The organism is Vulcanococcus sp. DEBay_Sum29NL08_54 (assembly GCF_017859255.1).
Classification (GTDB): domain Bacteria; phylum Cyanobacteriota; class Cyanobacteriia; order PCC-6307; family Cyanobiaceae; genus Vulcanococcus.
Map to the genome: position 1 here is coordinate 1,599 of NZ_JAFMNJ010000013.1, position 51,542 is coordinate 53,140.

The window sequence follows — 51,542 nt, forward strand, 5'->3', positions numbered from 1 at the left end:
GGCTTCAGCTTTCGCCAGGACGGTCCCCTGGACATGCGCATGAACCCGCAGGCCGGTGAGACCGCGGCGGAGCTGATCGAGCGCCTGGAGGAGACGGAGCTGGCGGATTTGATCTACGCCTACGGAGAGGAGCGGCTCTCCCGCCGCATCGCCCGCAAGATCAAGCAGCACCTCGCTGAACAGGGGCCCTTCGCCGGCACCGATGCCCTGGCCTACCTGGTGGCGGGTTGCTACGCGCCCAAGGCGCGCCGCGGACGGATCCATCCCGCGACCCGCACCTTCCAGGCCCTGCGCATCGCCGTCAACGATGAACTGGGGGTCCTGGATCGCCTGCTCCAGCAAGCCCCCGACTGGTTAGAGCCCGGCGGCCTGATGGGGGTGATCAGTTTCCACTCCCTTGAGGATCGCCGCGTCAAAACCGCCTTCAGCAGTGATGAGCGGCTGCAACGGGTGACCCGAAAACCAGAAACGGCTGGAGAGGAGGAGCAGAGCTCCAACCCTCGCAGCCGTTCCGCGAAATGGCGCGTCGCTAGGCGGCGCGATCTGAGCTGATCAGTTGTTGCTCATGATCCCGGTGTGGTCCTGGCTGCCGAACAGCTGGCGGTAGGCCGCGGTGCTCACGCAGATCAGCACCGGAGCGAGGACCAGCAGGCCACCGGCGTTGAACAGGTAGGCGACGCCAGCGACGACGCTCTCGACGATCACGAACCAGAGCACGGTCCACCAGCTGGGGTTGACCCCGTCGATGCCGGCCTGCAGGGTCTCCACAGGACGCTTGGTGCCATAAAGGGACATCGGCACCAGGAATTGCTGGGTGACGACCAACCAGATCTTGAAGATCGCGAAGGCGATCACGGGGATCCAGAACAGCACGGTGTTGACCTTGCCGAGGCCGAAGCCGATGCCCCAGGCGACGGCGCCCACGACGGCCAGCACGATCACCAGCAGCAGGCTGGAGCCGAAGAGGCGGCCGCTGGCATCGCTATCCCAGCGGGTGAAGCTGCTGAAGCTGGGTTTCTGGCCTTCGAGGCTGGTCCAGGCACCGCGGGTCAGCCCCACGGCGGCCCAGAGGGCCACGATGATGTAGCCGATGATTCCGACCACCAGGCCGATCTTGGTGGCGACGGGATGAAGCAGGGCCGGAGCGCCCAGGGCCAGGTGCAGCAGGCCGCTGGTGATCAGGCCGATGAAGGGGGCCATGATCACCAGCACCAGCACCTGGAACAGCACGAAGGGCCAGGGGGCGCGGCAGAAGGCCTGCCAGCCATCCTCAATCGCTCGCAGGATCGAGAGCTTGTTGGTGCCTGGGGTGGGCAATCCCATCGAAAAAGCAGGTGTTTGGCCGGAAAGTAGCGACCGCGACAGCGCCTGCCTACCAATGTTGAGCTTTTGAAGCGCTAGGCCCGGCGAAGGGTCTTGAGCGTTTCCTCCAGGACGTCCCCCGCCCGCTCCACATCGGCGCCGCTGCTCGAGCGCCCCAGGCTGAAGCGCACCGAGGCGGCGGCCTCCAGGCGGCTGCGGCCCAGGGCTTGGAGCACGTGGGAGGGTTCGCCCGCGGCGCAGGCGGAGCCGCTGCTGACCGCCAGGCTGCGGCGCAGGGCTTGATGCAGGGCGGTGCCCTCGACGCCCTTGATGCTGATGTTGAGGTTGTGGGGCAGGCAGGGGGCTTCGGCGCCGTTGCGCTGGATGCCGCCCAGGGCCTGGCAGCGCTGCCAGAGGGCATCCCGCAGCCCGGCGAGCCGCAGCCCCCGCGCCTCGCGATCCGCCTCGGCCAGCTGCACGGCCTTGGCGAGTCCGACGATCAAGGGCACCGGCAGGGTCCCCGCCCGCAGGCCCCGCTCTTGGCTGCCCCCGTGCTGTTGCGGCGCGAGATCGACCCCAGGGGCGATGGCCAGGGCGCCGATGCCTTTGGGGCCATAGAGCTTGTGACCGCTGAAGCTGAGCAGGTCGATGCCGAGCGCGCGCGGCTGCAGGGGCAGATGGCCGACCGCCTGGGCGCCATCGCAGTGGAACAGCACCTGCTGCTGGCGGCAGAGCTGGCCGATGGCCTCGAGCGGCTGGAGAACGCCGATCTCGTTATTGGCGGCCATGACGCTGACGAGCAGTGTCTCCGGGCTCAGGGCGGCCTCGAGCTGCTGCAGGTCGATCAGTCCATTGGCCTGGGGCGCTAGGCAGACCAGCTCAAAGCCATGCCCCGCCAGGTAGCGCATCGGATCGAGCACGGCCCGGTGCTCGGTCGCCAGGCAGATCAGGCGCCGGCGGGTGCCGCCGCGACGTAACTCCGCCTCCGCCACCCCCTTGATCGCCAGGTTGTTGGCTTCGCTGGCACCGCTGCAGAAGATCAGCTCTTCAGCCGTCAGACCCAGGGCGCCGGCGATGGCGGTCCTGGACTGCTGGACCACCGCAGCGGCGGTCAGCCCGGGTCGATGCAGGCGACTGGCGGGGTTGGCGAACGCGTCGCTCCACCAGGGCGCCATCGCTTCCACCACCGCCGGATCGCAGGGGGTGGTGGATTGATAGTCGAGATAGGTGACGCCGGAGGCCATGGACGCCCATGCTGGCAACCATGCTGCCGAACTCGGGCGCCATGGGCCGTCGCATTGCACTGCTGTCGTTGCTGCTGGGCGCCGCCGCCGCTGCAGGGCTGGGCGCCCAGGCCCAGGAGGTGCGCGATGGCGTTTTCTTCAAGCCCTCGGAGCAGCGCCCGGCCGATCTGGTGGTGCTGCGGGAATGGGGAACGATCGAGGGGGTGCACCTGATTGGGGTGCACGGCGTGAAGCCCGATCCCAATGACCCCACGGCGCGAACCATCGTCGTCTGGGTGGAATCCCCGACTGGGGTGGAGCTGGCCGTGGACAACCTGCGCTGCAGTGCCAGTGCGCCGATGCGCCTGACCAAGCGCCGCAACGAACTCTTGATCAAGGAGCTCAACCCCGGCGGCCAGGTCACCGAGGCCAACCGCTTGGATCACAAGATCTGGTGGGCCGCCTGTTTCCCCGAGCAGGCCGGCAAGGATCCCGCCACCCTCACGGCCCTGGCCAAGCAGTTGGGCTACTCCGGCCAGCTGATCGAGCAGCAGCAGGTCCTGCCTGGAAACCCTCGATAGATTGCGGCGATGAGCCTCGAACCTGATACCCAACAAGACGTCACGCCAGCGGCACCAGCCCGTTTGCTGTTGGTGGATGACGAACCGGGGTTGCGCACGGCCGTGCAGGCCTACCTCGAAGACGAGGGCTTTGTCGTCACGACGGCCGTCGATGGAGAGGACGGCTGGGCCAAGGCCCAGGAGCTGCTGCCGGATGTGGTGATCAGCGACGTGATGATGCCCCGCCTGGATGGCTACGGCCTGCTGCGCAAGCTGCGGGAGGACGAGCGCCTGGGCGGCACCCCCGTCATTTTCTTGACGGCCAAGGGCATGACGGCCGATCGCATCGAGGGCTTCCAGGCCGGCTGCGACGACTACATCCCCAAGCCGTTTGACCCCGACGAGCTGGTGGCCCGGGTGCACAACGTGGTCAAGCGCCAGGAGCGCCTGTTGACCGAGGCCGCCCGCTTTGCCGATGCGGACATCGGCCAGATGGCCAAGCAGATCACCGAGATCCGCTCCCTGCTGGCCACCGGTGGCAGCAAGCAGCCCACCGCGGCGGTCAAGCACGAGTTCACCCCCCGGGAGGCCTCGGTGCTGCAGCTGGTGGCGGAGGGAATGATGAACAAGGAGATCGCCCGGCGTCTGGAGACCTCGATCCGCAACGTCGAGAAGTACGTCAGCCGGCTGTTCACCAAGACCGGCACCGCCAGCCGCACGGAGCTGGTGCGCTACGCCCTCGAAAACGGCCTGGTTGAGTAGGGCCTGGCTGCCGGCGGCCCTCAACCGCGGTCACCGCTACCGGGACCGGGTCCAGGCGGCCGCCCAGAGCACGGTTGGCTACTACGCCGAGCGCTATGGCCATTCCGATCCGTCGGTGTGGAGGGAGCGCCTGGCCGCCGGTGAGATCTGGTGCAACGGCCAGCAGCTCCGGGCCGATGCAGCGTTGGCAGCCGGGGATCAGCTGATCTGGCATCGGCCCCCCTGGGAGGAGGCCGCCGTGCCGGTGCTGAGTCAGCGCGCGGTCGTCTTCGATGACGGTGATCTGCTGGTGCTGAACAAACCCAGTGGCCTGCCGGTGTTGCCCGCCGGCGGGTTTCTCGAACACACCCTGCTGACGCAGCTCCAGGCCTGGGCGCCCGAGGCCCGGCCCGTGCATCGCCTGGGGCGATTCACTTCGGGCCTGCTGGTCTGCGCGCGGCAGCGGGAGACCCGGGCGCAGCTCAGTGCCCAGCTGCGGGAGAGCACCGCAGCATCAGCCGTCAGCCGGGGCTGCCGGAAGGTCTACCGCGCCCTGACCGAGCCCTTGGCGGCCGACTGGCGCTGCGGCGAGAGCCGAGCGATCACGGTTCCCATTGGCCGGCGGCCCCATGCGCTGCTGGGGCAGTTGTGGTGCGCGGCCCTCCCGGGCGATCCCTCAGCCCTGGAGTCCCGTAGTGCCTTGACCCTGCTCGAGCGCCGGCCGGAGGGCTGTTTGGTGGAGGTGGAGATTGCGACGGGCCGGCCCCACCAGATCCGGATTCACACCGCCGCCTTGGGCTCCCCACTGCTGGGGGATCCCTTGTATCTGCCGGGCGGCGCGGCGCGCCCTGAGGTGCTGCCCGGAGCCGGTGGCTACCAGCTCCATGCCCATCGCCTGCGTTTGGAGCCGAGGGGTTTGGCGCTGGAGGCGCCCCTGCCCTCAGGCCTTCTCGAAGGCCAGCAGCCGTGAGAAATAGAAGGGGGCTTTGTTCAGGCTGCGGCGCTTGAGCACGAAGCCCGCCGCTTCAGCGGCCTGGACAATTCCCTTCTCGCGCAGGGTGTAGGCGCGGGTGGTTTTGCTGGGGCCGGGGAAGAGCTGACCGATCTTCTTGAGCACCGCCAACACCGGTGTGTAGGGGGCAAAGCTGACGATCAGGTGCTTCTCAGCCATGGAGGCGAGGTGGCGCACCATGTCCTCGGCGGGTTCCTGGGGGTAGTGGATGAAGACATCCAGGCAGACCACGGTGTCGTAGCTGCCGCTCAGGCTCTCCAGGTCGGAGGCCAGGTAGCTGACGCGCCCTGGGGCGATGCCGGCTTCATTGGCCCGGCGCTCGGCTTCCTGGACCATGGCCCCCGAGAGGTCGGAGGCGGCAATCGAGCCGGCGCCCAGCTGCGCCAGCGGCAAGGTCAGGCTGCCGACGCCACAGCCGGCATCACAGAAGCTGCGGCCGCCCAGGTTCCCCTGCTCCTGGAGCCAGGCCAGCACGTTGTCGACGGTCTTCTGGTGGCCGATGCGGATGTTCCGCTGCACCTTGTTGACGTCACTGGACTCGCTGTAGATGCGGTTCCAGCGATCGAAACCGGTGGTTTCGAAGTAGCCCTTCACCTCTTGCTTCTCGGCCTGCTTCTCGGCGGCCTTGTCGTTGAGGAGCTGATCGGCGGGCATTCGGCGCAGGGGGGAGGTGGGGCGGATCCTATTCAGGCGGCCCGGCTCCAGCGCAGCTCAGCACTGGTCCCGCTCCAGCGCAGGGTTTCGCCGAGGGGCAGGCCCTGCAGTTGCTCCCGCACGCGGGTTGGCGCACCCAGCAGGCGCCGGGGCAGGACGGTGGCCGCGGCGATGGCGCGATCGGCATCGCCACTCCAACGGGCCAGGCGCCTGACCGCCTCGAGCAGGGGCAGGGTGACCCCGGCCAAGGTGCCGTCTTCGAGCCGGCAGCTCCCCTGTTCGACGATCAGGGTGCGCTCATCCCAGCGGTGCAGCCCGTCGGCCAGGCCATAGGGAGCGAGGGCATCGCTCACCAGCACGACCTGCTCGGGTGCCAGCCGCTGCAGCAGGACCGCCATGGTCGGATCCACATGGACGCCATCGGCGATTAAGCCCAGGGCCACGTCCCCGCGTCGGACGGCGGCGCCAATCGGTCCAGGACTGCGGTGTTGCAGTCCTGCCATCGCATTGAAACTGTGGGTGAGCATCCCCACCCCCTGCTCGAAGGCATGGGAGGCCTGCTCCGCCGTGGCCTCGCTGTGCCCGAGGCTGACCACAATCCCTCGGCTGCGCAGGGCGGCGATCACGGCATCGGCACCCGGTAATTCCGGCGCCAGGGTCACCAGGGCGATGTCCTCTTCGAAGCCGCCGATGCGGGCCTCGAGGGCCTCCAGGCTGGGGGTTGCGAGGTGCTCGGCCGGGTGGGCACCGCGTTTGCCATGGGCGAGAAAGGGGCCCTCCAGGTGTGCCCCCAGCAGCCGGCAGCGGCCGCGTTGGTGCTCTGCGCGCGCGTCCCTCAGCACCCCCAGGGCTTGGCGCAGGGGGGCGACCCCGCAGGTGACCAGCGTGGGACTGATGGCTTCCACCCCATCGCGCCAGAGCAGCTCCAGCAGCTCCAGCAATTTGGGCAGATCGCTGGGTTGCAATTCGGGGAAGGCCAGTCCGAGGCCACCGTTGATTTGCAGATCGATGCCGGCGGGACTGAGCCAGTCGCCAGACCAGTTCTCACCGGCGGCGGCGCTTCCCTGGGGCAGCGGCTGGATGGCGGCGATCTGCTCCTGGGCGAGGCCAATGCGCCAGAGCCCCGGCTCTCCAGGCAGGCGAACGTGGCTCAGCCAGCGCATTCGATGCGAGAACGGAACCATGTCATCCTCGCTGCGAACGCTGAAACGTGCCGATGTCTGACGCTGCGCTGGTGGCCGTGGTGATGGGGAGCGACTCTGATCTGCCCACCATGCAGCCCGCCGTGGAGATGCTCAACCGCCTCGGGGTGCCCGTGGAGGTCCGCGTGCTCTCGGCGCACCGCACGCCCATGGAGATGGTGGAGTTCGCCCAAGCCGCCGCCGGCCGCGGTTTCAAGGTGATCATCGCCGGGGCTGGCGGGGCGGCTCACCTGCCCGGGATGGTGGCGTCCCTGACGGTCTTGCCGGTGATTGGCGTTCCGGTCCAGACCCGGGCCCTCTCCGGGGTGGATTCCCTGCATTCGATCGTGCAGATGCCCGCTGGTATTCCCGTGGCCACCGTGGCGATCGGCAACGGGGCGAACGCTGGCCTGCTCGCCGCGCAAATTTTGGCGACGGCCGATGGGGCCCTCTCCGCTCGCCTGGCGGAGTACCGCCAGTCCCTCCACGATCAGGTGGTGGCCAAGGACGCCCGCTTGCTGGAGCTGGGCAGTGCCGCTTACTTGGCACAGATGTGATCGGTTGGGGCGGTGTTGTTGGGGTGACCCATGCTTGAACGTCTGGTTCTGCCGCCCTGGTTGCGCCTGAGCCTGGCGCTGCCGCTGTTGGCCTTGAACCTGTGGGTTCTGCGGCAACTGCTTCTGCCGCTGGCCCCCTTCCCCGCCCTGTTCGTCGGGGCTGCGCTGATTGCGTTCCTGCTGGATCTCCCCACCCGTTGGTTGGCTCGCCGTGGCCTCCCCCGCGGCTTGGCGGTGTTGCTGGTGGTCGGCCTGTCCCTGACCCTGTTGGTCTTGGCTGCCCTCTGGTTGGTGCCCCGCCTGATTGAGCAGCTGGGTGAGCTGATCAATTCCCTGCCCTCTTGGTTGGTGGAGGCGGAGGGCGTGCTGGATCGCCTGGAGGTCTGGGCTGCCGATCGGGGACTGCCCACGGAATTCACGGACCTCAGCAGCACCCTGTTTGCCCGGGCCAGTCAGCTGGCCAGCCAGCTCAGCCAACGGGCCCTCGGGATCCTGGGGGCCACCGTCGGCCTGACGGTCAACGTGGTGATCGTGGCGGTCCTGGCCCTGTTCCTGTTGCTGGGCGGCGACCCGATCGTGGCGGGCTTGGCCCGCTGGCTTCCCGAGGGAACGCGGGCGTTGGTCACCGGCACCTTGAACCGCACCTTCCGGGGCTACTTCGCCGGGCAGGTGCTGCTGGCCTTGATCCTCAGCGCCCTGCAGATCGTGGTGTTCACCCTGCTGGGGATTCCCTATGGGGTGCTGTTCGCGGTGGCGATCGGCTTCACCACCCTGGTGCCCTATGCCAGCGCCCTGACGATTGTCTTGGTGAGTGTGCTGCTGGCCTTGGATGACCCCCGCACCGGCATCGAGGTGCTGGTGGCGGCCATCAGCGTCGGTCAGGTGGTGGATCAGGTGATCCAGCCCCGCTTGATGGGCAGCATCGTTGGTCTGCAGCCCGCTTGGCTCCTGGTCTCCCTGCCCGTTGGCGCCCGCGTGGGCAGCTTGATGGGCTTCGGCGACCTGCTGGGCCTGTTGCTGGCGGTTCCGGTCGCCAGCTGCTTGAAAACCTTTTTGGATGCCTGGGGGCAGCAGCCTGCCCCCGACGTGATCACTGGGGAATGACGCCCGCTTCCCGCAGGTGGTTGATCACCAGCTCCACGCAGGCCTCGAGGCTCTGGCTACCGGTGTCCACCCGCAGTTCGGGCTTTTCAGGGGCCTCGTAGGGGCTGGAGATGCCGGTGAATTCCTTGATTTCACCCGCGCGGGCTTTGGCGTAGAGCCCCTTGGTGTCGCGCTCTTCGCAAACGCTCAGATCCGCGGCGCAGTGGATCTCGACAAAGTCGCCGTTCTCCACCAGGGAGCGGGCGCGGTCGCGGTCGGCCTTGAAGGGGGAGACAAAGGCCGTCAGCACCACCACGCCGGCGTCCAGGAACAGCTTGCTGACCTCGCCAATCCGGCGAATGTTCTCCTCGCGATCGGCATCGGAGAAGCCCAGGTCCTTGCAGAGCCCGTGGCGGATGTTGTCGCCGTCCAGCACGTAGCAGGCCAGGCCGCGCTCAAACAGCGCCTGGTTGACCGCGTTGGCGAGGGTGCTCTTGCCGGAACCACTCAGGCCGGTGAACCAGAGGATGGCGCTGCGATGGCCGCGCTGCTCAGCCCGGGCGGCGCGATCCACCGATGCGTGGTGCCAGGCGATGTTGGTGGAGGCGCCCTTGTTGGTGAGCTCTCCGTAGGTGGGAGATGCGGTCATGGCGGGCCTTGGAGCAATGTCGGGCCATTGTCGCCGCCGACCGCTCCGGCTCAGCCGCCCGCTTGCTTGGGCCGGTAGCCCGCTTTCTCTAGGGCCGCCAGGGCGGCGCTCACCTGGTCTCCCTGCAGTTCGATCACTCCATCCTTCACCGTCCCGCCCGTTCCGGCGGCGGCCTTGAGCTGTTTCAGCAGGGCCTTGAGATCGCTTTCGGCGGCTTCGATGCCAGTGATGGCCGTCACCATCTTTCCGCCCTTGCCGGCCTTGGTGCGCTGCACCCGCACGCGCTGTTGGGCCTTGGCCGTCGATTCCGCAGGGGCACTGCTGGCCCGTTGCAGGCTTTCAGGCCGTGTGAATTCTTGCCAGCCTCCCTTCGGCATCGCTTTGGATGTGTCTTGGTTCCAGTTCAGCGCAACGGAGGTCCGAGATGGATTTGCCGGCCGTTCAGGTGGAGGTCTGGCGCCTGGGTCTCCAGGGGCAACCCGCCCAGGAGGTCTGCCGTCCTGGCCCAAGTGGCTCTGCCTTGTCCACCTCCGTGAGCGGCAGTGATCCCTGCACTGCAGGGGGTCAGCGCATCCGCATCGATCAGCCCGCCGGCTGGCCAGTCCTGCCGCCCCCGCCAGTTCCTAACCTTGACTGACTCCGCGCGCACCTGGTGACCAGCACCGTTCCTTCGATGACGTCGGCATTGGCGCTGGAGTCACGGCCCAACAGCCTGGGTCGCTACGGCCAATTTGGCGGTCAGTACGTTCCCGAGACCCTGATCCCCGCCCTGGCGGAACTGGAGCGGGCCGCTGCAGAAGCCTGGAAGGATCCCGCGTTCACGGAGCGGCTCAATCACCTGCTGCGCAACTACGTCGGCCGGCCGAACCCCCTCTACGAAGCGGAACGGCTGAGCGAGCACTACCGCCGCGCCGAGGGCGGCCCGCGCATTTGGTTGAAGCGCGAAGACCTCAATCACACCGGCGCCCACAAGATCAACAACGCCCTGGGCCAGGCACTCCTGGCCCTGCGGATGGGCAAAAAGCGGATCATTGCCGAAACCGGTGCGGGCCAGCACGGTGTGGCCACCGCCACGGTCTGTGCGCGCTTTGGCCTCGAGTGCGTCGTCTACATGGGCGCCGAGGACATGCGCCGTCAGGCCCTGAACGTCTTCCGGATGCGTCTGCTGGGGGCAACGGTTCAGCCCGTCACCGCTGGCACCGCCACCTTGAAGGACGCCACCAGTGAGGCGATCCGCGATTGGGTCACCAACGTCGAGACGACCCACTACATCCTGGGTTCCGTCGCAGGCCCCCATCCCTTCCCGATGCTGGTGCGCGATTTCCATGCCGTGATCGGCGAGGAGACCAAGCGCCAGTGCCATGAGGCCTTTGGCCGTAACCCCGATGTCCTGGTGGCCTGCGTTGGTGGGGGCTCCAATGCCATGGGTCTGTTCCACCCCTTTGTCCAGGACACCGACGTCCGCTTGATCGGCGTGGAAGCGGCCGGCGATGGCGTTCCCACCGGTCGCCATGCCGCCACCATTACCGAGGGTCGCGTAGGCGTGTTGCACGGGGCGATGAGCCTGCTGCTCCAGGACGAGGAGGGGCAGGTGCAGGAGGCGCACTCCATCAGTGCCGGCTTGGATTACCCCGGTGTGGGCCCTGAGCACAGCTATCTCAAGACCATCGGCCGGGCCGAGTACGGCGCCGTCACGGATGCGGAGGCCCTCGATGCCCTGCAGCTGCTCTGCCAGCTGGAGGGCATCATCCCGGCCTTGGAGACCGCCCACGCCTTTGCCTGGCTCGACAAGCTCTGCCCCACCCTGGCCCCAGGGACCGAGGTGGTGCTCAACCTCTCCGGCCGCGGCGACAAGGACGTCAACACGGTTGCCGACCGCCTGGGCAGCGCCCTCAGCTGAGCAGCCGATCGAGGTAGCCCGCGACGCTCTCCACCGCTGAACGAGCGGTGGAGTAGGCCATGCGCATGGGGCCGATCAGGGCGACGTGGCCGTCGTTGCCGTAGCTGGCTTGCACCACTGCGCAGTCCTGCAGGGCGGGATGGGGGTGCTCTGAGCCAATCCAGACCCCGCCCCTGCCGCTGGCGGCCTCGCTGCGCAGAACCTGTTGGGGCTCCAGCTCCACAAGTTGCAGCAGCGGTTTCAGGCTGGAGCTGCGTTGGAATTCCGGTTGGCCAAGCAGTCCCGCCACCCCGAGGCTGACGGCGCCTTCGCTGCTGTTGCCCCGGGCCAGGTTGTGGCTGCTGAGGCCCTGCCGCAGCAATTCGCCGCTGCTTCCCAGTTGGCTGGGGAGTGCCTTCCAGTTCAGGCGACCAGTACCCCCCTGGAGTTGATCGCTGGCCCAGCGCTCCAGGGCTGGCACCTGGGCACCCAGTTCCTCGGGCATCCGCAGGTTGAGACAACTGGCGGCGGCCCCCTTTTCCACGAGCAGCACCAGTAACCGGTCGTCGCTTGGGACCAGCCGGACCGTCTCGAGGCGTCCCCCCATCTCCTGGGGCCGGGTGATCAGGCTCATCAGGCCCGTGAGGTCGGCCAGGCGGCGGGCGAGCTGCAGCAGCAGGTCATCCAAGGCGGCCCATTGCAGGCTCAACCCCGTGAGCTCACGGTTGAGTTGATTGGCGGCGGCACCGGGGGCGGGCAGGAGGCAGTCCACGTAGTGGCGATACCCCAGTTGGCTCGGAACGCGGCCGGCGGAGGTGTGCGGTTGGGTGAGCAGGCCCCGCTGCTCCAGGGCTCCCATGGCGGAGCGCACCGTGGCGGGGCTGGCCTGGAGGTCGAAGCGCCGCACCAGGGTTTGGCTGCCCACGGGCTCCGTGGTGTCGACGTAGTGCTGCACCGTCGCCTGAAGCACCTGCTGTTGCCGTCGGGGCAGGGGCTGCAAAACGGTGCACTGATGCCGCTTTGCGGATGCTACGGGGCCTAAACGCTGGCGCGGGCTGAATGCAGGAAAAAGCGGCGGTAGTCCGGGTCCTGATCGAGCAAATCCAGGAAGCGATCCCGGTCGAGCCGCAGCAGCAGTCCGTCTCCCCGCGCCCGCACGGTGACGGCCCGGGGGTGGTCCTCGATCAGGCCTGCGTCGCCGAAGAAGTCCCCCTCCTCCACCAGCCCCTGTTTGATCGGAGTCCCGCCCCAGAGATCGTTCTGCAGCACCTCCAAGGTGCCGGCCACCACCACATAGAAGGCGTCCGGGGCGTCCCCTTCGCGGAAGACCTCCTCGCCATGGCGGATCCGATCGCTGACGAATTCCGAGGCCAGCCAACGCAGCAGCTTGGGATCGACGCCGTGGAACAAGGGGATGGTGGCCAGGCGCTCGGGCGTGATCCGGACCCGTTGCCCCAGCTCCAGGTTGAAGCCGCTCATCTGCCGGTGCCAGAAGGAGGCATAGAGCCCGCCAGCCGCCAACAGATCGTTGTGGTGGCCGAGCTCCACCACTTGGCCTTGATCGATCACGGCGATCTGGTCCATGGCCGCAGCGGCCCGCAGCCTGTGCAGCACGGAGACCACCGTGCGGCCCTCGCTCAAGCGACGCAGGGTGGTGTTGATTGCTTCTTCGGTGCTGGGATCGAGGGCGCTGGTGGCTTCATCCAGCAGCAGCAGCTGGGGGTTGCGCACGATCGCCCGGGCAATGGCAATCCGTTGCTTCTGGCCACCGGAGAGGCGCCCGCCACCGGAACCGACCGGGGTCTGGAGGCCGTTGGGTAGGGACTGAATCAGTTCCCCGAGCTCGGCGGCTAGGGCTGCATCGAGGACCTCCTGATCGGACGCATCGAGCCGGCCCAGGCGGATGTTGTCCGCGATCGAGAGATCGAACAGGACGGTCTCCTGGGGGACCAACGCCACCTGCTCAAGCCAGGCGCCCCGGTCGGTGGTGCTCAGGGGCACGCCATCGACCTGCAGGCCACCGCGCTGGGGCTCGATTTGCCGCAGCAGCAGTCGAAGCACGGTGCTTTTCCCGCCGCCGCTGGGGCCCACCAGGGCAAGGGAGCTGTTGGCGGGGATCGTCAGGTTGAGTCCGTCCAGGCCGCCACCACCCGGGTAGCGGAACTGCACCTGCTCGATCCTCAGCTCCTGCCGCAAGGCCGGGGGGCTGGGTTCAATCCCTCGGGCCAGCGCCGGCCGTTGCTCGGAGCGCTTGGCGGCGGGCAGCTGCTGCTCCAGCAGGTTCAGGGCCGTCGTGGCGGCCTGGAGTGGCAGCAGGGAGGCGCCCAGCTGCCACATGCCGCTGACCATGGCCGTGGCGATCCCCAGGGCGGAGACCAGCTGGCCCACCGTGAGTTGCCTTTGCAGCACCAACCAGGTGCCCAGGGCAAAGACGCTCACCAGCGTGAGCATGGCGGAAGCGGTCAGGGCGGCCTGTTGCAGGCCCGACATCGCTCCGACCCGCTGGGCCCAGCGCATCAGGTCCCGGTTGCGACGGTTGAATTCCGAGCGGGTGGTGCTGCGCAAACCGAACAGGTCCACCAACTCCCGGCTGCGCAGCCGTTCGCCGGCGTAGCTCAGCAGCCGTCCGGCCTGCTCGACCCGCGCCTCTTCCCGCCTGGCCAGGGCCGGGGTGAAGGCCACCTGGCTCACGAGCAGCAGCGGCGTGAGCACCACGGCGACCAGGGCGAGCCGCCAATCGCTGGTGAACAGCAGCAGCACCCCAAGCAAGAGCTGCGCCACCGTCCAGGTGAAGAGGGGGAGCTGGCTGACGACCGCGTTTTCCAGGGTGGGAATCTGCAGCGCCAGCAAGCCCTGCTCCCCCCCTTCGGCGCGGCCATCGGTGGGGTTCGGTTGCTCCAGCAGATGGCCGAAGAGCCGCTGGCGAAAGCTCGTGCCCAGTTGGCTACCGAGGGCGGCAAACAACTTGATCGAGAAGCCGTTGCAGACCACCGCCAGCAGGAGCCAGGCGCAGGGCAGCAGCACCAGCACCGCCACCGGTGGCCCGCCGCTGGGGTTGCCAATCACCTGGTCGATCACCAGCTGCAGCAGCACCGGGATGCCCACCATCAGCAGCGGATCGGGCAACACCGTGAGGATCGCCAGGACCGCCTTCAGCCGTTGATTGCCGAAGTAGCGCCACAGTCGTAGGGGCAGCAGCAGCGGAAACATCGGCCGGCTCATCCAGCCAACCGATAGCAATCACAGCCGCGTTTGACCGCCTGGCCGCCTCAGTACCGCGGCACCATTGGGTCGGCTGAGACGCTCCAGGCATCGATTCCGCCCTGCAGGTTCAGCACCTGTTCGTAGCCCTGGGCTTCCATCAGCCAACAGGCGAATTGCCAGCTGCGGATCCCGGCGTGACAGAGCACGACCACGGGTTGATCCCGGTTGATCAAGGTCGAGATCTGCTCAATCCAGGTCTCCGATTGACTCAGGGGGAGATGGATCACCGGTTGCTGCAGCCGAGCCAGGTCCAATTCCATGGCCTCGCGCACATCCACCAGTTGCAACGCCTCACCGGCGTCGAGCCGACGCTTCAGTTCTGTGGCGCTGATGCTTGCGGGACTGGGCATCACGGAACCCTACCGGCGGTCACGGGGGTGCCAAAGATCGCCTTGATGCATAAAGATGAGGCCAATCCTGTAAGCGACGCATGAAGGCCCGCCCCTTCTTGGCGGCACTGCTGGCGGTGGCGTTGGCGATGCTGAGCTTTGGCTTGGCGGGTTGGTGGCTGCTCCTGCAGCGCAGTCCCCTTGCGTTGCAACACCAGGCCCTCTCCATGCCGCTGGCTGCGCGCTTTGTTCCGCGGACGGCGCCCCTGAGCCTGCACTGGTTGGTGGGCCCGGATGAGCCGGCTGCCTACGCCCGGGCCGTTGCTCCCCCCCGTCAGCGCCGTCAGGCCGCGGCGGCCGCTGATCGCCTGCGGGACGGGGCCTTTGCCGCTGCGGGCCTGGACTACGCCTCGGAGCTCTCCCCCTGGCTGGGGGATGAAAGCAGCTTTGCCCTCTTGACCCCCCCTGGAAGTGGGGAGGCACCCGGTTGGGTGCTGGCGCTGCGCAGCCGCGACAACGAAGGGGCCCGCCGCTTCCTGCAGCGCTTCTGGCAGACCCGAAGCCTGGCTGGGACCGATCTGCAGATCACCAGCTACCGCGGCATGGGGCTGATCAGCGGTCGCGGCGCCCTCTTGGGCCAGGACCCGCAACCCCTGGCGACGGCCCTGATCAACGACGATTTGGTGCTGATCGCCTCGGGTCGGGGCGTGCTCGAGCAGGCGCTCGATGTCTCCCAAATCGATGAACTGAACCAAGCGGCCAGTGCGCCCCTGCAAAAGGCCCTGCAGCGACTTGGAGAGGGGGTGGCGCTGCTGACGGCCCGCCCCGAGGCCATGGAGCAGTGGCTCGGCTTGCCCGTCGGGGATGAGTCGGCGGCGGTGGAATTGGTGCTGGCCTTGGCCCCCCAGGGGTCGGGGCTTCAGGTGGATGGCCTGGCCCAGTTGCGCGATGCGCTCCCCAGCCTGGGTCCGGTCAACACGGAGCTGTTGCGCCAGGTGCAGGTCGCTGCCGACAGCCTTGCCTTCTTGACCAATCCCGCTGAGCTCCTCGCCGCCGAGGACGCCAATGTTTGGAGCAGCCTGCTTGGCCCGTCCCTGACCCAGGCCCTCAAGCGGGATCAAGGTCCCCTGCCGGCCCTGGTGGCCGCGGCGGATTCGGGGCCCTTGCTTTGGGCCCATCAGAGCGAAGGCTGGTTGCTGGGCACCCGCGGGGATCGTCCGTCGGCCGAGACCCTGCAGCCGGCCCTTGAGGCCGATGGATACAGCGCCTCCCCGCTGGAGAGCCGCGGGCAAACCCTTCAGGCCTGGACGCGCCTCGAGTCCAAGCCGGTCAAGGGCAATCCCGACCAGCTCCAGGCCCAGCTCGCAGGCGCCCGCTCCAGCCAAGGTGGTTTCGCCTGGTGGGGCCAAGGCCTGGCGATCCTCAACCAGCAGTACGAAGGCCGTCGTGCACCCCAGGAGCGCCTCGATCAGCTGGAGCTCTTGGGCGCGCCCCAGGCCCCCTTCCAGTGGTCGATGGACGCCCAGGCTGCCCAGGGTCTGCTCAGTCGCTGGAAGCTCTGGCGCTTGGTGGGCACGCTCTCCAGCTCCTCCCTGACCCCCAGGGTGGACGGGGTGGCCTTGAGCCTGGAGCCTGATGCCCCCGACCAACGCAGCTTGAGGCTGCGGGGGCTGCTGCAACTGCACGCCTGACCATGGCCAGCCGCAAGCTTGAGTTGCTGTTGGTGCGCCACGGCATCGCTGAAGAGCGCAGTGAGGGCGTCGATGACGCCCAGCGCAGCCTCACGCCGGAGGGGCGTGAGCGCACCACTCAGCAGCTGGAGCGCCTGCTGGAGTTGGAGTTGGACTGTGATCTGGTGCTCAGCAGTCCGCTGGTGCGGGCCCGCCAGACCGCTGAATTGATCGTGAGCGCAGGGCTGGCCCCAGAACTGGAGTTGGCGGCGGCCTTAGCCCCCCTGGCGGACCCCCTGCCCCTGCTCGAGCGCTGGCTCGGCCCCCTCTCCCCGCGGCCCGGTTGGAAGCGCCTGGCCTTGGTGGGCCATGAGCCGGACCTGAGCACCTTGGCGGCGCTGTTGATTGGTGTGCCGATGGCCCGAGCCCCCCAGGCGATCCGGCTCAAGAAAGCCGGTGCCTTGCTGCTGCAGTGGCCGATCGCCCCAGGCGCTGACTTGCTCGGATCGGCCCGCCTGGAGATGGTCCTGCCGCCTCGGGTACTGCTCGGTCGGCGACAGTCCCGCAGCGAGGGCGGGCCTTAGGTTGCGGTTGACGCAACCCCGATTCCATGGCTGAGGAGGCAACCCCAACGGCAGCGACTCCGGCGTATCGCCCGGGTCTGGAAGGGGTGCCGGCCACGCAGTCGGCGGTGTGCGACATCGATGGACAAAAGGGGCTGCTGACCTACCGCGGCTACCGGGTGGATCAGCTGGCCCAGCAGAGCACCTTCCTGGAGACCGCCTATCTGCTGATCTGGGGTGAGCTCCCCGACGCTGAGCAGCTGGCGGCGTTTGAGCAGGAGGTGCAGATGCACCGCCGGGTGAGCTTCCGCATCCGGGACATGATGAAGTGCTTCCCGGCCAGCGGCCATCCGATGGACGCCCTGCAGAGCAGTGCGGCCTCCCTGGGTCTCTTTTATTCCCGCCGCGCCCTCGACAACCCTGAATACATCTATTCAGCGGTGGTGCGCCTGATCGCCAAGATCCCGACGATGGTGGCGGCGTTTCAGCTGATTCGCAAAGGGCAGGACCCGATTCAGCCCAGGGATGACCTGCCCTATGCGGCCAACTTCCTGTACATGCTCACCGAGCGTGAACCGGATCCCCTGGCGGCGCGCATCTTTGACGCCTGCTTGATCCTGCACGCCGAGCACAGCCTGAACGCCAGCACCTTCAGCGCGCGGGTGACGGCCAGCACCTTGACCGATCCCTACGCCGTGGTGGCCTCGGCTGTGGGGACCCTGGCGGGCCCCCTCCATGGCGGCGCGAATGAAGACGTCTTGGCGATGCTTGAAACCATCGGCTCGGCTGATCAGGTCAGGCCCTGGCTGGATCAGGCCATTGCCGAGAAGCGCAAGATCATGGGCTTCGGCCACCGCGAGTACAAGGTCAAGGACCCCCGGGCGGTGATCCTGCAGAAACTGGCGGAAGAGCTCTTCGATCAGTTCGGCCACGACCCCCTCTACGACCTGGCCCGCGAATTGGAAGCCGCGGCAGCCGAGCGCCTGGGTCCGAAGGGGATCTACCCGAACGTCGACTTCTATTCCGGCTTGGTCTACCGAAAACTGGGCATTCCCCAGGACCTATTCACCCCGATCTTTGCGATCGCGCGCACCGCAGGCTGGCTGGCCCACTGGAAAGAACAGCTCGGTGCCAACCGCATCTACCGGCCCACGCAGATCTACACCGGCTCCAGCGGCCGCGATTGGCAGCCGATCGAAGGCCGTTAAGGGCTGCGCCGGCCTAAGTTGCCCCCATCAACAGACCACCCATGGTGATCGCCAATCCCGCTGTCGTGAGTGCCGGGCTCGACCTTGAGGCCAGCTTCACGGACGTGCTGCAGGGCTTCGGCTTGTCGCCGGGGATGGCCCACCTGCTCTGGCTGCCGCTGCCGATGCTGGTGGTCCTGGTGGCTGCAGTCGTTGGCGTGTTGGTCAACGTCTGGCTCGAGCGGAAGATCTCGGCTGCCGTTCAGCAGCGAATCGGCCCCGAATACGCCGGTGCCCTGGGCATCCTTCAGCCCCTCGCGGACGGCCTGAAGCTGCTGTTCAAAGAGGACATCATTCCGGCCCGAGCCGACGGCCTGCTCTTCACCCTGGGCCCGGTGCTGGTCCTGGTGCCGGTGATCCTGAGCTGGTTGGTCGTGCCCTTCGGCCAGCACCTGCTGATCAGCAATGTCGGCGTCGGCATCTTTCTCTGGATTTCCCTGAGCAGCATCCAGCCCATTGGCTTGCTGATGGCTGGCTACGCCTCGAATAACAAGTACTCCCTGCTCGGTGGCTTGCGGGCCGCCGCCCAGTCGATCTCCTACGAGATTCCCCTCGCCTTGGCGGTGCTGGCCGTGGTGATGATGAGCAACTCCCTCAGCACGGTTGACATCGTCAACCAGCAGACCGGTGCGGGGATCCTCAGCTGGAACATCTGGCGCCAGCCCGTCGGCTTCGTGATCTTCTGGATCTGCGCCCTGGCCGAATGTGAGCGTCTCCCCTTCGACTTGCCGGAGGCTGAAGAGGAGTTGGTGGCTGGCTACCAGACCGAATACGCCGGCATGAAGTTCGCCCTCTTCTATCTGGGCAGCTACATCAACCTGGTGCTCTCCGCCCTGCTGGTGGCGGTGCTCTACCTGGGTGGCTGGGGCTTCCCGCTTCCCGTCGAGTGGGTGGTGAACCTGACGGGTCAGCCGATCGACGCTCCCCTGGTGCAGGTGATCACCGCCACCACCGGCATCGTGATGACGGTGCTGAAGGCCTACCTGCTGGTGTTCTTCGCGATCCTGCTGCGTTGGACCGTTCCCCGGGTGCGTATTGACCAGCTGCTGGACCTGGGTTGGAAGTTCCTGTTGCCCGTCGCCCTGGTCAACCTGCTGGTGACCGCTGGTCTGAAGCTCGCGTTCCCGGCCTTCTTCGGCGGTTAATTCCCCACCGCCACCCCCCTTTGCCAGGTCGCCAGGCCATCATGGTGCCGGCGCCACCGCCCCTTCCCACCACTCCATGTTCGGGTTCCTCAAGAAAGTCGGTGACTACACCCGCGATGCGGTGGGTGCGGCCAACTACCTCGCCCAGGGGCTTTCGGTCACCTTTGACCACCTTCAGCGCAGGCCGATCACGGTTCAGTACCCCTACGAAAAACTGATTCCGTCGGAGCGCTACCGCGGCCGAATCCACTACGAGTTCGACAAGTGCATCGCCTGTGAGGTGTGTGTGCGCGTCTGCCCGATCAACCTGCCGGTGGTGGATTGGGTGATGAACAAAGCCACCAAGAAAAAGGAACTGCGCAACTACTCCATTGACTTCGGGGTGTGCATCTTCTGCGGCAACTGCGTCGAGTACTGCCCGACCAACTGCCTCTCGATGACCGAGGAGTACGAGCTGGCGGCCTTCGATCGTCACAGCCTGAACTACGACAACGTCGCCCTCGGCCGTCTCCCCACCAGCGTCACCAGCGATCCAGCGGTCTTGCCCCTGCGGGAGCTGGCCTATCTGCCGAAAGGGGAGATGGATCCCCATGGCGTGGATCCCAATCGTCCGCGGGCCGGCAAACTGCCCGCTGACGTCCTCAAGACCCTGCCGAAGGAGGAGAACGCCTGATGACCATTGCTTCCTCCACGCAGTTCATCTGCTTTGTCTTCCTCTCAGCAGCGGTCGCCATCGGCGCCCTTGGCGTGGTCCTGCTGCCGAGCATCGTCTATTCCGCCTTTTTGCTGGGCGGCGTGTTCCTCTCGGTTGCCGGTCTCTACCTGCTGCTGAATGCCAGTTTCGTGGCGGCCGCCCAGGTGCTCGTCTACGTCGGTGCGGTCAACGTCCTGATCCTGTTCGCGATCATGCTCGTGAACAAGAAGGAAGACCTGGCGGCGATCCCTGGCCTGGCCGTGCGTCGCTTCCTCTCCGGTGCAGTGTGCGCTGGTTTGTTTGCCCTGCTGCTGCGGGTGGCCTTCACGACCCCCTGGGCCCTGCCCGGCCCGACCCCCATTGGCGAAGAGGCCACCATTCGCATCGGTGAGCACCTCTTCAGCGACTACCTGCTGCCATTCGAGCTGGCGTCAGTCCTGCTGTTGATGGCGATGATCGGCGCGATCGTCCTGGCCCGCCGCGATGTCTTCAGCACCGATGTGGTCACTGGCGAACCCGCTGATCAGGGTTTGATCGAGAAATCCCGCACGCCCCTGCTCCTGGAGAAAACCAACTGATGTCCATCGAGCTGCCCACCACCGTTCCTCTCCAGGGCTATCTCGCCTTGGCCGCCATCCTGTTTTGCACGGGTGTCTGGGGACTGATCAACAGCCGCAACGCCGTGCGGGTGCTGATGAGCATCGAGCTGATGCTCAATGCGGTGAACATCAACCTGATGGCCTTCTCCAGCTACCTCGATGGCCAGCTGATTCGCGGACAGGTCTTTGCAATTTTCGTGATCACCGTGGCGGCTGCTGAGGCTGCCGTCGGCCTGGCGATCCTTCTCTCTCTGTATCGGAACCGTGAAACGGTGGATATGGAGCGTTTCAACTTGCTGCGTTGGTAGCCAGGCTGGGCGCGAGCTCAGCTCTGGCTTATGCGCCTTGAGACCGTTTGGTTGATCCATCGAGCGGCCAGCCAGGCTGCCCTGCGCCAAGCCCGGCGTTGCGCCCAGATCTTGCGCGATCAAGGCGTCAAGGTCGCCGTGGCCATGAGTGGGGCCAGTGCGAACCCCTTCCCCGGACTCTTGGCGGATGAGGGGAGTCCGCCCGATTTGGCCGTGGTGCTGGGCGGAGACGGAACGGTGCTTGGGGCCGCGCGGCACCTGGCGCCCCTGGATGTGCCGATCCTCTCGTTCAATGTCGGCGGTCATTTCGGCTTTTTGACCCAGGAGCGCAAGCTGCTGGGCCATGGCCATGAAGCCGAGGGTTCCTTCGATCTCTGGCAGCGACTTCGGGACGATCGCTTTGCCCTCGAGCGGCGCATGATGCTCGAGGCGCGCACCGACAGCAGCGACACGGTGCATACGGCCCTCAATGACCTCTACCTGAGGCCCGGGATCGATGAGGTCACCCCCACCTGCGTCCTGGAGTTGGAGATTGATGGGGAGGTGGTCGATCAGTTCCGGGGGGATGGCCTGATCATGTCGACCGCGACCGGCTCAACGGGGTATTCGATGGCGGCCGGCGGCCCGATCCTGCATCCCGGTGTGGAGGCGATTGTGGTGAACCCGATCTGTCCGATGAGCCTCTCCAGCCGTCCGTTGGTGGTTCCGCCCCGGGCGCAGTTGGCGGTCTGGCCGCTGGGTCCCTCCAACAGTCGGGTGCGCCTCTGGAAGGACGGGGCCTTCGCGGCGGTGCTGGAGCCCGGGGATCGCTGTGATGTGCGCCGCTCCCCCCATCACGCCTTGATGGTGCTGCTGGAGCAGAGCCCGTCCTACTACCGCACCTTGACCCATAAGTTGCATTGGGCCGGCAGTTTGACGGCCGCCGAGCCGTCTCCCAACTAGAGCAAGCCCATGGCCCTCGAGATTGAGCGTCGCTTTCTGGTCTCCGGTCAGCAGTGGCGCTCCGTGGTGTCTTGGCAGCGGGACTTCGCCCAGGGGTACCTGCCGAACTCCTCCCAAGCGATGACCTCGCGGGTCCGCCTGGCCGGCGTCGATGAGGCTTGGCTGACGCTCAAATTCCCCGCCGGCGGAATCGCCCGGCAAGAGTTTGAGTACGCCATTCCGGCGGCCGATGCTTCGGCGTTGCTCGAGCGCTGTGAGGCGCAGCTGATTAAGCGTCGCTTCGGCTTGGATTTACCGGGTGGGGACTGGGTTCTGGATGTCTTTGCAGGGGAGAACGCCCCCTTGGTTCTGGCCGAAGTGGAACTGGAGCGGGCCGATCAGGCCGTGGAGATCCCGGATTGGTGCGTGCGGGAGATCACCGGGCTTGGCCAATTCAGCAATGCGGCCTTGGCAAGCCATCCCTGGGCCCGCTGGAGCGAGGCGGAGCGGACCCCCTGGCTGGAGCACAGCTGAGCTGCCTTAGGATTTGCTTAAGGATTGACCAGGTTGTTCGTTGCTCGGCCTTTACGACCAAGACGGAGTGCTCCGCTGCTGTGGGCTGGATCAGGCCGAGTGCCTCGCCTACGCCGAGCTCTTTGCCCTGGGCGAGGGTGCCTTCAGCATTGAGCCGCTGTTCGCGGCGGTGGAGTCGGGAGCTAGTCCTCGTCCCCAGGCAGGTTGCAGCAATTGAAGCCATCGCGGCAGATCTTGCCGTGATCCATCGCCCAATTCAGTAGCGCCACGCGGTTCTTGGCGCCCGTTTTGGTGAAGACGTTGCTGACGTGGTTGTCCACGGTGCGTTTGCTGATCATCAGGTTCTCGCCAATCTCCTGATTGGTGAGGCCTTGGGCGACGAGTTGGATGATCTCCAGTTCGCGCTCGGAGAGGTCCATGGGGGAATGGCCGAGGCTGCTTCGATCAGTCATCCATGCCCCGAGACGCCTTGTCACTGTAGGCAGCCGATCCCATCTGGGCATGGCAGCGGTGGTTAATGATGGGCCCTGTTAAGCAAGGTTGTTTTGCGGCTACAGCAGGCGCTTGAGGCGGGCCAGTTTGCCCTGACGGCAGAGGTGATGCCCCCCCGTGGCGGGGAGATCAAGCGGACCCTTGAGCACGCTGCGTTGCTGAAGGACTGGGTGCACGCCGTGAACGTCACCGATGGCAGCCGCGCCGTCATGCGGATGAGCAGCCTGGCGGTCTGTCGGCTGTTGCTGGACGCCGGTGTCGAGCCGGTCTGGCAGCAGGCCTGCCGGGACCGCAATCGCATTGGTCTGCAGGCCGATCTGCTGGGGGCCCATGCCCTGGGGATCAGAAACATCCTCTGTCTGACGGGGGACCCGGTTCGGGCGGGAGATCAACCGCAGGCCCGGCCGGTCAACGAGTTGGAGTCGGTGCGCTTGCTCAAGCAGGTGGCGGCCTTTAACCGCGGTGAGGATCCGGTGGATGGCCCCCTGCCGGATGGTCCAACGGACTTGTTTGCTGGTGCAGCGGCCGATCCGCAAAGCCCCAGTTGGAGCGGTCTGAGCAGCCGAATCCGCCGTAAGCAGCAGGCGGGCGCACGATTTGTGCAGACCCAGATGGTGATGGACGAGGACTGCCTGAAGCGTTTCGTCGATGAGATCACCGCACCCTTAGGACTGCCGGTACTGGCGGGGGTGTTTCTCCTGAAATCGGCGAAAAACGCCGCCTTCATTAACCGCGTCGTTCCCGGCGCCTGTATTCCTCAAGCGATCATTGATCGACTGGCCGCCGCGAGCAATCCAGCGGACGAGGGAATCACCATCGCCGCGGAACAGGTCCGTCGCTACGCCCAAACCTGTCAGGGGGTTCACCTGATGGCCGTGAAGGCCGAGGAGCGCATTCCCCTGATCCTGGAGCGCGCGGGATTTAGCTCGCGCTGCTGATCGCTAGATCGGTGCCGAGCAGGTCGGCCATGGCCTTCTGTTGCGCAGAGGGCTTGGCATAGTCCTGGCGACGGGCGTCGGTGATCAGCCAGTCCAGGGCTGCTTCTTGGAGATCGAAGTGGTCGCCATTGCGGTCAACGCAGTAACGACCAAAGACCAACTTCTCGACCAAACGAACGCCGGGTCCGATGCGGGAGTAGTCAAAGATGATCGAGTTATCGATCGTGGCGCCTTCGCAGATGTGGCAGCTCGGTCCGATCATCGCGGGGCCAATGATTGTGGCGCCGTCTTCGATCTTGGTCATGCCGCCGACGTAAATCGGTCCCTCGACATGGATCTTGTCCCAGTTGGCTGCCACGTTGAGGCCGGCATAGATGCCCGGACGGATTTCCTTGCCGGGGATTTGAACCTGGCGCACTTCGCCCTGCAGAACACTGCGGATGGCCTGCCAGTAGTCGGGGACTTTGCCGATATCGACCCACTCGAAGTCCATCGGCAGGGCGTAGAACGGCGCGCCGTTGGCGACCAGCTGGGGGAAGAGGTCAGAGCCGATGTCGAAGGGAACACCCTCGGGGACAAAATCGAGAACTTCCGGCTCGAAGATGTAGATGCCGGTGTTGATCATGTCGCTGGCGGCTTCTTCCACAGAGGGCTTCTCTTGGAAGGAACGCACCCGGCCGTCGTCATCGGTCACCACGACGCCGTAGCTGCTGACCTGGTCCCGGGGAACGCGCTTGGTGATCAAGCTCGCCATCGCCCCTTTGGCCTTGTGGCGCTTCACGGCTTCGCTGAGATCGAGGTCGATCAGCGCATCTCCGCAGAGCACCACGAAGGTGTCATCAAAGAAGTGTTGGAAGGTCTGAATTTTTTTGAGGCCACCGGCGGAGCCAACGGCATCACCAATCAGTTCGCCGTCTTCAATCCGTCCTTCAAAGCTGTAGGCGATTTCAACGCCAAAGCGTTGACCATCGCGGAAATAGTTCTCGATCTCCTCAGCCAGGTGGGAGACATTCACCATGATTTCGGTGAACCCGTGCTCCCGCAAAAGCTCCAGCAGAAACTCCATCACGGGTTTCTGAAGGATGGGGATCATCGGCTTCGGGATCGTGTGAGTAATGGGTCTCACACGGGTTCCCTTGCCCGCGGCCAGGATCATCGCCTTCATCGCGCCACCCTACGCAAAAGACTTAGGCCGCAATGGGTTCTCGAGCCGGCCCCCGAGCTGACCCCAGTTCAGAGGGCAGCGGCAGTTGCACCGATTCCCGCTCATCGAGCAGCCGCTTGAGTTGCAAGGGCCCGAACAATCCGCCCTGCTGCTCCAACTCCACTTTTCCTTGGGAGCAGAGGAACAGCAGCGCCCAAAACACCCCCACCCGATCGCTGTCCAGATCCTCTGGTGCGACGGCAGCCCAGGCCTCCACGAGACCCTCAAAACCCGTCCACTCCAGGGATTGCGGCCACTGCAGCAGGAATTGGCTCAGGGCGGCGGTGGTTTCCGGCAGTTTCTCGCGGTGGGCGAGGGCAGCGACCTGCTCGATGGCGGCCCGGTCGCTGTAGCGGCGGCTGCGTTGGCGGTTGCGGACTTGTCCCTCTTCCTGTTCGAGCCGCTCGGCGATGTCCTCGAGTTGCCGGATCAGTTCGCCCAGGGTCACCGGGCGCTGCAGCGGTGGCGGGGCTACGGGGCGCCGCAGTAGATGGCGCTCCGGTTTGCGGGGAAGCTCCAGTCCCGGGGTGAGCAGCCAACCCTGCCCCTCGGCATCGAAGTCAAAGTCATACCCCTCGTCCAGTTCGGGTTCAGGGGGGAAGGTCTGGGCCTCGAGGACTTCCGCCTTCAGGCTGACCAGCACCGAGGCGGCGAGGAAGGCTTCGCTGGTTTCGGCGAGGTCCTGTTCGTAGCTGCCGCCGCGTCCCTTGTTGAGGGCCGCCACGAGCTTGGGCACTTCAATGCGCTGCCGCAGCTGATCGAGAAAGCCGTCGACGACAGCGATGACATCGACGTCCCAGGGGTCGAGATCACCCCGCTCAGCGGCGTCCTGCAACAGCCGGATCGCAAGCCTGGCGCCACCTTCGGCCACGGTTTCTTGCGGACTGGACTGAAGGTACCGGCTTGAAGCGGGTTAAGCCAGTGCCCAAGAGCGATCTGAGCCCATTCTTTTCATGGGCTTCTTGGCCAATCTTGCGCCCCTAGGCGTGCAATTAAGCGGCCTCGCCCTGGGCGGAGCTTTCGCCAGCGGCTGGGAGCAGGCCCAGCTGGGCATCCACGGTGGCGCGGTAGCGCTGCACGTCTTCCTCAAGCTCGCGAATGCGCACCTGTTGTGCTTCGTACTCGCCAGGATCGGTCTGACTTTCAACCCGCTTGACCACACCGGTCCAGACGGCAAAGACCCAGGCGGCGGTTGCGCCGACACCGCCCACCACCAGCAGCAGTGCGGCGAGGGGCATGGTGGTGGTCAGCCCGGGCAGAAAGCGCACGGTGGTGGGCGCGGTGTTCTCCAGGGTGAACATCACCGTGGCCAGACCAAAACTGAAGATCAGCAGGAAGTTCAGCTGCTTCATGGCTGCGAGGGGCCGCTGTTGAGCTGTTTTTGAGATTACGAAGATCTTGCACGCGCAGCCGCTGAGAGGCTGCGCTTCGTAATGGCCCTAGCTCAGGGCTGGTGCCTGCAGGGGGGCCTGGCGAATCAGGCCGGCTCCGGCAGGAGCGGTCAGGGCCTTCATCGCACTCTCGTTTCGGGCCACCAACTGTTCCATGGAGGCCTTGTAGCTGTCGGTCATCAGGCGTGGGTAGAGGCCAATGCCGATGATCGGAACCAGCAGGCAACCGATGATGTAGATCTCCCGCGGCTCGGCATCCACCAGGTTGGTGTGGTCGACGAGCTCGGCCTTTTCCTTGCCATAGAAGATCTCCCGCAACATCGAGAGCAGGTAGATCGGAGTCAGGATCACGCCAATGGCCGCCAGGCCATCGATGGCCACCCGGAAGGGAAGGGTGTAGGCGTCGTCGGTGGCGAAGCCGACGAAGACCATCAGCTCGCTGACGAAGCCGCTCATCCCGGGCAGGGCCAAGGAAGCGAGGGAGCAGACCGTCCAGAGCGCAAACATCTTGCGCATCTTCTGGCCCACACCACCCATCTCGTCGAGCTGGAGGGTGTGGGTTCGGTCGTAGGTGGCACCCACCAGGAAGAACAGGGAGGCGCCGATCAGGCCGTGGCTGATCATCTGCAGCATCGCCCCGCTGGAGCCCAGCGCACTGAAACTGCCGATGCCGATCAGCACAAAGCCCATGTGGCTGATCGAGCTGTAGGCGATTTTGCGTTTGAGGTTGCGTTGGGCGAAGGAGGTCAGGGCGGCGTAAATGATGTTCACCACGCCCAGGACGACCAGCAGTGGCGCGAAGACCGCATGCCCATCCGGAAGGATCTGGCAGTTGAAACGCAGCAGGGCGTAGCCGCCCATCTTCAGCAGAATCCCGGCCAGCAGCATGTGGACCGGGGCCGTCGCTTCGCCGTGGGCATCCGGGAGCCAGGTATGCAGCGGAACGATGGGGAGCTTGACGCCAAAGGCGATCAGTAGGCCCGCATAGGCCAGGAGTTGGAACTTCAAGGAGAAGCCCTTGGCCATCAAGTCGCTGTACTCAAAGCTGGTGGTCCCGCCGTAGAAGGCCATGGCCAGGCCCGCCAGGAGGATGAACAGCGAACTGCCAGCGGTGTAAAGGATGAACTTGGTGGCGGCGTACTGGCGTTTTTTCCCGCCCCAGATCGCCAAGAGCAGATAGACCGGCAGCAGCTCCAGCTCCCAGGCCAGGAAGAACAGCAGCATGTCCTGGACAGCGAAGACGGCGATCTGGCCGCCATCCATCGCCAGCAGCAGGAAATAGAACAGCCGGGGCTTGAAGCTCACGGGCCAGGCCGCCAGCACGGCCAGGGCCGTAATGAAGCTGGTCAGCAGGATCAGCGGCATGGAGATCCCGTCGGCTCCAACCGACCAGGACAGCCCCACTTGCGGGAGCCAGCTGACCCGCTCCACCAATTGCAGATTCGGGTCGCTGGGGTCGTACCCCGTCAGATACGCCCCAACGGTGATCAAAAAGGTGATCAGGGCCACGCCCAGGGCAAACCAGCGGACCTGTTTGCCATCCCCCTTGTCAGGGATAAACGGAATGCAGAGGGCCGCTGCAATCGGGAACAGGATCGAGGCGCTGAGCCACGGGAATGCCGAGCTGCTCGCCTGTTCCGTCGCTACGGCCAGGGTTGAGACGAAGTCCAGGATCACCGAAAGCGAATCGCTTTAGGCGGAGTGTAGAAATGCTCACCGTGACGCGCCCCTGGGAGTGGGCGATGTCACACAGAGCGTTGTGCGAAGGCCTCAGCCCAGGGCTCCGAAGAGCACCACCAGGGCGATCACCCCTCCGAAAACGATCAGCGCATAGAACTGCGCACGGCCGGTCTCGAAGTATTTGAGGCCCTCTCCACTCCCCAGGGTGACCAGGCCGGTGAGGTTCACGACCCCATCAACCACCTTGGAGTCCACCTCCAGCACCGAGCGCGCCAGTTTGCGGCTGCCCTGAACGAAGAGCTTGTCGTTGATGTCGTCCAGGTACCACTTGTTCGCCAGGAAGGCATTGATGCTGGGGAAACGACCCGCCACTGCAGTCGCCAGGTCCAGCTTGCGCAGGGCGTAGGCCAGGACGGCCACGCTGATGCCGATCACCGAGATCGTCACGGAGGCTCCGGCTAAGGGCAGGAATTCAGACCAGCTGAAGTGTTCTGCCACCTCGGCGGCTTCCTGGGGATCGAGGAGGGTGCCGAACCGGCTGTTCCAGGGCACACCCAAGAGACCCACCAAGACCGAGGGGACCGCCAGGACGGCCAAGGGCATGGCCATCTGCCAGCCGGATTCATGGGGATGATCGGCGTGGGCATGGTGTTCGCCATGCTCCTCACCGTGCTCGTCCGCTCCCTTGCCGGCAGCGGCCATCAGCTGGGCTTGCATCGCCTTGTCGTTGCCGCGGAACTCCCCTTCAAAGGTCAGGAAGTAGAGGCGGAACATGTAGAAGGCGGTCATCCCGGCGGTGACAAAGCCCGCGGCCCAGAGGATCGGGAAGCTGCCAAAGGCTTGGCCCAGGATTTCGTCCTTGCTCCAGAAACCAGCCAGGGGCGGGATACCGCTGATGGCCAGGCAGCCAATAAAGAAGGTGCTGCTGGTGACGGGCATGTACTTGCGCAGCCCGCCCATCAAACGCATGTCCTGGGCCAGGACTGCCTCGTGGCCGACCACCTCTTCCATGGCGTGGATCACTGAGCCAGAGCCCAGGAAGAGCATGGCCTTAAAGAAGGCGTGGGTCACCAGGTGGAACATGCCCGCCACCGGGGCGCCACAACCCATGGCCAGCATCATGTAGCCCAGTTGGCTGACGGTGCTGTAGGCCAGGCCCTTCTTCAGATCCATCTGGGTGAGGGCGATCGAGGCCCCCAGGAAGAGCGTGATTGTGCCGATCACGGCCACCACGACCTGCACCTCAGGGAAGGGCACGTAGACCGGTTGCAGGCGCGCCACCAGGAAGACACCCGCCGCCACCATCGTTGCGGCATGGATCAGGGCTGAGATGGGGGTTGGGCCCTCCATCGCGTCCGGCAGCCAAACGTGCAGCGGGAACTGGGCCGACTTGGCCATCGGACCCATGAAGACCAGCAGGCAGAGCAGGATCGCGATGCCGTTGGAGACGCTGCCGGAGCTGATGGCCTCTTGCAGGCGCACCCCGATCTCTTCAAAGCCGAAGCTGCCGGTGGCCCAGAACAGGCCGAGGATGCCCAGCAGCAGGCCGAAGTCACCGACGCGGTTCACCACAAAGGCTTTCTGGGCGGCATTGGCGGCGCCATCGCGGTCGTACCAGAAGCCCACCAGCAGGTAGGAGCACATGCCCACCAGCTCCCAGAAGACATAGATCTGGAGCAGGTTGGGGCTGATCACCAGGCCCAGCATCGAGCTGCTGAAGAGGGCGAGGTAGGTGAAAAAGCGGACATAGCCCTTGTCGTGGGCCATGTAGCCATCGGAGTAGATCATCACCAGCACGGCGATGGTCGTCACCAGCGAGAGCATGACGGCGCCGAGCGCGTCGACGCGGAAGCCCATCTCCAAGGTGAAGGCCCCGGCGCTGGCCCAGTCGAAGAGCACCTCTGTGGCCCCGGCGCCCGCCAGCTGCTGGGCGAGAACGGCGTAACTCAAGACCGCCGCGGCTCCGACACAGCTGATCAACAGCAGTGCAACCGGTTTGCGCAGGCGGTTGACCGTGCGGTTAAAGCTGATCAGCCCCAGGCCAACGATCGCGGCCCCGATCAGCGGGAGCACCGGGATGAGCCAGGCGAGTTCGGCGGGCGACGGCATCCGGCACTCAGGGAATCAGGGCGAGTGTAGGCAGCCCCGTGGGCGCTTATCCCAGCCAGTGCGCGAGCCCTAATCGACTGAAGCCTGTCGCGGCCAGCCCGATGTAGCGGTGGGCCCACCAGAAGACGCCAACGGCGATGGCGATGCCCAGTTGGGCGGGCCTGAGGAATTCAGAGGCCACCAGCTGTTGACGTCCATCCAGCACCGCGGCGAAGGGAACGATGGAGGTGCTGGCCCTGAGCTCCTCAAAGGCTTCGCCAAACCGGTTGCTGAGACGGCGATCACCGTTCCAAACGGCAAAGAGATGGTGGGCGATCAAGCCAAGGCAGGTCGCGACCATGAAGCTGCTGCCAATCCAGAGCAGATGGGTGCAGCACCAGAGGATCTGGCCAATGGCCTGGGGGTGGCGGCTGACGCGAATGATGCCGGTGGCGTACATGCGCACCTGGGGCTTGAGGACCGCCGGGATCTCCAGCAGGTTGTAGGTGGCTGGGTAGAGGAAGAGAAAGGAGATGGCTGTCCCGACCCAGACCAGGGGCACGATCCAGGGCTGGTCCTGGAGATTCCAGAGCCGGATCCCGTCGTAGCGGTGGGCGAGGAAGTAACCGATCACCACCACGGCAGAGGGAATGCTGACGGCGGCAAACAACAGCCGCCAGGCCCGCTCACCAATGCGCTCAGCCCCCCAGTACCGCAGAGAGGCCCCGCCGCTGTGGATGACGGCGAAGACCAGCAGTAGAGCCAGCATCACCAGGCTGCTGTGGTGGAGGTGGCTGGCGCTGCTCAAGGCTCAGGGTTGCTTCAGATCCAGCGGATTCTGGCCAAGCGCATGAACCCGCTGTTCGATCGACCTAGAGTTTTGATCCCCCCGCTGAACCGCAGCGCCCTCCATGGCTGATCTGCCGTTCACTCTTGATCAGCTGCGCATCCTGCGGGCGATCGCCAGCGAGGGCAGCTTTAAAAAGGCCGCCGACAGCCTCTACGTCACCCAGCCGGCGGTCTCCCTGCAGATCCAAAACCTGGAGAAGCAGCTCAATGTCTCCCTGTTTGACCGGGGGGGACGCAAGGCCCAGTTGACCGAGGCCGGTCACCTGCTGCTGAGCTACTGCGACCGGATCCTGAGTCAGTGCCAAGAGGCCTGTCGCGCCCTGGATGACCTCCACAACCTCAAGGGCGGCTCCTTGATTGTTGGTGCGAGCCAGACCACCGGCACCTATTTGATGCCGCGGATGATCGGCCTATTCCGCCAGAAATACCCCGAGGTGGCGGTTCAGTTGCAGGTGCACAGCACCCGCCGCACCGGCTGGAGCGTGGCCAACGGCCAGATCGACCTGGCGATCATCGGCGGCGAGCTGCCCAGCGAGCTCAATGAACTGCTGCAGGTCATCCCCTATGCCAGCGATGAGCTGGCCCTGGTGCTTCCCACCAAGCACCCCTTGGCCCGCCTGCCGGAGCTCAGTAAGGACGACCTGTACAGGTTGGGCTTTGTCTCCCTGGATGCCCAGTCGACCACGCGCAAGATGGTGGACCAACTGCTGGCGCGCTCGGGCCTGGACGTCTCGCGCCTGAAGATTGAGATGGAGCTCAACTCGTTTGAGGCCATCAAGAACGCCGTGCAGAGCGGACTGGGTGCTGCGTTCCTGCCGGTGGTTTCGATCGAGCGGGAACTGGCGGCGGGCAACCTGCACCGTCCCGCCCTGGCGGATCTCTCCGTGCGCCGGCAGCTCAAGTTGATCACCCACCCGGCGCGCTACTGCTCGCGGGCCGCCGATGCCTTCCGCAAGGAAATCCTGCCGGTCTTTGCCAGCCCCGATAGCCCCCTGCGCCGGCCCATGCCGGAACCAGTCGAGGCCTAAGCGGCCTCAGAACTGGTCGGCTTCAGGGGTGATGCCGGCGGCGTCATCGGCAACGCCCTTGGTGATGAATTTGTTCTCCGTGATGTCCGTCTGGTAGACGCAGCGCACGATCGGCTGGTCCTTCACCGAGCCGATGTAGGCGAAGGTGTTCATCCGCTGTTTGCACTGGCGCATCTGCTCAGCGGTGACGGCCCCTTCCTTCTGCAGGACGCTCCAGTTCTCCCGTCGAATCACGCAGCCCGGCCGCAGTGCCGGTTGGGTGACGAAGCTCGAGCTGGGGTTCATGGTCGTGTAGAGCTCGATGTCCATCACGAAGGCACTGGCGCCCCACTGCCGGCAGAACTCCGGATCGGGGACGGCCATGTCCAGCTGCTGGGAGCTGGCGATGTTGCCCTGGTCCCCTTGGGTGTTACTGGAGATGCCGGTCCCGATGCCGATGCCGACCACCAGGACACCACCGAGCACGGCCACCGTGCCCACGTTGAACTGAAAGCCCCCGCCACCACCAGGGGCGCCACCACCACCTGAGCCAGGTCCCCGGGGCCGGCCGCCACCGCGGCGCGGGTCCCCATAGCTCTCACGGCCGTAACCCTCGTCGTAGCTGCTGCGGCCGTAGCGGGAGCGGGTCATGGCTGCTCGGGGCTTTGGGGAAGACCCATCGAGTAGTTCAGGACTCGGCAGTCGGGGTTGTAGCTGAGCTGACCGGCCTGGAGCAGGGTGCGGATGGTTCCCTCGAGCTCCGATCCGATCCGGCGCAGGTTGTAGTCGTTGAGATCGTTGCCGGCGTTGGCCTGCACCAGTTCTTGGAAGCGCTGCTGCACGACCTCTTGGGCCGCCGTGTTCCAGAGAAATTCGTTGTCCGGATCCAGGTCCAGGGTGAGCTGCTGATCGTCAGGGACCAGTTGACCGTTCTCCACCCGTGCCGTGAAGAGGCGCACGTGGCGAGTGGTGGATTTGATCAGGGTGTCGGCCATGGCGAGGCAATCTGCTGACCGGCGAACCCGAAGGCCGGCGTCAAGACTTTAAGAAGCGCCTGGCGGGTCTGGTCAAGCCGGCTTGGGACTGGAGGGACTCAGCCCTGGGCACGGGCCCTTTAAGGTTGCGTGCTGATTCCCTGTTTTTCATGCGCGTCGCCATTGCTGGTGCTGGCTTGGCCGGGTTGGCCTGTGCCAAGTACCTCTGCGACGCCGGACACACCCCTGTGGTGGTGGAAGCCCGCGATGTCCTGGGCGGCAAGGTGGCCGCCTGGCAGGACGATGAGGGTGATTGGTATGAGACCGGTCTGCACATCTTCTTTGGTGCCTACCGGAATATGCGTCAGCTCTTCAAGGAGCTGAACATCGAGGACCGGCTCCAGTGGAAGAGCCACTCGATGATCTTCAACCAAAAGGAGACCCCGGGTACCTACAGCCGCTTCGATTTCCCGGATATCCCGGCTCCGCTCAACGGCGTGGCCGCCATCTTGGGCAACAACGACATGTTGTCCTGGCCCGAGAAGATCTCCTTCGGCATGGGCCTGGTGCCGGCGATGTTGCGCGGGCAGCAGTACGTCGAAGAGTGCGACCAGTACTCCTGGACCGAGTGGCTACGGATCCACAACATCCCTGAGCGGGTGAACGATGAGGTCTTCATCGCCATGGCGAAGGCGCTGAACTTCATCGATCCCGACGAGATCTCCAGCACGGTTGTGCTGACGGCTCTGAATCGCTTCCTGCAGGAAAGCGACGGATCCAAGATGGCCTTCCTCGATGGCAACCCTCCCCAGCGGCTCTGTCAGCCGATCGTCGATTACGTCACGGCCCGGGGCGGTGAGGTGCACCTCGATTCCCCCCTGCGGGAGATCGAACTCAATGCCGATGGCAGCGTCAGCGGCTTCCGCATCGGTGGCATCAAGGGCAAGGAGGGCTTCACCCTCGAGGCCGATGCCTATGTCAGTGCCCTGCCGGTCGATCCCTTCAAGCTGCTCCTGCCGGAGCCTTGGAAGCAGATGCCCTACTTCCAGAAGCTGGATGGCCTCAATGGCGTCCCGGTGATCAACATCCACCTCTGGTTTGACCGCAAGCTCACGGACATCGACCACCTGCTCTTCAGCCGTAGCCCTCTGTTGAGTGTCTATGCCGACATGAGCAACACCTGTAAGGAGTACGAGGATCCCAACCGCTCGATGCTCGAGCTGGTGTTTGCTCCGGCCAAGGATTGGATCGGCCGCAGTGATGAGGAGATCGTGGCGGCCACCATGGAGGAGCTGAAGCGTCTCTTCCCGATGCACTTCACCGGCGACGACCAGGCCAAGCTGCGCAAGTCGATCGTGGTCAAGACCCCGCTGTCGGTCTACAAGACCGTTCCCGGTTGCCAGAAACTGCGTCCGGATCAGACCTCGCCGATCCCGAACTTCTTCCTGGCCGGTGACTACACCATGCAGCGCTACCTGGCTTCGATGGAAGGTGCGGTCCTGAGCGGCAAGCTCTGTGCCCAGGCGGTCAGCCAGGCCAAAGCAGCAGTGGCTGCTTGATGGCGGCAGTGACAGCAACGGCTGATCTCTCCACCATTCCTTCCCTCGAGGAAGCTTTTGAAGCCTGCCGCCAGGAAACGGCGGAGTGGGCCAAGACGTTTTATTTGGGCACCCTGCTGATGCCCCCGGCCAAGCGCCGGGCCATCTGGGCGATTTACGTCTGGTGCCGGCGCACCGACGAGCTGATGGACAGCCCTGAGGCCATGGCCCGTCCGGTCGCTGAGTTGGCAGAACGCCTCGATCGTTGGGAGGAGCGCACCCGGGCGTTCTTCAAGGGCGAAATCCAAGATGGCCTCGATCGCGTCATGGTGGACACCCTCGAGCGCTATCCCCAGCCCCTCCAGCCCTATCTGGACATGATCGAGGGGATGCGGATGGATCTGACGACGACGCGCTACGCGACCTTCGACGACCTCAAGCTCTATTGCTACCGCGTTGCAGGCACCGTCGGTCTGATGACGCAGGAGGTGATGGGCGTTGATCCGGCCTACACCTCCGCCCCTTGGAGTGATCCCCCGGACACCAGTGATGCGGCCGTTGCCTTGGGCATCGCCAACCAGCTGACGAACATTCTTCGGGATGTGGGTGAAGACCGGGGCCGCGGTCGGATCTACCTGCCCCAAGAGGATCTGCAGCGCTTTGGCTACAGCGAGGAGGAGTTGCTCGCTGGAACCCTCAACGACAGTTGGCGTGAGCTGATGCGCTTCCAGGTGGACCGTGCCCGTGAGTGGTTCGCCCGCTCAGAAGCCGGTGTGCGTTGGCTCGCCCCGGATGCCCGTTGGCCGGTCTGGGCCTCGTTGCGCCTCTACCGCGGCATCTTGGATGTGATTGAAGAGCTCGATTACGACGTCTTCAACCACCGCGCCTATGTGCCCCGCACGGGCAAGTTCCTGGACCTGCCCAAATCGTTTGTGATTGCTCAGGCGCGCTGAGCGTCTTCCCAGCCCAACTTGAGCCAACGGCACAAGATTGGATTGACCCGCTCGGGAGCTTCATCGTGGGGGCAGTGCCCGAGTCCGGGTAGGACCTCGAGGTCCTGCACACAGGCGAACGTCTGCTTCCAGCGCCGGGCTTCCTCTAACGGCTCCCAGGGGTCTGCCTCGCCCCAGAGCATCCGCACCGGCACGTTGAGTCGCTCGAGCAGCTGCGGCGCCAGCCAGTCATCGAACAGATTGACGAAGCCCCTGAAGCTCTCCGTTGCTCCTGGCTCCTGGCTGGGTTTCAGCAGCAGTTGGACCAGCTCGTCGTCGACGTTGCCGCCGCTCGGATAGGCCTGTTTCAGCACCGCGCGCACCGCACCGGCCCGAGCGAAGAAGCGGAAGAGGTTGCTGACGATCCAGCGCTGCCGCACCAGCGCCATCACCAGCGGTCTGGAGAGTTGAGCGCCGATGGGTTGTTCCGGTAGACGTTTCAGGTCGAGCTCTCGCTCGGCGCAGTCGATCAGCACCACCTGGGATGGGGGCTGACCGCCCTCCGAGAGCATCCGGGCGGCATTGAGGCAGACGACACCACCGATGGAGTTGCCGATCAGCTGCAGGCTGACCGGTCCCTCGGCAGCGATGACCTCCCTCGAGAAATCCACCAGTTGCTGGGCCCACAGATCGAAGCCGTAGCGCACACTGCCGGCGGTGTCGGGCTCGTTCTCCAGGCGCGAGACGGGCTTGCTGCTGCCGCCAAACCCCAGGAGATCAATCGCATAGACGGGGCTGTCTGCGGCGAGGGCGCTGAGGTTGTGGCGCCAATGCCCCTTGGAGGCGCCAAACCCATGCACACAAAGAACGGCTCGACCGCAGGCGGTTGAGCCGTTCTGGGGGGGGATTCGGGTGTAGCTGATCTGATGGCCTCTCCAGCTCCAGATCAGCTCATCCATCTCAATCAGACCGCAGCCTTTTGGTTGTCCAGCAGACCCTTGAGCTTGGCCAGTTCGCCAGCCCAGCGGGGGTCGGGAGCACCCTCTTCCACGGAGTCGCGGTGGACGACCTTGTTGACGGCCTTGCGGGCCACGGCGGGGCCAGCGCCGCCACCGGGACGGCGATCATTGCCACCGCGGCGGTCATCACGGCGCTCGGAGCGCTCGATGCGGAGGGCGTTGCCGCCGAACTCACGGCCATTGAGCTGCTCGATCACCGCATCAGCGACCTTCTCGTCGTTGACGTTGGCGAAACCGAAACCGCGGCCAGCGCCGGTTTCACGGTCCTGAACAGCCTTGAAGCGGACGCCTTCACCAACGCTGGAGAACAGAGCCTCGAGCTCCTTGTTATCGAAGCTCTGGGGCAGGTTGCCAACGTAAAGACGAACGCTCATGGGACGAGAGAGAGAAGAAAAAGGTTTTGGTTCTGGCTGGTCGGGGGTGAATCACGAAGCGGCTGCACCGAACCCGACAGCGGAGTTCAATCGGCGACCTACGGCGTAATGCTGTGCCCTAACTGGCTGAATTCAGGTCGTTGATAACGCCTTTCACTGTGAAGTTAATCACGGCGGGTGTCCCTCTCCAGCCATTGGCGCGCACGTTCGAGGGCTTCCGCGGTGCCATCAAGGCGGCCAAAGGCCTGCTCCAGCATCAAGAACTGCAGTAGGGATCCCAGTTGGGGTGAGGCTTTCAGGCCTAATTCCTGCTGCAGTTGATCACCATTGATGGCCGCTCTTGGATGAAAAAGCCGGTCCTCAGGGTCGCGCCAGCGCCGCAGCCAGGCCTTGGCCGCTGGGGCGGGCCAGTGCAGCAGCAGGGCCGGCAGATCGCTGCTGAGGTCGCGGTGGAGTTGCAGTCGCTCCGCTTCCTTGAGGGCTTGGGCATGTTCCGCGGGGTTTTGGGCCCCCAGCCGCTGCTGCCAATGGCGCAGGCGCTGCACCCGCTGTTGCAGCTTGCGGCTGCTCTTGAGCTGCTGCAGGCCTGGGCCATCCACAACCGCAGCCATCCGAGCCAACGGCAAGGCCTCCTGGCACTCCTGGTCGCTGAGGCCCCTGCTTGAGGCCTGCTCGGCCGTGAGCGGCGTCAGGGGAGCCAGGGCAGGGCAGGGGGCCAGCAGCCCCCAATCCAGGCAGCGCTGCAGTCCCTGCTGCCCCTGGGGGCTTTGGCAGAGCTTCTCCAGTTCCGCCAGGACGCGCTCCCCGGCCACGCTGCTGAGGCGCTCCCTGTGCTGCCGAATCCAGCCCGTGGTGGTGTCATCGAGCTCAAACTCCAGCTCGCTCCCCAGGCGAACCCCCCGCAGCAGGCGCAGGGGGTCATCCAGCAGGTTGCGTTCCGCCAGGGCCACCAGCTGACGGCGCTGCAGATGCTCCAGGCCCCCATGGGGGTCCACCAGCTGGTCCCGTTGGGCCAGCGGCAGGGCCATGGCATTGACGCTGTAGTCCCGGCGCTTTAGGTCGTCAGCGAGGCTCTGGCCTTCGCGGCGCGCCAGATCCACGCTCCAGCCGCGGATCACCAGCCGTCCGATGTCACGCTCGGCGTCCAGCACCACAGGACTGCCGCCAAAGCGCTTGCTGAGCGTCTTGCAGAGGGCGATGGCGCCGTCCGCCACCACCAGGTCGAGGTCGGGGGCCGGACCCAGGCGGTTCAACAGGGCATCGCGGACCGCTCCCCCCACCAAGGCGGCATCGGCGGGAAAGGCGGAGAGGGGGACCGGCCAGTCCTCAGCGCGCAGGACACTCCAGGCCACTGCCGCTGCAGAACCGCCAGAGCCGGGCACAATGAGCCCATCTGCGCTGACGCTGGAGATGTGCATCTGCGTGGACTGCCGCTGGGTCGACCAGTGCCAGGCCTACCACGCAGTGGAGCGTCAGCACGGCGCTGCCCATCTCTGCGCAGCGCCGCAGTTCGTTCCCAGCGAACCCAAGATTCACGTTCAGGTCAGGGAGCTGGGCTCCACGGACGTGGGCGTTGAGTGGGACGTGCGCGCCTGCGGCAGTTTTGAGCTCGAGCGGGGCCGCTGGCAGCGGCTCTGTCCTGGGGAGTTGCTGCCCACATGAGCGAACCCTCCTTGCTGCTGGCGTTGCACAGCTCAAGCGAAACCCTGGGGGTCGGTCTCTGCGATCTCCAGCAGGAGGGCGCGCCTCCCCAGTGCGCCAGCTTCCCCTTGGGGCGTCAGCTCTCCAATGCCTTGCTCCCCTGCGTGGAGGAGCTGCTGCCCGCGGAGCGTTGGCCTCAGTTGGCTCGGATTGTGGTCGCCACCGGTCCCGGAGGCTTTACCGGAACACGCCTCACCGTGGTCCTGGCGCGCACCTTGGCCCAGCAGCTGCAGATTCCCCTGCACGGTTTCAGCAGCTTTTTGCTGATCGCACGTCGCCTGGCGGCGGCCGGGGCCTTCCAGCCGGATCAGCCCCAGTTCTGGTTGCAGCAAACCCTGCCGCGCCGGGGGATTGTGGCGGGGGCCTACCGCTTGGATGCCTCAGCCCTGGGGGGGATCGACGAATGCGTGGAACCGCGTCTGTTTAAGCCCGATGAAGCCGGGCCGGGCGGCGTCGAGGCCCAGGTTGAGGCGGAGGCGGATGTGCTGCAGCTGTTGACCCTGGGGCGACTGGCCCATGCAGCGGCATTGCCGGGGCCTTGGAGCACGGTGCTGCCGCTCTATCCCACCAGCCCGGTGGAGGGCGGATGACCCAGGCCCAGCGTCAGACCGAATCCCGGCCGCGCAGGAGGCGCCGTCGCCCCCGTCGCCGCGGCAGGGCTCGGCGCCTGCTGCTGCTGGCGGCCTTGTGCGCGGTCGGTTGGAGTAGCCGAGGACTGGTCTTCCCGGCGCTGCCCCCACCGCAGTTGGTGCTGGTGCTCGGCGGCGATGTGGAGCGGGAGCGGGTTGGGGCCGAGGTCGCCAAGCGCGATGGCCTGCCGGTGATGGTCAGCGGCGGCAGCAACCCGGAGTACGCCCACTGGTTATTCCGCGGTCGCGGCCTCGATGACACGCGAGTCCTGCTGGATTACCGGGCCACCGACACCCTGAGCAACTTCACCTCTGTGGTGGATGACCTCAAGCGCTCCAAGATCCGCCACGTGGTCCTGGTGACCAGCAGTGATCACATGGACCGGGCCCTGATGGTGGGACGCGTTGTGGCGGGGAGCCGCGGGATCGGGCTGACGCCGTTGGCCGTGCCCTGCGGTGAGCGCTGTGTCCCCGAGGACTGGCGCAAGGTCTGGGGTGATGGGCTGCGGGCGGCCCTCTGGGTGGTGAGTGGCCGGGACCTTAGGGACTGGGCGGCAGAGCGTTTTGGTCCGCTGCTGGAGGAAGTGCGGGGTCGCTGATCAGGCCTTGATCCAGCAGGGCATTGATCTGGGCCTGGCAGGCGGCTGTGGCTTGATCGAGATCCGCCCGCTTGCGGCTGGCCGGCGGCGGGATCGGCGTGCCAATGCGGATGTGGACGGGCAGCAGGCGCGCCGTGCGTGAGCCGGTGCCCAGGGCGCGGTGACTGTTGATGATCGCGACGGGCAGCAGGGGGACGCCGGCGCGGGCGGCCAGTAGGGCCGCACCGGGCTGGGGGTTGTTGACCCGGCCGTCGGCCTGGCGGGTGCCATCAATAAAAACGCCGGTGGCCCAGCCCTGATCGAGGCGATCGGTGGCGGTGCGGATGGCTTCGCGGTCGCTGGCGCCGCGGGAGACCGGATAGGCCCCGCAGGCGCGGATGATCGGTCCCAGCAGTGGAATCTTGAACAGTTCCGCCTTGGCCATGAAGGCCACGGGGCGCCCCAGGGCATGCCCGAGCAGGGGTGGATCGAGGTGCGAGCCGTGGTTGGCCACCACCACCAGGGCGCCTTCCATCGGCACATGGGCGTTGCCGGCGGTGCGCCCGCGGAAGAGCAGCCGGTAGATCGGGAACACCAGCAGATAGCTCACCAGGCGGTAGGTGAGGCTCGGCCGCGGGGTGCGGATCAGGGCCGGTGGTTCGGCGGGTTTGCGGCGGCGGAGGACGCGTTTGACCGCCTTGACGGGGCGATTCACAGCCCCAGGTCGGCGGCGGTGGCGATCTGCGCGTTGGTGATGCCTTCGGTGCTGCGTTTGATCAGGCCGCTGAGGACGTTCCCCGGTCCGATCTCCACGGCGGTGCTGATGCCGGCGGCGGTCATGGCCTCCATCGTTTCGCGCCAGCGCACCCCTGTGGTCATCTGGCTGCGCAGGCGTGCCTTGAGCGCCGCACCGCTGGTCTCAGGGGTGGGGTCGGTGTTGCTCAGAACCGGAATTGAGGCGTCGGCGAAGCTGACCTCCTCCAGGGTGGCGGCGAAAGCCGAGGCGGCCTGCTCCATGAAGGGGGAGTGGAAGGCGCCACTGACCGCGAGGGGGATCGCCCGCTTGCACTTCAGCTGGCTGCTGACGCTGTTGACGGCCTCAGGGCTGCCCGAGAGGACCACCTGGGCACTGCTGTTGTCGTTGGCAATCACCACGCCTTCGGTGGCATTGACCAGGGCTTCGAGTTCGCCGCGGTCAAAGCCCATGACGGCGGTCATTGCGCCGCCGCCGGCGGCGGCCATCAGTTCGCTGCGGGTCTTCATCAGCTGGATACCCGTTGCGGCATCGAACACGCCGGCCGCATAGAGGGCCACCAGTTCGCCGAGGCTGTGGCCAGCCACCAGGTTGGCGCTGCGGCCCTGGGCCTTCAGGCCATCCACCAGCAGGCTTTCCACCACAAACAGGGCGGGCTGGGTGTTGCGGGTGTCGCCCAGATCGCTGAGCTCGCCCTCGGCTTCGCCGTTGCAGATCGCCAGCAGGTCGCGGCCCAGCAGGGTGGATGCGGCCTCAAAACGCTCCTTGGCTCCTGGGAGTTCCAGGACCCCCGCGGCCATGCCCACCTTCTGAGAGCCCTGTCCAGGGAAAACCCAGGCGTTACCCATGGCCGCGCATTGAAGTGACCGGGGGAGCCTACGCGGGGCCCTTCCAGCGCAACAGGGCTCCGCCCCAGCTCAGTCCAGCGCCAAAGCCACTGCTGGCGATCAGGTCACCGGGTTGAACGCGGCCATCCTTGACGGCCTCGTCCAGCATCAGGGGAATGGTGGCGGCAGAGGTGTTGCCGTAGTTGCTCAGGTTGCTCAGCACCCGTTCGTGGGGAATTTTGAAGCGATCGGCCACCGCATCGAGGATGCGCTGGTTGGCCTGGTGCAGCAGCAGCCAGTTGAGTTGCTCCGCTTCGGTTCCGGTGTCCTCCAGTAGCTCCTTCAGGACGGCGGGGACTTCGCGCACGGCGAACTTGTAGACCTCCTGGCCGTTCATCCGCAGGGGCTCAAAGCCACCCTGCTGGGCACTGACCCCGTCGAGGACCGGGTGATGGCTGTCGGTCTGAGCGAGGGTCAGGCAGCCATTGCGACTGCCATCGGAGCGCATCTGGAAGCCCAGCAGGCCGTCCTGGTCGGCGGGGCAGGCTTCGACGGCCACGGCAGCGGCGGCATCACCGAAGAGCACGCAGGTGGTGCGGTCGTCCCAGTCCACCCAGCGGCTGAGCTGATCGGCGCCGATCACCAGGGCCCGGCGCATGGCACCGCTGCGCAGGTATTGGCCGGCCGTGATCAGGGCAAAGAGGAAGCCACTGCAGGCGGCGGTGAGGTCAAAGGCCACCGCGTTTTTGGCGCCGAGGGCACCTTGAACCCGGGGGGCTGTGCCAAAGAGATCGTCGGGGCTGGAGGTGGCCATCAGGATCAGGTCCAGATCCTCCGGTTGCCAACCGGCATGCTCCAGGGCGGCCTCAGCTGCGCGCGTCGCAATGACGGTCAGGGGTTCATCGGCATTGCAGATGCGCCGTGCGCCGATGCCCGTGCGGGTGCGGATCCACTCGTCGCTGGTGTCGACTCGGGTGCTGAGTTGTTCGTTGCTAACCCGGTTCACTGGCACAGCACTGCCGCACCCCACCAGGGCCATGCCCCAGGGGGTCCCGGCTTTGGCAGCGCTGGTCATATGGCCTGGCCCGAGACGGTGGGGGTCAGTCAACCACAGGCAATGGTTTCGTTTTCGGCTTCGCTGAGGCGGTGCAGGTCGTCCATCACGCCGTGGTTTGCAGCGGAATGGGCGATGCGCAGGGCGCTGACCACCGAGAGCGCTTTGCTGCTGCCGTGGCCGATGACGCAGACCCCATTGACCCCGAGGAGGAGTGCGCCGCCGTGTTCAGCATGGTCGAGGCGTTTCTTGATCCGCCGCAGGTTGCTCATCAAGAAGGCGGAGCCGACCTTGCCGCGGCGGCCGCGGGGGAGCTCGGCCTTGAGCACATCCAACAGAACACTGCCCACGCTCTCCAGGAACTTCAGCAGCACGTTGCCGGTGAAGCCGTCGCAGACGACCACATCAAAGTCACCGGAGAGGACGTCGCGGCCCTCGCAGTTGCCGGCAAAGCGGAAGCGGGTTTCAGCCGCCATGAGGGGATAGGTCTTGAGGGCCTGGTCGTTGCCCTTGCACTCCTCCTCGCCGATGTTCAGCAGGCCGATGCGGGGCTCTTGGACCTGCAGGACATCGCGGCTGTAGATGTTCCCCAGGAGAGCCCACTGGTGCAGGTAGCTGGGCTTGGCGTCCATGTTGGCGCCGACATCGAGCACCAGCACCTGCTGAGCGGGATCTTTGGTGGGGAAGAGGGCGCCAATGGCCGGGCGATCGATGCCCTTGAGCCGTCCCAGCCGGAAGATGGCTGAGGCCATCACCGCCCCGGAGTTGCCGGCGGAGTAGACGGCCGTGGCCTCTCCAGCCTTCACCAGATCCATGGCCATGTTGATGCTGGCGTCACGCTTCTTGCGCACCACCGTGGCCTCTTCGTTCATGCCCACCGAAGGGCCACTGGGCACCAGTTCAAGCAGGCCCTTTTGTTGCGCTTCGCTCAGTTCCTCGCCCAGCTCGAGTTCGGCAACGGCCGCCTCCACAGCGGCGGTTTCAGCCACGAACTTCACCCGTACGGGCAGCAGGCGGACGGCCCGCAGGCAGCCTTCGAGGATCGGACCGGGGGCATAGTCGCCGCCCATTCCGTCAACGGCGACCCAGAGCCGATCGGCGTCGTTGATGGCTTCCCCATCCACACCACCCACGCCTTGCTGCAGGCGCCGGAGGGGGTCAAAGACCAGGGGCTGCAGCACCGTATTGGCGGCTGCACCGGCCGCTCCAGCCGCCGTTCCCGCCGTGGTGACGACGGAGCCCGCCATCGAGCCCGCTGCCGTGCCGGCTGCGGAGGCTGAACCCACCAAGCTGGTGACGGCCGCATTGCGGCGATACCAAATCACCAGCCGCCGTATGGCTTTCGGGCGGTTTCGGCGGTTTGAGGCGCCTTGGCCCGTCGCGTCAGTTGGATTCTGGGGCAACGGCTTCAACGATGCGTTGGAACAGATAGCCGGTGCCGCGAGCCGTGAGGATCAGCTCGGGGTTAGCCGGATCGTCTTCCAGTTTGGAGCGCAGCCGGGAGATATGAACATCCACCACCCGGGTATCCACATGGCGCTCGGGGGTATAGCCCCAGACCTCCTTGAGGATTTCGCCGCGGCTGAAGGGTTCGCCGCTGCGGCCCACCAGCAGCTCCAGCAGGCTGAATTCCATGCCGGTCAGGCGAATGCGCTCATCGCCGCGGAACACCTGGCGCTTGTTGGTGTCGATCCGGATTTCGTTGATTTGGATGACGCCTGAATTGGGGATCCCGGCAGCCCCCTCCTTGTCGATTCGGCGCAGCACGCAGCGGATGCGGGCTTCGAGCTCCTTGGGGCTGAAGGGTTTGACGACGTAGTCGTCGGCACCGAGCTCAAGGCCCGTGATGCGGTCGGCCACGTCTCCGAGGGCCGTCAACATCACGATTGGAACGTCGGATTCCTTGCGCAGTTCCTGGCAGACGCCGTAGCCGTCCAGCTTGGGCATCATCACGTCCAGCACCACCAGGTCCGGGTTGGTGTTGCGGAAGGCCTCCAGTGCCTCTTGGCCGTCGCAGGCGGTGACCACCTGGTAGCCAATCATCGAGAGGCGTGTTTCCAGGATGCGGCGGATGCTGGCCTCGTCATCCACGACCAGAATCGTTTCCTTGGCTGGAGCGGAGGAGGCCGTCATTGCGCCAGTCTGGGTGGCCATTACTAAGTGATTAGACCTACTGAAGAGGTCTGGCGGGGTTCGTGATCGACGAAACCCCACATTCGTCATACACCGTCTTCATCCCTCTGCCCGATTCAGCCCTTTGGCACGCACCACCAGCACCTACGTCTGCCAGAGCTGCGGAGCCCAGACCCGGCAGTTTTTTGGCCGCTGCTCCAGTTGCGGCAGCTGGAACAGCCTGGTGGAGCAGTCCGCCCCCGCCAGCGACAACCGTCGCCGCCGGCCGGTGGTGGCCAGCGAGGCCGATGCTCCAATCCCCGCCGCGCCGCGCCGCTCCGAGCCCATCGCGGCCGTTGGCGATCGCCCCTTGCAGCGCCTGGCCAGTGGCTACAGCGAGTTTGATCGCGTTCTTGGCGGCGGATTGGTGCCGGGTTCCCTGGTGCTGTTGGGCGGTGACCCCGGCATCGGCAAGAGCACGCTGCTGCTGCAGAGCGCCCAGGCGATGGCGGCCCGCCATTCCGTTCTCTATGTGAGTGCGGAGGAGTCGGCCCAGCAGGTGAAGCTCCGCTGGCGCCGGCTGGCGGAGGAGCAAGGGGAGCTCCCGCCCCCGCAGGAGGGGCCTGGTGGGCTGCAGCTCCTGGCGGAGACAGACCTGGAGTTGGTGCTGCAGGAGCTGGAGGCGCTGCGGCCGGCCGTGGCTGTGATCGACAGCATCCAGGCACTGCACGACGGCGAACTGGGCAGTGCCCCGGGCTCCGTGGCCCAGGTGCGGGAATGTGCCGCCGCCCTAGCGCGGATCGCCAAGCGCCAGAACACGGCGCTGTTGCTGGTGGGCCATGTCACTAAAGAAGGCATGTTGGCGGGGCCGAAGGTGCTGGAGCACCTGGTGGATGCGGTCCTGACCTTTGAGGGGGATCGTTTCGCCAGCCATCGCTTGCTGCGGGCGGTGAAAAACCGCTTTGGCGCAACCCATGAATTGGGGGTGTTTGAGATGCGCGGCCAGGGCCTGGCCCAGGTGCTCAACCCCAGCGAGCTGTTTTTGGGCAGCGATGAACCCAGCGCCGGAACGGCGACGATCGTGGCCTGCGAGGGCACCCGGCCACTGGTGGTGGAACTGCAGTCCCTGGTCAGCACCACCAGTTACGCCAGCCCCCGCCGCACCGCCACAGGAATCGGCACCAACCGCCTCCACCAGATCCTGGCGGTCCTGGAGAAGCACCTGGGGCTGCCCCTCTCCCGCTTCGACTGCTACTTGGCCGTGGCCGGTGGCTTGGACGTGGAGGAGCCCGCGGCTGACCTGGGCGTGGCGGCCGCTGTGGTGGCGAGCTACCGCGATCTGACCCTGCCGCCGGGCACGGTTCTGGTGGGTGAGTTGGGCCTGGGCGGACAGTTGCGTCCCGTGGGGCAGCTGGAGCAGCGCCTGCAGGAGGCGGCTCGCTTGGGCTTTAACCGGGCTGTGGTCCCCAAGGGCTCCGGCTTGGGCCGGCTGGCGGCCGGCTTGGACCTGCAGCTTCACGAGGCGGGGAGCGTCGCTGAAGCCCTGGTGGCGGCCCTGGGGGTGAACCCCGCCGATGACAGGGCTTAATTCCCCAACGCCAACTCAGAAGTAGACGTCAACGCTGCCGCGGCCGCTGGTCTTGAGCCAGTTCTGGGCTTCGATGTAGTTGTTGGGCGCCAGGCGGATGGCCTTGCCCCAGAAGTCCGCCGCCAGATCAAAGCGGCGATCGGCTTCATCCCTCTCGCCCTGCTCTTCGGCGATGGAGCCCAGGTGGTGGTGAATCACCGCCATGTTGTTCAGCGCCTGGGGCATCTTGCCGTTGAGATCCAGGGCCTGGCCGTAGTGCTCGAGAGCCTTTTCGTGCTCGCCATTGCTGGCAAACACCAGGGCCATGTTGTAGAGGATGAAGGCCTTGTCGTTGGGGTCTTCCTCAAGCTTGAGCGCTTCGGCGTAGTTGTCCAACGCTTCGGCGTATTCACCGTCCGCCTGGGCGCTCATGCCATCGCGGTAGTACGCAAACGCTTCTTTGGCTCGTTGGTTGGTGGGCAGCACCTTGAGGATCAGGTCCGCCATCACCGTGAAGCTCTTGTCGATGAAGTTGTCGTTGCGCTGGGAGCGGGGCACGGCTTGCACCTGAGCTTCGTCGCCCCATCCTGACTTGTGCCCTGCGGATCAGGGGAGAACCGTGAGAACTCCCTAGCCTGGGGCTCCTCTCTGTGTCTTCGTGTCTCCAGAGCTCGAGCCAGCAGCCCAGCCGGTGGCGCCGCTCTTGCTGGATGTGGAGGGCATGAAGTGTGGCGGTTGTGTCCGCGCGGTGGAACAGCGCTTGCTGGCCCAACCCGGAGTGCGGCAGGCCAGCGTGAACTTGCTCAACCGGACGGCCTGGGTGGGACTGGACCCCGACGTCCAGGAACCAGCCCAGCCCTTAATTGAGGCCCTGGCGGCGATGGGCTACTCCGCCGCGTTGCGGAGCCTCGATGACGAGGACCGGCCCTTGAGCCTGGCGCAGCGGCAGCAACAGTTCAGTTGGTGGCAGCGCTGGCGCCAGCTGATGGTGGCGCTTCTGCTGCTCGTGTTCTCGGTCTCCGGGCACCTGGCGGAAGCCGGTCAGCTGCCCCTTGCCCCCCTGGCGGACATTCGCCTGCATGCGCTGGTGGCGACCGCGGCTCTGCTGCTGCCGGGGCGCCCGATCTTGGTTCAGGGTTGGCGTTCCGCCTGGGCCGGTGCCCCGGGAATGGACACCCTGGTGGGCTTGGGGATGGGCAGTGCCTACCTCGCGAGCCTGGTGGCCTTGCTCTGGCCGGCGGTTGGCTGGCAGTGCTTTTTCAACGAGCCGGTGATGCTGCTGGGCTTCGTTTTGATGGGGCGTTTCCTCGAGGAGCGGGCACGCTTTCGCACCGGACGGGCGCTGCAGGAGTTGGCCCGTTTGCAACCGGATCAGGCGCTGCTGGTCTTGGGCAGTGGCGCTCAGGTGCGGCTCGAGCCGGTGCGCGTCGGCGCCCTGCGGCCGGGGGATCGCCTGCGGCTGCTGCCGGGGGATCGGGTCCCGGTGGACAGTCGCGTGCTCGAGGGCCAGTCGAGCTTGGATGTCTCCAGCCTGACCGGTGAACCCCTGCCGTTGCTGGCGGGTGTCGGTCAGGAGCTCGCGGCGGGTTCCTTGAATCTGCAGGCGACCCTGGAGCTTGAGGTGCTGCGCCCCGGCCGCGAGAGCGCCGTGGCGCGAATCATTGCTTTGGTGGAAAGCGCCCAGGCCCGCAAGGCGCCGATTCAAACCCTCACCGATCGGGTGGCGGGGCGCTTCAGCGTCGTGGTGATGCTGTTGGCCCTGGGCACGTTCCTGTTCTGGTGGTTGATTGGCGCCCAGCTCTGGCCGCAGGTCTTGAGCGCTGCACCGGCACTCCACCAGCACGGCGGGCACCGCAGCCTGGGCTTGGCGGCTGAAACACCGTTTGTCCTGGGACTTCAGCTCAGCATCGCGGTCCTGGTGGTGGCCTGCCCTTGCGCCTTGGGACTGGCGACGCCAACGGCCATCACCGTGGGGAGTGGCCGGGCCGCCCGTTCCGGGGTGCTGTTTCGCGGTGGCGATGTGATCGAGGCGGCCTCCCGTCTGGGCACGCTCTTCTTTGACAAGACGGGGACCCTGACGGTCGGTCGCCCCACGGTGCGGGCTGTGACGCTGGCTGACCCTGGCGGCAGCGAATCGACCCTGATTCAGCTGGCGGCCAGCCTGGAGGCGCAGACCCGTCACCCTCTGGCCCATGCCCTGCTGCAGCGGGCGCAGCAGCTGGAGCTCGCGCTGCTCGAGGTGAGCGAAGCCAGCACCCTGGCTGGCGATGGCGTGCAAGCCCAGGTCACGGGCCATGGCCTGGCTCGGGTGGGACGACCGGCTTGGTTGCTCCAGGAGGGAGTGGAGATGGCCGAGGAGCACCGGCAGTGGTGGAGCGCGCAGGAAGAGCAGGGCGCGACGGTTGTGGCTGTTGCCACGAGCCAGTTGCAGGGCCTGATCGCCATTGATGATCAGCCGCGTGGGGATGCTCCAGAGGCCCTGGCCCAGCTGCGCTCCATGGGACTGCAGTTGGGGCTGTTGAGCGGCGACCGCCAGGCGCCTGTGCGGCACCTGGCCAGCCAGTTGGGCTTGCCGCAAGAGGAGTTGGCCTGGGAACTGCTGCCGCAGCAGAAGCTGGAACGGATCGATCAGGCACGTTCGGCCTCGAGCGGACCGGTGGGGATGGTGGGCGATGGCATTAATGACGCACCGGCCTTGGCCGCGGCGGACCTGGGTATTGCCGTTGGAACGGGAACCCAGATCGCCATCGATACCGCTGATTTGGTGGTGCTCGGCGAACGCCTGGAGGCCATCCCGATGGCGCTGCGGCTCGCGCGTCAGACCATGGCCAAGGTGAGGCAAAACCTGATTTGGGCCTTTGGCTACAACCTGGTGGTGTTGCCCATCGCCGCCGGGGTGCTCCTGCCAGGCTTTGGCGTCGTGCTGTCACCCCCGCTGGCAGCTCTGTTGATGGCGATGAGCTCAATCACTGTTGTCGTGAACGCACTGTTGTTGGGGCGCCATGACTAGGCGGGGTCGTTTTCTGGTCCTGGAGGGCATCGACGGCTGTGGCAAGACCACCCAGATCGAAGCCCTGAAGCAGTGGTTGCCCAGCAGCGGCTTGATGCCCGAGGGGGCGCAGTTGCTGGTGACCCGGGAGCCAGGTGGCACGGCCTTGGGCCAGGCCCTGCGCCAACTGCTGCTGCATCCGCCTGGGGACGCCGCCCCGGAGTCCACGGCGGAGTTGCTCCTGTACGCGGCCGATCGCGCCCAGCACGTTCAGCAGCGCATCGCTCCGGCCCTGGAGGCCGGCCACTGGGTGCTGAGCGATCGCTTTGTGGGGTCGACGGCGGCCTATCAGGGCTACGGCCGCGGCCTCTCCTTGGCGTTGATTGAGCAGCTGGCTGGAATCGCGACCGCCGGGCTGGAACCCGATCTCACGGCCCTGCTGGAGATCCCCTTGGCGGAGTCCCTGCGCCGCCGCGGCCATCGCCCGGCCGATCGCATCGAAGCCAGCGGCGAGGCCTTCCTGGCCCGGGTCTGTGCTGGTTTCACGGCCTTGGCCCAGCAATACGGTTGGTGCCGCATTGAGGCCAGCCAATCGCCAGAGGCGGTCAGCGCAGCCCTGCAGGCCGCCATCCAAGCCACCTGCACCAGCGATGGCTGAGCTGTTTGAGGATCTGCTGGGGCAGCCCCAGGCGGTGGCCCTACTGACTGCGGGACTGCAGCACCAGCGTCTGGCCCCGGCCTATCTCTTTTGCGGTCCCGACGGAGTGGGTCGTCGTCTGGCGGCATTGCGCTTCCTGGAGGGAGTGATTGCTGGGCTGGATGGCTCCCCCTCGGTGAGGCGTCGGCTGCAGGACGGCAACCATCCCGATTTGCTGTGGGTGGAGCCCACCTACTCCGACAAGGGTCAGCTGGTGCCGGCATCCCAGGCGGAGGCCGCCGGCGTGAGCCGCAAGGCGCCCCCCCAGTTGCGCCTGGAGCAGGTCCGGGCCGTGTCGCAGTTTTTGGCCCGCCGGCCGGTGGAGTCCCCCCGCTGCCTGGTGGTGATGGAGACCGTGGAGGCGATGGCCGAGGGCGCGGCCAATGCCCTGCTGAAGACCCTGGAGGAGCCCGGCGACGGGATGTTGATCCTGCTGACGGCCTCTCCGGATCGGCTGCTCAGCACGATTCGCTCCCGCTGCCAGTCGATCGCCTTCGCGCGGCTTGAACCCCAGTTGCTGGAGGCGGTGCTGCAGCGCCATGGCCACGGGGGAATGGCCCAGGCCGGTGACCCGCCGGAGCTGCTGGAACTCGCGGCCGGCTCCCCCGGTGCCCTGCTGGAGCAACGGGCCCAATGGCAGGCCTTGCCGGAGGGCTTGGCCGAGCGTTGCAGCGCTTTTTCAGGCGGCGATGCAGCGCAGACCCCGCTGGTGGCCCTCTCCTTGGCCCGGGACCTGTGTGAGGCTCTGGATGTGGAGCAGCAGCTCTGGTTGTTGAACTGGTGGCAGCTGCGTCTCTGGCGTCAACGCCAGGATTCAGTCCCCCTGAAGCGCCTGGAGCAGCTCAGGGGGCAGCTGCGCAGTTACGTGCAACCGCGCTTGGCCTGGGAGGTGGCGTTGCTGTCGCTTTAAGCGGCGGTGCGCCGGTTGTCGCGGGCCTGCTGCACCAGTTGGGCCAGCTCCTCTTGATGGTCTCCGCTGGGGAGCTCTAGGCAGTAGCCAGCGCCGTAGACGGTCTTGATGAAGCGAGGTTTGCGGGGATCGGGCTCGAGCTTGGTGCGCAGGTGACGCACGTGGACGCGGATCGTTTCGATGTCGTCGTCGGGCTCGTAGCCCCAGACCTCTTTGAGAATCAGTGAGGGGGCCACGGTCTGGCCATGGCGCTGCAGCAGGCAGTGGAGCAGTTCGAACTCCAGGTGCGTCAGCCGCACGGGCTCGTCAAACCAGATCGCCTCAAAGCGCTCGGGGACGAGTGTCAGGCAGCCGTAGTTGAGGATTTCGTTGTGCTTGGTCGAGAGCGGCGCGCGATCGGAGCGGCGCAGGAGCGCTTTGATCCGCACCAGGAGCTCTTCGAGGTCAAACGGCTTCGCGAGGTAGTCGTCTGCACCGGAGTTGAAGCCGCTGACCTTGTCTTTGGTGCTCCCTAGGGCGGTGAGCATCAGCACCGGGATGCGGGAGGTGCGCTCATCGCGCCGGAGTCGCTGGCAGAGGGTCAGCCCGTCGACCTTGGGCAGCATCAGATCCAGCAGGACCAGATCGGGGGTGTACTGCAGGGCCAGTGCTTGGCCTTTGATGCCGTCCTCGGCCCGCTGCACGTCGAAGCCGCTGTGCTCCAGGTGTCCGGCCACAAGCTCGCGCATGTCGCCGTCGTCTTCGATCAGCAGGATGCAGGGCTTCATGACTGGCTCCTCGGTAAACGGGGTCGCGGTTGCAGTGAAGGGCCGAAGTTCACCGTCGGTATTCTCCGCGGCTTTTTGTGCTTCTGCACAACATTGCTTCGCCTTGGCTTTGGCTCCTGGGCCGTCTGGCGTCAGTACTGGAGATGGATCTGGGCAAATCGCCCCAGACGGCGAGCCTTGGAATCTTCAGCTTTTCTTTCGTCTTTTGGGTTGCGATTCCCGGGTGTTTGTTGTGAAGCGATTCTTGGCTTGAGATGACTGGCCAGCAAAAAGCCCCAGCCGCGGGGGCTGGGGCTTTGAGAACTCCCCGGGCGGGATTCGAACCTGCGACCAATCGATTAACAGTCGACCGCTCT

At 65.9% G+C, this 51,542-nt stretch carries 55 protein-coding genes; 27 read left to right on the top strand and 28 right to left on the bottom strand.

Annotation, left to right across the window (positions count from 1 at the left end; genetic code table 11):
* Window positions 1-552, top strand: a 552-nt coding sequence (rsmH, locus tag QZ186_RS06300; RefSeq protein WP_296416187.1) for a 16S rRNA (cytosine(1402)-N(4))-methyltransferase RsmH, incomplete at its 5' end; no start/stop codon positions are given.
* Here rsmH and QZ186_RS06305 read toward each other — a convergent pair.
* Together QZ186_RS06305 and QZ186_RS06310 are read right to left on the bottom strand one after the other, a co-directional pair.
* Entirely contained in the window at window positions 553-1,323 is a 771-nt protein-coding gene (locus QZ186_RS06305) for a hypothetical protein (protein ID WP_296416188.1), read from the bottom strand. It lies immediately after the preceding gene.
* Between the two features lie 74 nt (window positions 1,324-1,397).
* Window positions 1,398-2,546: a cysteine desulfurase family protein gene (locus QZ186_RS06310; protein WP_296416189.1), complete on the bottom strand. Its 1,149-nt coding sequence runs from the start codon at window positions 2,544-2,546 to the stop codon at window positions 1,398-1,400.
* A gap of 20 nt (window positions 2,547-2,566) precedes the next feature.
* Here QZ186_RS06310 and QZ186_RS06315 point away from each other — a divergent pair, with 20 nt between their 5' ends.
* The 3 genes from QZ186_RS06315 to QZ186_RS06325 are packed head-to-tail and all read left to right on the top strand — an operon-like array spanning window position 2,567 to window position 4,796.
* Window positions 2,567-3,106, top strand: a complete 540-nt coding sequence (locus tag QZ186_RS06315; protein WP_296416190.1) for a hypothetical protein — start codon at window positions 2,567-2,569, stop codon at window positions 3,104-3,106.
* A gap of 9 nt (window positions 3,107-3,115) precedes the next feature.
* Window positions 3,116-3,847: a response regulator transcription factor gene (locus QZ186_RS06320; RefSeq protein ID WP_247476856.1), complete on the top strand. Its 732-nt coding sequence runs from the start codon at window positions 3,116-3,118 to the stop codon at window positions 3,845-3,847.
* Window positions 3,840-4,796 carry an RluA family pseudouridine synthase gene (locus QZ186_RS06325; RefSeq protein ID WP_296416191.1) on the top strand — a complete coding sequence of 319 codons (957 nt, stop codon included), beginning with the start codon at window positions 3,840-3,842 and terminating at the stop codon, window positions 4,794-4,796. The genes QZ186_RS06320 and QZ186_RS06325 overlap by 8 nt, the downstream gene beginning before the upstream one ends.
* Here the strand turns inward: QZ186_RS06325 and bchM are convergent.
* Together bchM and QZ186_RS06335 are read right to left on the bottom strand one after the other, a co-directional pair.
* Complete coding sequence (gene bchM, locus QZ186_RS06330) at window positions 4,767-5,492, bottom strand: magnesium protoporphyrin IX methyltransferase (protein WP_247476860.1); 726 nt, start codon at window positions 5,490-5,492, stop codon at window positions 4,767-4,769. The two genes, QZ186_RS06325 and bchM, sit on opposite strands and share 30 nt — an antisense overlap.
* A gap of 32 nt (window positions 5,493-5,524) precedes the next feature.
* Window positions 5,525-6,676 carry an N-acetylglucosamine-6-phosphate deacetylase gene (locus QZ186_RS06335; RefSeq protein WP_296416192.1) on the bottom strand — a complete coding sequence of 384 codons (1,152 nt, stop codon included), beginning with the start codon at window positions 6,674-6,676 and terminating at the stop codon, window positions 5,525-5,527.
* 32 nt (window positions 6,677-6,708) lie between these two features.
* On the opposite strand from QZ186_RS06335, the gene purE reads away from it, so the two are divergent.
* The gene (gene purE, locus QZ186_RS06340) at window positions 6,709-7,230 is read left to right on the top strand and encodes a 5-(carboxyamino)imidazole ribonucleotide mutase (RefSeq protein ID WP_010313389.1); all 522 of its coding nucleotides are present in this window, start codon (window positions 6,709-6,711) and stop codon (window positions 7,228-7,230) included.
* A gap of 30 nt (window positions 7,231-7,260) precedes the next feature.
* Complete coding sequence (locus tag QZ186_RS06345) at window positions 7,261-8,334, top strand: AI-2E family transporter (RefSeq protein WP_247476864.1); 1,074 nt, start codon at window positions 7,261-7,263, stop codon at window positions 8,332-8,334.
* Here QZ186_RS06345 and cysC read toward each other — a convergent pair.
* Both cysC and QZ186_RS06355 read right to left on the bottom strand, forming a co-directional pair.
* Window positions 8,321-8,962 carry an adenylyl-sulfate kinase gene (cysC, locus tag QZ186_RS06350; RefSeq protein ID WP_247476865.1) on the bottom strand — a complete coding sequence of 214 codons (642 nt, stop codon included), beginning with the start codon at window positions 8,960-8,962 and terminating at the stop codon, window positions 8,321-8,323. The genes QZ186_RS06345 and cysC overlap by 14 nt on opposite strands.
* 50 nt (window positions 8,963-9,012) lie before the next feature.
* Window positions 9,013-9,339, bottom strand: coding sequence for a translation initiation factor (locus tag QZ186_RS06355; protein WP_296416193.1), 327 nt, complete (start codon window positions 9,337-9,339; stop codon window positions 9,013-9,015).
* Window positions 9,340-9,614: 275 nt separating this feature from the next.
* On the opposite strand from QZ186_RS06355, the gene trpB reads away from it, so the two are divergent.
* Window positions 9,615-10,862 carry a tryptophan synthase subunit beta gene (gene trpB, locus QZ186_RS06360; protein ID WP_296416194.1) on the top strand — a complete coding sequence of 416 codons (1,248 nt, stop codon included), beginning with the start codon at window positions 9,615-9,617 and terminating at the stop codon, window positions 10,860-10,862.
* Here trpB and QZ186_RS06365 read toward each other — a convergent pair.
* From QZ186_RS06365 to QZ186_RS06375, 3 genes are read right to left on the bottom strand one after another with little or no spacing between them, the layout of a single operon-like run.
* Window positions 10,855-11,841, bottom strand: coding sequence for an HrcA family transcriptional regulator (locus QZ186_RS06365; protein ID WP_296416195.1), 987 nt, complete (start codon window positions 11,839-11,841; stop codon window positions 10,855-10,857). The genes trpB and QZ186_RS06365 overlap by 8 nt on opposite strands.
* 38 nt (window positions 11,842-11,879) lie before the next feature.
* Window positions 11,880-14,051 carry an ABC transporter transmembrane domain-containing protein gene (locus tag QZ186_RS06370; RefSeq protein ID WP_296416196.1) on the bottom strand — a complete coding sequence of 724 codons (2,172 nt, stop codon included), beginning with the start codon at window positions 14,049-14,051 and terminating at the stop codon, window positions 11,880-11,882.
* 59 nt (window positions 14,052-14,110) lie between these two features.
* Window positions 14,111-14,455 carry a rhodanese-like domain-containing protein gene (locus QZ186_RS06375; RefSeq protein WP_296416197.1) on the bottom strand — a complete coding sequence of 115 codons (345 nt, stop codon included), beginning with the start codon at window positions 14,453-14,455 and terminating at the stop codon, window positions 14,111-14,113.
* A gap of 80 nt (window positions 14,456-14,535) precedes the next feature.
* Between QZ186_RS06375 and QZ186_RS06380 the strand changes: the two genes are divergently transcribed.
* From QZ186_RS06380 to QZ186_RS06420, 9 genes are all read left to right on the top strand, one after another.
* On the top strand, window positions 14,536-16,125 hold the full coding sequence (locus QZ186_RS06380; RefSeq protein ID WP_296416198.1) for a DUF3352 domain-containing protein: 1,590 nt from the start codon (window positions 14,536-14,538) through the stop codon (window positions 16,123-16,125).
* Between the two features lie 2 nt (window positions 16,126-16,127).
* Window positions 16,128-16,688, top strand: coding sequence for a phosphohistidine phosphatase SixA (gene sixA, locus QZ186_RS06385; protein ID WP_296416199.1), 561 nt, complete (start codon window positions 16,128-16,130; stop codon window positions 16,686-16,688).
* Between the two features lie 26 nt (window positions 16,689-16,714).
* Complete coding sequence (locus QZ186_RS06390; protein ID WP_247476872.1) at window positions 16,715-17,875, top strand: citrate synthase; 1,161 nt, start codon at window positions 16,715-16,717, stop codon at window positions 17,873-17,875.
* Between the two features lie 65 nt (window positions 17,876-17,940).
* On the top strand, window positions 17,941-19,059 hold the full coding sequence (gene nuoH / locus QZ186_RS06395) for an NADH-quinone oxidoreductase subunit NuoH (RefSeq protein WP_010313366.1): 1,119 nt from the start codon (window positions 17,941-17,943) through the stop codon (window positions 19,057-19,059).
* 76 nt (window positions 19,060-19,135) lie between these two features.
* A complete protein-coding gene (gene ndhI / locus QZ186_RS06400) occupies window positions 19,136-19,732 on the top strand; it encodes an NAD(P)H-quinone oxidoreductase subunit I (RefSeq protein WP_296416200.1) in 597 nt (198 codons plus the stop codon).
* Window positions 19,732-20,331, top strand: coding sequence for an NADH-quinone oxidoreductase subunit J (locus tag QZ186_RS06405; protein ID WP_247476874.1), 600 nt, complete (start codon window positions 19,732-19,734; stop codon window positions 20,329-20,331). The genes ndhI and QZ186_RS06405 overlap by 1 nt, the downstream gene beginning before the upstream one ends.
* Window positions 20,331-20,660 (top strand): NADH-quinone oxidoreductase subunit NuoK, encoded by a 330-nt coding sequence (gene nuoK / locus QZ186_RS06410; RefSeq protein ID WP_010313359.1) that lies wholly within the window; start codon window positions 20,331-20,333, stop codon window positions 20,658-20,660. The genes QZ186_RS06405 and nuoK overlap by 1 nt, the downstream gene beginning before the upstream one ends.
* Before the next feature lie 30 nt (window positions 20,661-20,690).
* Window positions 20,691-21,602, top strand: coding sequence for an NAD(+) kinase (locus QZ186_RS06415; protein WP_010313357.1), 912 nt, complete (start codon window positions 20,691-20,693; stop codon window positions 21,600-21,602).
* A gap of 9 nt (window positions 21,603-21,611) precedes the next feature.
* Window positions 21,612-22,115 (top strand): CYTH domain-containing protein, encoded by a 504-nt coding sequence (locus QZ186_RS06420; RefSeq protein WP_296416201.1) that lies wholly within the window; start codon window positions 21,612-21,614, stop codon window positions 22,113-22,115.
* 182 nt (window positions 22,116-22,297) lie between these two features.
* On the opposite strand, the gene QZ186_RS06425 is transcribed toward QZ186_RS06420, so the two are convergent.
* A complete protein-coding gene (locus tag QZ186_RS06425) occupies window positions 22,298-22,567 on the bottom strand; it encodes a response regulator transcription factor (RefSeq protein WP_010313351.1) in 270 nt (89 codons plus the stop codon).
* Between the two features lie 93 nt (window positions 22,568-22,660).
* Here QZ186_RS06425 and QZ186_RS06430 point away from each other — a divergent pair, with 93 nt between their 5' ends.
* Complete coding sequence (locus QZ186_RS06430; protein ID WP_296416202.1) at window positions 22,661-23,545, top strand: methylenetetrahydrofolate reductase; 885 nt, start codon at window positions 22,661-22,663, stop codon at window positions 23,543-23,545.
* Here the strand turns inward: QZ186_RS06430 and QZ186_RS06435 are convergent.
* From QZ186_RS06435 to QZ186_RS06460, 6 genes are all read right to left on the bottom strand, one after another.
* Window positions 23,529-24,710 carry an NDP-sugar synthase gene (locus QZ186_RS06435; RefSeq protein ID WP_247476879.1) on the bottom strand — a complete coding sequence of 394 codons (1,182 nt, stop codon included), beginning with the start codon at window positions 24,708-24,710 and terminating at the stop codon, window positions 23,529-23,531. The two genes, QZ186_RS06430 and QZ186_RS06435, sit on opposite strands and share 17 nt — an antisense overlap.
* 22 nt (window positions 24,711-24,732) lie before the next feature.
* A complete protein-coding gene (locus tag QZ186_RS06440; RefSeq protein ID WP_010313344.1) occupies window positions 24,733-25,620 on the bottom strand; it encodes a segregation/condensation protein A in 888 nt (295 codons plus the stop codon).
* A gap of 121 nt (window positions 25,621-25,741) precedes the next feature.
* Complete coding sequence (locus QZ186_RS06445; RefSeq protein ID WP_010313342.1) at window positions 25,742-26,101, bottom strand: LapA family protein; 360 nt, start codon at window positions 26,099-26,101, stop codon at window positions 25,742-25,744.
* An 87-nt stretch (window positions 26,102-26,188) separates the two neighbouring features.
* Window positions 26,189-27,793 carry an NAD(P)H-quinone oxidoreductase subunit 4 gene (locus tag QZ186_RS06450; protein WP_296416216.1) on the bottom strand — a complete coding sequence of 535 codons (1,605 nt, stop codon included), beginning with the start codon at window positions 27,791-27,793 and terminating at the stop codon, window positions 26,189-26,191.
* Between the two features lie 117 nt (window positions 27,794-27,910).
* The gene (locus QZ186_RS06455; protein ID WP_296416203.1) at window positions 27,911-29,929 is read right to left on the bottom strand and encodes an NAD(P)H-quinone oxidoreductase subunit 5; all 2,019 of its coding nucleotides are present in this window, start codon (window positions 29,927-29,929) and stop codon (window positions 27,911-27,913) included.
* A gap of 46 nt (window positions 29,930-29,975) precedes the next feature.
* A complete protein-coding gene (locus QZ186_RS06460) occupies window positions 29,976-30,677 on the bottom strand; it encodes an NnrU family protein (RefSeq protein WP_296416217.1) in 702 nt (233 codons plus the stop codon).
* A 142-nt stretch (window positions 30,678-30,819) separates the two neighbouring features.
* Here QZ186_RS06460 and QZ186_RS06465 point away from each other — a divergent pair, with 142 nt between their 5' ends.
* Entirely contained in the window at window positions 30,820-31,785 is a 966-nt protein-coding gene (locus QZ186_RS06465; protein WP_010313335.1) for a LysR family transcriptional regulator, read from the top strand.
* A 6-nt stretch (window positions 31,786-31,791) separates the two neighbouring features.
* On the opposite strand, the gene QZ186_RS06470 is transcribed toward QZ186_RS06465, so the two are convergent.
* Both QZ186_RS06470 and ndhM read right to left on the bottom strand, forming a co-directional pair.
* Complete coding sequence (locus QZ186_RS06470) at window positions 31,792-32,415, bottom strand: DUF3172 domain-containing protein (protein ID WP_247476882.1); 624 nt, start codon at window positions 32,413-32,415, stop codon at window positions 31,792-31,794.
* Entirely contained in the window at window positions 32,412-32,759 is a 348-nt protein-coding gene (ndhM, locus tag QZ186_RS06475) for an NAD(P)H-quinone oxidoreductase subunit M (protein WP_010313331.1), read from the bottom strand. Before ndhM ends, QZ186_RS06470 begins: the two co-directional genes overlap by 4 nt.
* A gap of 149 nt (window positions 32,760-32,908) precedes the next feature.
* On the opposite strand from ndhM, the gene pds reads away from it, so the two are divergent.
* Both pds and QZ186_RS06485 read left to right on the top strand, forming a co-directional pair.
* Window positions 32,909-34,297 carry a 15-cis-phytoene desaturase gene (gene pds, locus QZ186_RS06480; RefSeq protein ID WP_296416204.1) on the top strand — a complete coding sequence of 463 codons (1,389 nt, stop codon included), beginning with the start codon at window positions 32,909-32,911 and terminating at the stop codon, window positions 34,295-34,297.
* Window positions 34,297-35,229 (top strand): phytoene synthase, encoded by a 933-nt coding sequence (locus tag QZ186_RS06485; RefSeq protein WP_296416205.1) that lies wholly within the window; start codon window positions 34,297-34,299, stop codon window positions 35,227-35,229. Before pds ends, QZ186_RS06485 begins: the two co-directional genes overlap by 1 nt.
* On the opposite strand, the gene QZ186_RS06490 is transcribed toward QZ186_RS06485, so the two are convergent.
* The 3 genes from QZ186_RS06490 to QZ186_RS06500 all read right to left on the bottom strand — a co-directional run bounded on the left by QZ186_RS06490 (window position 35,217) and on the right by QZ186_RS06500 (window position 38,019).
* Window positions 35,217-36,167, bottom strand: coding sequence for an alpha/beta fold hydrolase (locus tag QZ186_RS06490; protein ID WP_296416206.1), 951 nt, complete (start codon window positions 36,165-36,167; stop codon window positions 35,217-35,219). The genes QZ186_RS06485 and QZ186_RS06490 overlap by 13 nt on opposite strands.
* Window positions 36,168-36,172: 5 nt before the next feature.
* The gene (locus QZ186_RS06495; RefSeq protein WP_296416207.1) at window positions 36,173-36,601 is read right to left on the bottom strand and encodes an RNA-binding protein; all 429 of its coding nucleotides are present in this window, start codon (window positions 36,599-36,601) and stop codon (window positions 36,173-36,175) included.
* A gap of 164 nt (window positions 36,602-36,765) precedes the next feature.
* Entirely contained in the window at window positions 36,766-38,019 is a 1,254-nt protein-coding gene (locus QZ186_RS06500; protein WP_296416208.1) for a CCA tRNA nucleotidyltransferase, read from the bottom strand.
* On the opposite strand from QZ186_RS06500, the gene QZ186_RS06505 reads away from it, so the two are divergent.
* The 3 genes from QZ186_RS06505 to QZ186_RS06515 are packed head-to-tail and all read left to right on the top strand — an operon-like array spanning window position 38,012 to window position 39,530.
* Window positions 38,012-38,263, top strand: a complete 252-nt coding sequence (locus QZ186_RS06505) for a Ycf34 family protein (RefSeq protein WP_296416209.1) — start codon at window positions 38,012-38,014, stop codon at window positions 38,261-38,263. The two genes, QZ186_RS06500 and QZ186_RS06505, sit on opposite strands and share 8 nt — an antisense overlap.
* Window positions 38,260-38,892 carry a tRNA (adenosine(37)-N6)-threonylcarbamoyltransferase complex dimerization subunit type 1 TsaB gene (gene tsaB / locus QZ186_RS06510; protein WP_296416210.1) on the top strand — a complete coding sequence of 211 codons (633 nt, stop codon included), beginning with the start codon at window positions 38,260-38,262 and terminating at the stop codon, window positions 38,890-38,892. Before QZ186_RS06505 ends, tsaB begins: the two co-directional genes overlap by 4 nt.
* On the top strand, window positions 38,889-39,530 hold the full coding sequence (locus tag QZ186_RS06515) for a YdcF family protein (protein WP_296416211.1): 642 nt from the start codon (window positions 38,889-38,891) through the stop codon (window positions 39,528-39,530). Before tsaB ends, QZ186_RS06515 begins: the two co-directional genes overlap by 4 nt.
* Here the strand turns inward: QZ186_RS06515 and QZ186_RS06520 are convergent.
* From QZ186_RS06520 to rpaB, 5 genes are all read right to left on the bottom strand, one after another.
* A complete protein-coding gene (locus QZ186_RS06520; RefSeq protein ID WP_156797711.1) occupies window positions 39,472-40,158 on the bottom strand; it encodes a 1-acyl-sn-glycerol-3-phosphate acyltransferase in 687 nt (228 codons plus the stop codon). The two genes, QZ186_RS06515 and QZ186_RS06520, sit on opposite strands and share 59 nt — an antisense overlap.
* Window positions 40,159-40,220: 62 nt before the next feature.
* Complete coding sequence (gene fabD, locus QZ186_RS06525; protein WP_296416212.1) at window positions 40,221-41,111, bottom strand: ACP S-malonyltransferase; 891 nt, start codon at window positions 41,109-41,111, stop codon at window positions 40,221-40,223.
* Between the two features lie 28 nt (window positions 41,112-41,139).
* A complete protein-coding gene (locus QZ186_RS06530) occupies window positions 41,140-42,165 on the bottom strand; it encodes a beta-ketoacyl-ACP synthase III (RefSeq protein ID WP_247476912.1) in 1,026 nt (341 codons plus the stop codon).
* Window positions 42,166-42,194: 29 nt separating this feature from the next.
* On the bottom strand, window positions 42,195-43,547 hold the full coding sequence (gene plsX, locus QZ186_RS06535) for a phosphate acyltransferase PlsX (RefSeq protein ID WP_296416213.1): 1,353 nt from the start codon (window positions 43,545-43,547) through the stop codon (window positions 42,195-42,197).
* Window positions 43,528-44,277, bottom strand: coding sequence for a response regulator transcription factor RpaB (gene rpaB / locus QZ186_RS06540; RefSeq protein ID WP_247476915.1), 750 nt, complete (start codon window positions 44,275-44,277; stop codon window positions 43,528-43,530). Before rpaB ends, plsX begins: the two co-directional genes overlap by 20 nt.
* A gap of 124 nt (window positions 44,278-44,401) precedes the next feature.
* Here rpaB and radA point away from each other — a divergent pair, with 124 nt between their 5' ends.
* The gene (radA, locus tag QZ186_RS06545; protein WP_010313304.1) at window positions 44,402-45,844 is read left to right on the top strand and encodes a DNA repair protein RadA; all 1,443 of its coding nucleotides are present in this window, start codon (window positions 44,402-44,404) and stop codon (window positions 45,842-45,844) included.
* Between the two features lie 15 nt (window positions 45,845-45,859).
* Here radA and QZ186_RS06550 read toward each other — a convergent pair whose 3' ends face one another.
* Entirely contained in the window at window positions 45,860-46,381 is a 522-nt protein-coding gene (locus QZ186_RS06550) for a photosystem I assembly protein Ycf3 (RefSeq protein ID WP_010313302.1), read from the bottom strand.
* Between the two features lie 100 nt (window positions 46,382-46,481).
* Here QZ186_RS06550 and QZ186_RS06555 point away from each other — a divergent pair, with 100 nt between their 5' ends.
* The 3 genes from QZ186_RS06555 to QZ186_RS06565 are packed head-to-tail and all read left to right on the top strand — an operon-like array spanning window position 46,482 to window position 50,419.
* On the top strand, window positions 46,482-48,833 hold the full coding sequence (locus QZ186_RS06555; RefSeq protein WP_296416214.1) for a cation-translocating P-type ATPase: 2,352 nt from the start codon (window positions 46,482-46,484) through the stop codon (window positions 48,831-48,833).
* A complete protein-coding gene (tmk, locus tag QZ186_RS06560) occupies window positions 48,826-49,470 on the top strand; it encodes a dTMP kinase (RefSeq protein WP_247476918.1) in 645 nt (214 codons plus the stop codon). The genes QZ186_RS06555 and tmk overlap by 8 nt, the downstream gene beginning before the upstream one ends.
* Window positions 49,463-50,419: a DNA polymerase III subunit delta' gene (locus QZ186_RS06565; RefSeq protein ID WP_296416215.1), complete on the top strand. Its 957-nt coding sequence runs from the start codon at window positions 49,463-49,465 to the stop codon at window positions 50,417-50,419. Before tmk ends, QZ186_RS06565 begins: the two co-directional genes overlap by 8 nt.
* Here the strand turns inward: QZ186_RS06565 and QZ186_RS06570 are convergent.
* On the bottom strand, window positions 50,416-51,186 hold the full coding sequence (locus QZ186_RS06570; protein WP_010313292.1) for a response regulator transcription factor: 771 nt from the start codon (window positions 51,184-51,186) through the stop codon (window positions 50,416-50,418). The genes QZ186_RS06565 and QZ186_RS06570 overlap by 4 nt on opposite strands.
* Window positions 51,187-51,542 lie beyond the last annotated feature (356 nt).

Bases quoted from the DNA above. Each gene is read 5' to 3' on its own strand.
- QZ186_RS06490 (WP_296416206.1), bottom strand. From the start codon at position 36,167: ATGGATGAGCTGATCTGGAGCTGGAGAGGCCATCAGATCAGCTACACC.
- QZ186_RS06565 (WP_296416215.1), top strand. From the start codon at position 49,463: ATGGCTGAGCTGTTTGAGGATCTGCTGGGGCAGCCCCAGGCGGTGGCC.
- QZ186_RS06485 (WP_296416205.1), top strand. From the start codon at position 34,297: ATGGCGGCAGTGACAGCAACGGCTGATCTCTCCACCATTCCTTCCCTC.
- QZ186_RS06335 (WP_296416192.1), bottom strand. From the start codon at position 6,676: ATGGTTCCGTTCTCGCATCGAATGCGCTGGCTGAGCCACGTTCGCCTG.
- QZ186_RS06310 (WP_296416189.1), bottom strand. From the start codon at position 2,546: ATGGCCTCCGGCGTCACCTATCTCGACTATCAATCCACCACCCCCTGC.
- QZ186_RS06380 (WP_296416198.1), top strand. From the start codon at position 14,536: ATGAAGGCCCGCCCCTTCTTGGCGGCACTGCTGGCGGTGGCGTTGGCG.
- QZ186_RS06315 (WP_296416190.1), top strand. From the start codon at position 2,567: ATGCTGCCGAACTCGGGCGCCATGGGCCGTCGCATTGCACTGCTGTCG.
- QZ186_RS06420 (WP_296416201.1), top strand. From the start codon at position 21,612: ATGGCCCTCGAGATTGAGCGTCGCTTTCTGGTCTCCGGTCAGCAGTGG.
- ndhM (WP_010313331.1), bottom strand. From the start codon at position 32,759: ATGGCCGACACCCTGATCAAATCCACCACTCGCCACGTGCGCCTCTTC.
- QZ186_RS06465 (WP_010313335.1), top strand. From the start codon at position 30,820: ATGGCTGATCTGCCGTTCACTCTTGATCAGCTGCGCATCCTGCGGGCG.
- QZ186_RS06515 (WP_296416211.1), top strand. From the start codon at position 38,889: ATGACCCAGGCCCAGCGTCAGACCGAATCCCGGCCGCGCAGGAGGCGC.
- ndhI (WP_296416200.1), top strand. From the start codon at position 19,136: ATGTTCGGGTTCCTCAAGAAAGTCGGTGACTACACCCGCGATGCGGTG.
- QZ186_RS06530 (WP_247476912.1), bottom strand. From the start codon at position 42,165: ATGACCAGCGCTGCCAAAGCCGGGACCCCCTGGGGCATGGCCCTGGTG.
- bchM (WP_247476860.1), bottom strand. From the start codon at position 5,492: ATGCCCGCCGATCAGCTCCTCAACGACAAGGCCGCCGAGAAGCAGGCC.
- QZ186_RS06355 (WP_296416193.1), bottom strand. From the start codon at position 9,339: ATGCCGAAGGGAGGCTGGCAAGAATTCACACGGCCTGAAAGCCTGCAA.
- QZ186_RS06390 (WP_247476872.1), top strand. From the start codon at position 16,715: ATGGCTGAGGAGGCAACCCCAACGGCAGCGACTCCGGCGTATCGCCCG.
- QZ186_RS06425 (WP_010313351.1), bottom strand. From the start codon at position 22,567: ATGACTGATCGAAGCAGCCTCGGCCATTCCCCCATGGACCTCTCCGAG.
- QZ186_RS06495 (WP_296416207.1), bottom strand. From the start codon at position 36,601: ATGAGCGTTCGTCTTTACGTTGGCAACCTGCCCCAGAGCTTCGATAAC.
- QZ186_RS06305 (WP_296416188.1), bottom strand. From the start codon at position 1,323: ATGGGATTGCCCACCCCAGGCACCAACAAGCTCTCGATCCTGCGAGCG.
- tmk (WP_247476918.1), top strand. From the start codon at position 48,826: ATGACTAGGCGGGGTCGTTTTCTGGTCCTGGAGGGCATCGACGGCTGT.
- QZ186_RS06405 (WP_247476874.1), top strand. From the start codon at position 19,732: ATGACCATTGCTTCCTCCACGCAGTTCATCTGCTTTGTCTTCCTCTCA.
- QZ186_RS06470 (WP_247476882.1), bottom strand. From the start codon at position 32,415: ATGACCCGCTCCCGCTACGGCCGCAGCAGCTACGACGAGGGTTACGGC.
- QZ186_RS06570 (WP_010313292.1), bottom strand. From the start codon at position 51,186: ATGAAGCCCTGCATCCTGCTGATCGAAGACGACGGCGACATGCGCGAG.
- fabD (WP_296416212.1), bottom strand. From the start codon at position 41,111: ATGGGTAACGCCTGGGTTTTCCCTGGACAGGGCTCTCAGAAGGTGGGC.
- QZ186_RS06505 (WP_296416209.1), top strand. From the start codon at position 38,012: ATGTGCATCTGCGTGGACTGCCGCTGGGTCGACCAGTGCCAGGCCTAC.
- cysC (WP_247476865.1), bottom strand. From the start codon at position 8,962: ATGACCGCATCTCCCACCTACGGAGAGCTCACCAACAAGGGCGCCTCC.
- QZ186_RS06500 (WP_296416208.1), bottom strand. From the start codon at position 38,019: ATGCACATCTCCAGCGTCAGCGCAGATGGGCTCATTGTGCCCGGCTCT.
- QZ186_RS06445 (WP_010313342.1), bottom strand. From the start codon at position 26,101: ATGAAGCAGCTGAACTTCCTGCTGATCTTCAGTTTTGGTCTGGCCACG.
- rpaB (WP_247476915.1), bottom strand. From the start codon at position 44,277: ATGACGGCCTCCTCCGCTCCAGCCAAGGAAACGATTCTGGTCGTGGAT.
- QZ186_RS06375 (WP_296416197.1), bottom strand. From the start codon at position 14,455: ATGCCCAGTCCCGCAAGCATCAGCGCCACAGAACTGAAGCGTCGGCTC.
- QZ186_RS06320 (WP_247476856.1), top strand. From the start codon at position 3,116: ATGAGCCTCGAACCTGATACCCAACAAGACGTCACGCCAGCGGCACCA.
- tsaB (WP_296416210.1), top strand. From the start codon at position 38,260: ATGAGCGAACCCTCCTTGCTGCTGGCGTTGCACAGCTCAAGCGAAACC.
- QZ186_RS06415 (WP_010313357.1), top strand. From the start codon at position 20,691: ATGCGCCTTGAGACCGTTTGGTTGATCCATCGAGCGGCCAGCCAGGCT.
- nuoK (WP_010313359.1), top strand. From the start codon at position 20,331: ATGTCCATCGAGCTGCCCACCACCGTTCCTCTCCAGGGCTATCTCGCC.
- sixA (WP_296416199.1), top strand. From the start codon at position 16,128: ATGGCCAGCCGCAAGCTTGAGTTGCTGTTGGTGCGCCACGGCATCGCT.
- purE (WP_010313389.1), top strand. From the start codon at position 6,709: ATGTCTGACGCTGCGCTGGTGGCCGTGGTGATGGGGAGCGACTCTGAT.
- QZ186_RS06345 (WP_247476864.1), top strand. From the start codon at position 7,261: ATGCTTGAACGTCTGGTTCTGCCGCCCTGGTTGCGCCTGAGCCTGGCG.
- QZ186_RS06455 (WP_296416203.1), bottom strand. From the start codon at position 29,929: ATGCCGTCGCCCGCCGAACTCGCCTGGCTCATCCCGGTGCTCCCGCTG.
- QZ186_RS06435 (WP_247476879.1), bottom strand. From the start codon at position 24,710: ATGAAGGCGATGATCCTGGCCGCGGGCAAGGGAACCCGTGTGAGACCC.
- QZ186_RS06460 (WP_296416217.1), bottom strand. From the start codon at position 30,677: ATGCTGGCTCTACTGCTGGTCTTCGCCGTCATCCACAGCGGCGGGGCC.
- pds (WP_296416204.1), top strand. From the start codon at position 32,909: ATGCGCGTCGCCATTGCTGGTGCTGGCTTGGCCGGGTTGGCCTGTGCC.
- QZ186_RS06370 (WP_296416196.1), bottom strand. From the start codon at position 14,051: ATGTTTCCGCTGCTGCTGCCCCTACGACTGTGGCGCTACTTCGGCAAT.